This window comes from Deinococcus aquaedulcis (genome assembly GCF_019693445.1).
GTDB classification, from domain to species: Bacteria; Deinococcota; Deinococci; order Deinococcales; family Deinococcaceae; genus Deinococcus; species Deinococcus aquaedulcis.
On record NZ_JAHRBL010000002.1, the window covers coordinates 335,819 to 391,341 of the forward strand.

Annotated in this window: 53 protein-coding genes (1 of these 53 cut by a window edge); 18 read left to right on the forward strand and 35 right to left on the reverse strand. The window is 69.4% G+C overall.

Annotated elements, in window-relative coordinates:
• The first annotated feature begins 261 nt into the window (after positions 1–261).
• Both KMW22_RS04575 and asnS read left to right on the forward strand, forming a co-directional pair.
• Positions 262–2,055 (forward strand): chitinase, encoded by a 1,794-nt coding sequence (locus KMW22_RS04575; protein WP_221088843.1) that lies wholly within the window; start codon positions 262–264, stop codon positions 2,053–2,055.
• Positions 2,056–2,770: 715 nt separating this feature from the next.
• Positions 2,771–4,108 (forward strand): asparagine--tRNA ligase, encoded by a 1,338-nt coding sequence (gene asnS, locus KMW22_RS04580; RefSeq protein WP_221088922.1) that lies wholly within the window; start codon positions 2,771–2,773, stop codon positions 4,106–4,108.
• A 61-nt stretch (positions 4,109–4,169) separates the two neighbouring features.
• Here asnS and KMW22_RS04585 read toward each other — a convergent pair whose 3' ends face one another.
• Both KMW22_RS04585 and KMW22_RS04590 read right to left on the reverse strand, forming a co-directional pair.
• Positions 4,170–4,592, reverse strand: a complete 423-nt coding sequence (locus KMW22_RS04585) for a DUF2382 domain-containing protein (RefSeq protein WP_221088844.1) — start codon at positions 4,590–4,592, stop codon at positions 4,170–4,172.
• Positions 4,593–4,637: 45 nt separating this feature from the next.
• Positions 4,638–5,540: a PRC and DUF2382 domain-containing protein gene (locus tag KMW22_RS04590; RefSeq protein ID WP_221088845.1), complete on the reverse strand. Its 903-nt coding sequence runs from the start codon at positions 5,538–5,540 to the stop codon at positions 4,638–4,640.
• Between the two features lie 204 nt (positions 5,541–5,744).
• Here KMW22_RS04590 and KMW22_RS04595 point away from each other — a divergent pair, with 204 nt between their 5' ends.
• Genes KMW22_RS04595 through KMW22_RS04605 form a run of 3 tightly spaced genes read left to right on the forward strand, consistent with a single transcriptional unit; the run spans position 5,745 to position 7,822 of the window.
• Positions 5,745–6,653: a PhzF family phenazine biosynthesis isomerase gene (locus KMW22_RS04595; RefSeq protein ID WP_221088846.1), complete on the forward strand. Its 909-nt coding sequence runs from the start codon at positions 5,745–5,747 to the stop codon at positions 6,651–6,653.
• Between the two features lie 24 nt (positions 6,654–6,677).
• Positions 6,678–7,472, forward strand: a complete 795-nt coding sequence (locus KMW22_RS04600) for a Cof-type HAD-IIB family hydrolase (RefSeq protein ID WP_221088847.1) — start codon at positions 6,678–6,680, stop codon at positions 7,470–7,472.
• A complete protein-coding gene (locus KMW22_RS04605; protein ID WP_328774596.1) occupies positions 7,469–7,822 on the forward strand; it encodes a DUF1622 domain-containing protein in 354 nt (117 codons plus the stop codon). Before KMW22_RS04600 ends, KMW22_RS04605 begins: the two co-directional genes overlap by 4 nt.
• Before the next feature lie 229 nt (positions 7,823–8,051).
• Here the strand turns inward: KMW22_RS04605 and recQ are convergent, their stop codons facing one another.
• The 5 genes from recQ to KMW22_RS04630 form a co-directional block, all read right to left on the reverse strand.
• Positions 8,052–10,235, reverse strand: coding sequence for a DNA helicase RecQ (gene recQ, locus KMW22_RS04610; RefSeq protein WP_221088848.1), 2,184 nt, complete (start codon positions 10,233–10,235; stop codon positions 8,052–8,054).
• Positions 10,236–10,384: 149 nt separating this feature from the next.
• The gene (locus tag KMW22_RS04615) at positions 10,385–11,356 is read right to left on the reverse strand and encodes a hypothetical protein (RefSeq protein WP_328774597.1); all 972 of its coding nucleotides are present in this window, start codon (positions 11,354–11,356) and stop codon (positions 10,385–10,387) included.
• A gap of 372 nt (positions 11,357–11,728) precedes the next feature.
• Positions 11,729–12,241 (reverse strand): GNAT family N-acetyltransferase, encoded by a 513-nt coding sequence (locus KMW22_RS04620; protein ID WP_221088849.1) that lies wholly within the window; start codon positions 12,239–12,241, stop codon positions 11,729–11,731.
• A gap of 101 nt (positions 12,242–12,342) precedes the next feature.
• A complete protein-coding gene (gene typA, locus KMW22_RS04625; RefSeq protein WP_221088850.1) occupies positions 12,343–14,124 on the reverse strand; it encodes a translational GTPase TypA in 1,782 nt (593 codons plus the stop codon).
• A 142-nt stretch (positions 14,125–14,266) separates the two neighbouring features.
• Complete coding sequence (locus tag KMW22_RS04630; protein WP_221088851.1) at positions 14,267–15,565, reverse strand: AI-2E family transporter; 1,299 nt, start codon at positions 15,563–15,565, stop codon at positions 14,267–14,269.
• Positions 15,566–16,020: 455 nt separating this feature from the next.
• Here KMW22_RS04630 and KMW22_RS04635 point away from each other — a divergent pair, with 455 nt between their 5' ends.
• Complete coding sequence (locus tag KMW22_RS04635; protein ID WP_221088852.1) at positions 16,021–17,667, forward strand: methylmalonyl-CoA mutase family protein; 1,647 nt, start codon at positions 16,021–16,023, stop codon at positions 17,665–17,667.
• 160 nt (positions 17,668–17,827) lie between these two features.
• Here KMW22_RS04635 and KMW22_RS04640 read toward each other — a convergent pair whose 3' ends face one another.
• The 3 genes from KMW22_RS04640 to miaA all read right to left on the reverse strand — a co-directional run bounded on the left by KMW22_RS04640 (position 17,828) and on the right by miaA (position 21,970).
• Positions 17,828–19,579 (reverse strand): YncE family protein, encoded by a 1,752-nt coding sequence (locus tag KMW22_RS04640; protein ID WP_221088853.1) that lies wholly within the window; start codon positions 19,577–19,579, stop codon positions 17,828–17,830.
• Positions 19,580–19,698: 119 nt separating this feature from the next.
• Entirely contained in the window at positions 19,699–20,940 is a 1,242-nt protein-coding gene (gene glgC, locus KMW22_RS04645; RefSeq protein WP_221088854.1) for a glucose-1-phosphate adenylyltransferase, read from the reverse strand.
• Positions 20,941–21,070: 130 nt separating this feature from the next.
• Complete coding sequence (miaA, locus tag KMW22_RS04650; RefSeq protein ID WP_328774598.1) at positions 21,071–21,970, reverse strand: tRNA (adenosine(37)-N6)-dimethylallyltransferase MiaA; 900 nt, start codon at positions 21,968–21,970, stop codon at positions 21,071–21,073.
• A gap of 59 nt (positions 21,971–22,029) precedes the next feature.
• On the opposite strand from miaA, the gene KMW22_RS04655 reads away from it, so the two are divergent.
• Positions 22,030–22,437: an Hsp20/alpha crystallin family protein gene (locus tag KMW22_RS04655; RefSeq protein ID WP_221088856.1), complete on the forward strand. Its 408-nt coding sequence runs from the start codon at positions 22,030–22,032 to the stop codon at positions 22,435–22,437.
• Positions 22,438–22,861: 424 nt separating this feature from the next.
• On the opposite strand, the gene pfkA is transcribed toward KMW22_RS04655, so the two are convergent.
• The 4 genes from pfkA to KMW22_RS04675 are packed head-to-tail and all read right to left on the reverse strand — an operon-like array spanning position 22,862 to position 25,498.
• Positions 22,862–23,872, reverse strand: coding sequence for a 6-phosphofructokinase (gene pfkA / locus KMW22_RS04660; RefSeq protein WP_221088857.1), 1,011 nt, complete (start codon positions 23,870–23,872; stop codon positions 22,862–22,864).
• Positions 23,873–23,917: 45 nt separating this feature from the next.
• On the reverse strand, positions 23,918–24,847 hold the full coding sequence (gene rsmI, locus KMW22_RS04665) for a 16S rRNA (cytidine(1402)-2'-O)-methyltransferase (RefSeq protein ID WP_221088858.1): 930 nt from the start codon (positions 24,845–24,847) through the stop codon (positions 23,918–23,920).
• The gene (locus KMW22_RS04670) at positions 24,840–25,073 is read right to left on the reverse strand and encodes a hypothetical protein (protein ID WP_221088859.1); all 234 of its coding nucleotides are present in this window, start codon (positions 25,071–25,073) and stop codon (positions 24,840–24,842) included. The genes rsmI and KMW22_RS04670 overlap by 8 nt, the downstream gene beginning before the upstream one ends.
• On the reverse strand, positions 25,070–25,498 hold the full coding sequence (locus tag KMW22_RS04675) for a hypothetical protein (RefSeq protein WP_221088860.1): 429 nt from the start codon (positions 25,496–25,498) through the stop codon (positions 25,070–25,072). The genes KMW22_RS04670 and KMW22_RS04675 overlap by 4 nt, the downstream gene beginning before the upstream one ends.
• A 203-nt stretch (positions 25,499–25,701) precedes the next feature.
• Between KMW22_RS04675 and KMW22_RS04680 the strand changes: the two genes are divergently transcribed.
• From KMW22_RS04680 to KMW22_RS04705, 6 genes are all read left to right on the forward strand, one after another.
• The gene (locus KMW22_RS04680) at positions 25,702–26,142 is read left to right on the forward strand and encodes a 23S rRNA (pseudouridine(1915)-N(3))-methyltransferase RlmH (protein WP_221088861.1); all 441 of its coding nucleotides are present in this window, start codon (positions 25,702–25,704) and stop codon (positions 26,140–26,142) included.
• Positions 26,143–26,393: 251 nt separating this feature from the next.
• Positions 26,394–27,026, forward strand: coding sequence for a GNAT family N-acetyltransferase (locus KMW22_RS04685; protein WP_221088862.1), 633 nt, complete (start codon positions 26,394–26,396; stop codon positions 27,024–27,026).
• A gap of 46 nt (positions 27,027–27,072) precedes the next feature.
• Complete coding sequence (locus KMW22_RS04690; RefSeq protein ID WP_221088863.1) at positions 27,073–27,525, forward strand: hypothetical protein; 453 nt, start codon at positions 27,073–27,075, stop codon at positions 27,523–27,525.
• Between the two features lie 130 nt (positions 27,526–27,655).
• Positions 27,656–28,429, forward strand: a complete 774-nt coding sequence (locus KMW22_RS04695) for a hypothetical protein (RefSeq protein WP_221088864.1) — start codon at positions 27,656–27,658, stop codon at positions 28,427–28,429.
• Between the two features lie 190 nt (positions 28,430–28,619).
• On the forward strand, positions 28,620–29,543 hold the full coding sequence (locus KMW22_RS04700; RefSeq protein WP_221088865.1) for a phospho-N-acetylmuramoyl-pentapeptide-transferase: 924 nt from the start codon (positions 28,620–28,622) through the stop codon (positions 29,541–29,543).
• A gap of 109 nt (positions 29,544–29,652) precedes the next feature.
• A complete protein-coding gene (locus KMW22_RS04705; protein ID WP_221088925.1) occupies positions 29,653–30,603 on the forward strand; it encodes a class I SAM-dependent methyltransferase in 951 nt (316 codons plus the stop codon).
• A gap of 12 nt (positions 30,604–30,615) precedes the next feature.
• On the opposite strand, the gene KMW22_RS04710 is transcribed toward KMW22_RS04705, so the two are convergent.
• The 7 genes from KMW22_RS04710 to KMW22_RS04740 all read right to left on the reverse strand — a co-directional run bounded on the left by KMW22_RS04710 (position 30,616) and on the right by KMW22_RS04740 (position 36,933).
• Positions 30,616–32,415 (reverse strand): GGDEF domain-containing protein, encoded by a 1,800-nt coding sequence (locus tag KMW22_RS04710; RefSeq protein WP_221088866.1) that lies wholly within the window; start codon positions 32,413–32,415, stop codon positions 30,616–30,618.
• Between the two features lie 162 nt (positions 32,416–32,577).
• On the reverse strand, positions 32,578–33,381 hold the full coding sequence (trpA, locus tag KMW22_RS04715) for a tryptophan synthase subunit alpha (protein ID WP_221088867.1): 804 nt from the start codon (positions 33,379–33,381) through the stop codon (positions 32,578–32,580).
• Entirely contained in the window at positions 33,378–34,649 is a 1,272-nt protein-coding gene (gene trpB / locus KMW22_RS04720; protein WP_221088868.1) for a tryptophan synthase subunit beta, read from the reverse strand. Before trpB ends, trpA begins: the two co-directional genes overlap by 4 nt.
• A 34-nt stretch (positions 34,650–34,683) precedes the next feature.
• Complete coding sequence (gene gluQRS / locus KMW22_RS04725) at positions 34,684–35,589, reverse strand: tRNA glutamyl-Q(34) synthetase GluQRS (protein ID WP_221088869.1); 906 nt, start codon at positions 35,587–35,589, stop codon at positions 34,684–34,686.
• Positions 35,586–36,104 (reverse strand): hypothetical protein, encoded by a 519-nt coding sequence (locus tag KMW22_RS04730; RefSeq protein ID WP_221088870.1) that lies wholly within the window; start codon positions 36,102–36,104, stop codon positions 35,586–35,588. Before KMW22_RS04730 ends, gluQRS begins: the two co-directional genes overlap by 4 nt.
• Positions 36,083–36,313, reverse strand: a complete 231-nt coding sequence (locus KMW22_RS04735; RefSeq protein WP_221088871.1) for a hypothetical protein — start codon at positions 36,311–36,313, stop codon at positions 36,083–36,085. The genes KMW22_RS04730 and KMW22_RS04735 overlap by 22 nt, the downstream gene beginning before the upstream one ends.
• Positions 36,314–36,327: 14 nt before the next feature.
• Complete coding sequence (locus KMW22_RS04740) at positions 36,328–36,933, reverse strand: ParA family protein (protein ID WP_221088872.1); 606 nt, start codon at positions 36,931–36,933, stop codon at positions 36,328–36,330.
• 47 nt (positions 36,934–36,980) lie between these two features.
• On the opposite strand from KMW22_RS04740, the gene KMW22_RS04745 reads away from it, so the two are divergent.
• Together KMW22_RS04745 and KMW22_RS04750 are read left to right on the forward strand one after the other, a co-directional pair.
• The gene (locus KMW22_RS04745; RefSeq protein WP_221088873.1) at positions 36,981–37,211 is read left to right on the forward strand and encodes a hypothetical protein; all 231 of its coding nucleotides are present in this window, start codon (positions 36,981–36,983) and stop codon (positions 37,209–37,211) included.
• A gap of 198 nt (positions 37,212–37,409) precedes the next feature.
• Positions 37,410–38,228, forward strand: coding sequence for a PIG-L deacetylase family protein (locus KMW22_RS04750; RefSeq protein WP_221088874.1), 819 nt, complete (start codon positions 37,410–37,412; stop codon positions 38,226–38,228).
• A 272-nt stretch (positions 38,229–38,500) separates the two neighbouring features.
• Here the strand turns inward: KMW22_RS04750 and KMW22_RS04755 are convergent, their stop codons facing one another.
• The 4 genes from KMW22_RS04755 to KMW22_RS04770 form a co-directional block, all read right to left on the reverse strand.
• Positions 38,501–39,112 carry a DJ-1/PfpI family protein gene (locus tag KMW22_RS04755; protein ID WP_221088875.1) on the reverse strand — a complete coding sequence of 204 codons (612 nt, stop codon included), beginning with the start codon at positions 39,110–39,112 and terminating at the stop codon, positions 38,501–38,503.
• Positions 39,109–39,306: a hypothetical protein gene (locus KMW22_RS04760; protein WP_221088876.1), complete on the reverse strand. Its 198-nt coding sequence runs from the start codon at positions 39,304–39,306 to the stop codon at positions 39,109–39,111. Before KMW22_RS04760 ends, KMW22_RS04755 begins: the two co-directional genes overlap by 4 nt.
• Positions 39,303–39,710, reverse strand: coding sequence for a DUF3208 domain-containing protein (locus tag KMW22_RS04765; RefSeq protein ID WP_221088877.1), 408 nt, complete (start codon positions 39,708–39,710; stop codon positions 39,303–39,305). Before KMW22_RS04765 ends, KMW22_RS04760 begins: the two co-directional genes overlap by 4 nt.
• A gap of 226 nt (positions 39,711–39,936) precedes the next feature.
• The gene (locus tag KMW22_RS04770; protein WP_221088878.1) at positions 39,937–42,783 is read right to left on the reverse strand and encodes a helicase HerA-like domain-containing protein; all 2,847 of its coding nucleotides are present in this window, start codon (positions 42,781–42,783) and stop codon (positions 39,937–39,939) included.
• 145 nt (positions 42,784–42,928) lie between these two features.
• Here KMW22_RS04770 and KMW22_RS04775 point away from each other — a divergent pair, with 145 nt between their 5' ends.
• Positions 42,929–43,624 (forward strand): tetratricopeptide repeat protein, encoded by a 696-nt coding sequence (locus tag KMW22_RS04775; protein ID WP_221088879.1) that lies wholly within the window; start codon positions 42,929–42,931, stop codon positions 43,622–43,624.
• 141 nt (positions 43,625–43,765) lie between these two features.
• Here the strand turns inward: KMW22_RS04775 and KMW22_RS04780 are convergent, their stop codons facing one another.
• The 3 genes from KMW22_RS04780 to KMW22_RS04790 all read right to left on the reverse strand — a co-directional run bounded on the left by KMW22_RS04780 (position 43,766) and on the right by KMW22_RS04790 (position 46,677).
• Positions 43,766–44,698: a diacylglycerol/lipid kinase family protein gene (locus KMW22_RS04780; protein ID WP_221088880.1), complete on the reverse strand. Its 933-nt coding sequence runs from the start codon at positions 44,696–44,698 to the stop codon at positions 43,766–43,768.
• A gap of 431 nt (positions 44,699–45,129) precedes the next feature.
• The gene (locus KMW22_RS04785; RefSeq protein WP_221088881.1) at positions 45,130–45,882 is read right to left on the reverse strand and encodes a fumarylacetoacetate hydrolase family protein; all 753 of its coding nucleotides are present in this window, start codon (positions 45,880–45,882) and stop codon (positions 45,130–45,132) included.
• A gap of 99 nt (positions 45,883–45,981) precedes the next feature.
• Complete coding sequence (locus KMW22_RS04790; RefSeq protein WP_221088882.1) at positions 45,982–46,677, reverse strand: Crp/Fnr family transcriptional regulator; 696 nt, start codon at positions 46,675–46,677, stop codon at positions 45,982–45,984.
• Positions 46,678–46,752: 75 nt separating this feature from the next.
• On the opposite strand from KMW22_RS04790, the gene KMW22_RS04795 reads away from it, so the two are divergent.
• Positions 46,753–47,442 (forward strand): ABC transporter ATP-binding protein, encoded by a 690-nt coding sequence (locus KMW22_RS04795; protein ID WP_221088883.1) that lies wholly within the window; start codon positions 46,753–46,755, stop codon positions 47,440–47,442.
• A gap of 112 nt (positions 47,443–47,554) precedes the next feature.
• Here KMW22_RS04795 and KMW22_RS04800 read toward each other — a convergent pair whose 3' ends face one another.
• The 7 genes from KMW22_RS04800 to KMW22_RS04830 form a co-directional block, all read right to left on the reverse strand.
• Entirely contained in the window at positions 47,555–48,676 is a 1,122-nt protein-coding gene (locus KMW22_RS04800) for an ARPP-2 domain-containing protein (protein ID WP_221088884.1), read from the reverse strand.
• Positions 48,663–50,084, reverse strand: a complete 1,422-nt coding sequence (locus tag KMW22_RS04805; RefSeq protein ID WP_221088885.1) for a hypothetical protein — start codon at positions 50,082–50,084, stop codon at positions 48,663–48,665. Before KMW22_RS04805 ends, KMW22_RS04800 begins: the two co-directional genes overlap by 14 nt.
• A 233-nt stretch (positions 50,085–50,317) precedes the next feature.
• Positions 50,318–51,400, reverse strand: a complete 1,083-nt coding sequence (locus KMW22_RS04810) for an NADH:flavin oxidoreductase/NADH oxidase (RefSeq protein WP_221088886.1) — start codon at positions 51,398–51,400, stop codon at positions 50,318–50,320.
• A 409-nt stretch (positions 51,401–51,809) separates the two neighbouring features.
• The gene (locus KMW22_RS04815; protein WP_221088887.1) at positions 51,810–52,397 is read right to left on the reverse strand and encodes a hypothetical protein; all 588 of its coding nucleotides are present in this window, start codon (positions 52,395–52,397) and stop codon (positions 51,810–51,812) included.
• A gap of 16 nt (positions 52,398–52,413) precedes the next feature.
• On the reverse strand, positions 52,414–53,202 hold the full coding sequence (locus tag KMW22_RS04820) for an ABC transporter permease (protein ID WP_221088888.1): 789 nt from the start codon (positions 53,200–53,202) through the stop codon (positions 52,414–52,416).
• On the reverse strand, positions 53,199–54,002 hold the full coding sequence (locus KMW22_RS04825; protein WP_221088889.1) for an ABC transporter permease: 804 nt from the start codon (positions 54,000–54,002) through the stop codon (positions 53,199–53,201). Before KMW22_RS04825 ends, KMW22_RS04820 begins: the two co-directional genes overlap by 4 nt.
• Positions 53,999–55,024, reverse strand: a complete 1,026-nt coding sequence (locus tag KMW22_RS04830) for an ABC transporter ATP-binding protein (RefSeq protein WP_221088890.1) — start codon at positions 55,022–55,024, stop codon at positions 53,999–54,001. Before KMW22_RS04830 ends, KMW22_RS04825 begins: the two co-directional genes overlap by 4 nt.
• An 85-nt stretch (positions 55,025–55,109) precedes the next feature.
• Here KMW22_RS04830 and KMW22_RS04835 point away from each other — a divergent pair, with 85 nt between their 5' ends.
• Positions 55,110–55,523, forward strand: partial view of a hemolysin family protein gene (locus tag KMW22_RS04835; protein ID WP_221088891.1) — the 5' end (the start) only. The gene runs 882 nt beyond the window's last position; only the first 414 of its 1,296 coding nucleotides appear in the window; the start codon lies at positions 55,110–55,112; its stop codon lies beyond the right edge, outside the window.

Sequence of the window (55,523 nt, forward strand, 5' to 3'; positions counted from 1 at the left end):
CCAGCGAGCCCTATGCAGCAGATCTCTGTAAGGCGTCCGTCACAGCGATTTCTGATGCGAGAGGCGTTTTTTGTGTCCCGCCCAGGTCAATTGATCGAGCGAAGGGCATGACCCGAGCGGGGTCAACGCTTCGCCAGCCGAGCCGCATTGTCTAGATCGGAAATTATTTTCACACTTTACAGCCAGCGTGGTTGTGATTTTCTAGAACGGTCCCATCTTTTCTGTTTTGCCTGTGCCAGCCGTGGCCCAGGAGGAGGTTTTATGACTCTGTTCCGTTCTGGACGTGTGGCGGCTCTTGTTTCGCTGGCCCTGGTGCTGGGGGCCTGCGGCTCTCAGACCCCGCAGGTGGCGGGGCGCCAACCTGTCCTGCAGGCGCAGGCCACGGGGCTGACAGCAACGTTTGACAGCACGGGGGCGTGGGACACGGGCTTCACTGGCCGCATCACCCTGCGCAACCCTGGCACCACGCCCATCACCGGCTGGACCCTGAAGTTCAAGTTCAATGGCAATGCCGCTGCGGGCGCTTCCGTCTGGGGTGCGGGGGGCAGCATCGCCAAGGACAGCACGGGGCTGTACACCATCACCCCCAACAGCTGGGGCGGCGCCACCATTCCCGCCGGCGGCAGTGTCACCATCGGCTACGACGGCACCGGTCAACTGAGCGGCGTCAACACCTGTACCTTGAATGGTGCGAGTTGCTCTGGCACCACCACTCCACCCCCCACGGGTGACACCACCGCCCCCACGGTGAGCCTGACCGCGAGCCCAAGCACAGTGACGAGTGCAGGCACCGTCAGTCTGGGTGCGACAACGAGCGATAACGTGGGCGTGACAAAGGTGGAGTTCTATCAGGACTCAACCTTGCTCAGTACCGATACGACGGCGCCGTTTACCGCCACGGAGACGGTCAGTAGTGCGAACAACGGCACGCGCAGCTATACGGCCAAAGCGTTTGATGCGGCGGGGAATACCAAGTCGGCTTCAGCGTCGGTCACCGTCAATATCTCCGGCACCACCCCGCCCCCGCCACCCCCACCCACCAGCGGCGGCCTGCCCAAGCACGCCCTCTTTGGATACTGGCATAACTTCGACAACGGCAGCGGCTACATCCGCATGAAGGATGTCAATGCCGCCTGGGACGTGATCAACCTGTCGTTTGCCGAGAACAAACCCGGCGGCGCGGAGGGTGAAGTGGCCTTTGAGCTGTGCCCCCCGCAAAGTTGCGGCGCCAATGCCGAGACCGAGGCGGACTTTATCGCCGGGATTCGCGCGCAGCAGGCCAAAGGGAAGAAGGTCCTCATCAGCCTGGGCGGGGCCAACGCGCATATTCAACTGAACACGGCGGCGGCGCGCGACAACTTTGTGCGCACGATGGGCGACATCATCGCCCGCTACGGGCTGAACGGCCTGGACATTGATCTGGAAGGCGGGTCGCTGGCCTTGAACCCCGGCGACACGGATCTGAACAACCCCACCACGCCCGCCATCGTGAACCTGATCAGCGCGGTGCGCAGCCTCAAGGCGCGCTTTGGCTCGAACTTTATCCTCACCATGGCGCCAGAAACGGCCTACGTGCAGGGCGGGCTGTCCAGCTACGGCGGCATCTGGGGCGCGTACCTGCCGCTCATTCACAACCTGCGCAGCGACCTGACCACGCTGCATGTGCAGCACTACAACACCGGTTCGCTGGTGGGCACCGATGGCCGCACCTACACGCCCGGCACCGTGGATTTCCATGTGGCCATGACCGATATGCTGCTCACCGGCTTCAACCTGGGCGGCAACCCGGCCAAGCGCTTCCCGGGCCTGCGGGCCGATCAGGTGGCGATAGGGCTGCCTTCAGGGACGCGCTCAGCGGGCAGCGGGTACACCACCCCGGCCGACGTGCAGCGCGCCGTGACCTGCCTGACCAGCGGCACGGGTTGCAACACCTATCGCCCGGGGGCCACCTCCCCGGCCCTGCGCGGTCTGATGACGTGGTCGATTAACTGGGACCGTGCCGACGGCCTGAATTTCTCGGGGGCGCACCGGCCATTCCTGAATTCGCTGCCCTGAAGAACAGGGAGGAAGGGCAGGCCACGCCGATTCCCTGGCGTGGCCTGCCCCAGATGTACAGGGCGGTGAACGCGGCCCAGATCAGCAGTGCCCCCACTCCGAAGAACGGCGCCCCAATAACAAGACCGATCACGCCGAAACCCACCTGACCAGCGCGGGTTGCCAGGGCATCGGCAGCCACCACCTGCAGATCGCCCGAGCGGTGCAGGGAAGTGGGGTTGATCCGCACAGGCACCTCGCTCTCCACCAGAAAAAGTGCTCCAGCCGCCTGCGTAAACAGAGCCGCCGTTTCCTATTCGCCTGCGGGTAAGAGGTGATCAGCTGGCACGGGAAGCGCCATGTCTTCAATGGCTCTGGGCTGCACGAACGTCTGGCGGCGGCGCGGGCCCACCCTGACCTCTCCCCGTAGCCACCCGGTGATCCGCCTGGGCCAGGACGCGGTGGGCGCACGGCATAGGTATAGCCCAGGACTGTGGCGGCCCCCAGGGGCCAGCGGTCCTGCAGCTCTCCGGGGTGCAAGCCGTCGTACCGGCTGGTCAACGCCAGCACCAGCGTGAGGGCGCCGCCCAGAAGTGGAAAAAAGCGCAGTGAACAGCAGAAGGAAGACCGTTTCTTGCGCTCATCGGACCGGGCCTGGGCCCACCCCGCACCCGCAGCTCCGCCTTTCCCAAGGGGGCCCCACAACCCACTCTGCCTATACTGAGCGCCGATGAGCATGTTTTCCAACATTCACGAGCTGCCCCAGCATGTGGGCCAGACAGTCACCGTGCACGCGTGGCTGACCGACAAGAGCGGCAAGGGCAAGATTCAGTTTTTGAAGCTGCGCGACGGCAGCGGCTTTGTGCAGGCCACGGTCTTTAAGGGTGACGTGACCGAGGACGTGTTCGAGCAGGCCAAGCGCCTGACGCAGGAACAGGCCGTCACCGTGACTGGCGAGGTGCGCGCCGATGAGCGGGCCCCGGGCGGGGTGGAACTGAGCGTGCGTGGCCTGACGCCGATCAGCGAGAACCACGCCGAGTACCCCATCACGCCCAAGGAACACGGCATTGAGTTCCTGATGGACCACCGCCACCTGTGGCTGCGCCACCGCCGCCCCTGGGCGATCATGCGGGTGCGCGACTGCGTGCAGCGCGCCATCGTGGACTTTTTCCACGGCGAGGGCTTCATCCGCTTTGACGCGCCGTTTTTTACCCCCAACGCCGCTGAAGGCACCACCGAGCTGTTCGAGATTGACCTGTTCGGTGAAGACAAGGCCTACCTGAGCCAGACCGGGCAGCTGCACGCCGAGGCGGGCGCGTTCGCTTTTGGCAAGGTGTACACCTTCGGCCCCACCTTCCGCGCGGAGAAGAGCAAGACCCGGCGCCACCTGCTGGAGTTCTGGATGGTGGAGCCGGAAGTGGCCCCCAGCAACCACACCGAGAACATGGCGCTGCAGGAGCGCTTTGTGAGCTTCCTGGTGCGCCGGGCGTTGGAGGAATGCGCCGAGGAGCTGAAGCTGCTGGGCCGCGACGTGAGCAAGCTGGCCGGGGCCGCCGAAGGGAACTACCCGCGCGTGACCTACACCCAGGCACTGGACATTATTCGGGCGCACATCGAAAGCGGCGACCTGCCCACCAACGTGCAGGCCGACGTGCAGCCCGTGGCGTGGGGCGACGACCTGGGCGCGCCGCACGAGACGATTCTGGGGCACCACTTTGACCGCCCGGTGATCATTGAGCGCTACCCGGCGGCCATCAAGGCGTTCTACATGCAGCCTGATCCCGAGGACCCCCGCGTGGCCCTGTGCGACGACATGATCGCCCCGGAAGGCTACGGCGAAATTATCGGCGGAAGCGAGCGCATTCACGACTACGAGCTGCTGAAGGGCCGCATTGAGCACGAAGGGCTGCCGCTGGAAGCTTTCGAATGGTACCTGGACCTGCGCCGCACCGGTTCCATGCCGCACGCGGGCTTTGGCATGGGCCTGGAGCGCGTGATTGCCTGGATCACCGGCATTGACCACATCCGTGAGGCGATTCCCTTCCCCCGGATGCTCACGCGCATGCGCCCCTGATTCGAAGCATGGAAAGAGCCCCTGGCGAGTTCGGCCAGGGGCTCTTTTCTGGTGTAGGGCCTCAGGACTGGGGCGGATCTATCCGGCCCTGGTCCACCATGCGCTCGTCCACGACCAGCTCCTCGTAGGCGAGTTGGAGGGGCACGGTTTCCTCGCGCACCAGCGTGTCCTTGAAGAGGCGCACTTCCTGGGCCACGACCGTTTCCTTGCCGGGCACCGCGCGCTCGTCGTAGAGGAGGACCTCGTACGTTTCGCCGGGGGCCAGGGTACGGGTGCCGATCTGGACGCCAGGAGAACCCTCCTGCGCGGTCACCACCAGCACCTCAGTGACCAGCTCCACACGCACGGTTTCCTCGCGTACACGGCGCTCGCGGCGAACGACAACGCGGCCCGTCTCTTCACGGACCTTCTGAATCTCGGCGCGCTCTTCACGCAGCTCAATCACGCCCTGCAGGGCGCGGCGGACTTTTCGTTCCTCTGTCATAAGAAGGAAGTGGGGAGGGCGCAATGTCAGCCCTCCCCGATGTGCTTAGCGGCGGTCGATCTTGCCGTCGAGGGGGTCCACGGCGTCCTTGACCGCGTCCACCGCCCGCTCGGCCACATTCCGCCCATCCCGCAGGTGCGCCTCCGTGCCCTGCACCGCCACCTGCCCGGTCTGGTTCACGTCCAGCACTTCACGCCCGATGGTCTCGGTCACGGTCTGCTGTTCGGTCACCGTCCGCTTACCGATTTCCACCTCTTCGGTGACATACGCCTGCTTGCTCACATTGGCGCGCTCGGCTTCCAGCGTCACTTCCACCGTCTCGGTGGCTGCGCCCAGCGTCACGTTGCCGGACACCGGACGGGCATCACTGACCACATGGCGCTCGATGACGATCTCTTCGCGCTCCAGGGGCACAGTGACATTCTCGGTACGGGTTTCGACGTGCTTGCCGATCTGCACCTGGCCCGCCACAAAGCGGTCCTTGTTCACCTGCAGCCGCTCTTCGAGCAGCTGCAGTCGCTGCGGGGTCTGGAACAGCGTGTCGTCACGCTGGGTGTAGTTGAACGTGCCCGCCGCGTGGTGGGTGGAGGTGTCCACACCGCGCAGGATGCGCTCGTCGGCCACCTGAGCTTCGTACTCGTAGTCCTGGCCAGCGACGTAGCCCGACATGCCTTTGACTTGGTCCTTGCTGAGGTTGTCAAAGTACACGCCGTCGTCCTCGATGCGGGCCATGCCCACGGGGACCATGACTTCCTTGGCCGAGAACCAGCCGCCGACGTCGACGATGAGGTAGCGGATCTGGCCGCCGTCGTCGGTCAGGGCTTCGCGGACGGTGCCGACTTTTTCGCCGCCGTAGCCGTAGGCCGTCTGACCCACCACGTTGTACGTGCTGCCCAGGTCGTAGTTGCGGTCGCGCACCAGTTCAGAAATCGGGATCAGTCTCGCCATAACACCCTCCTTGGTTGGATCACCTGTGTTTGTTGCGGTGAACTGGCCGGAGTTTGTCAGGCCAAGTGCGAGACTTTTTACGAAAGACCTAAAGCCCTGCACAAGATCACCTTTGCATGGAGACCGCCTTCAGGGCAGGTCAAGCTCTGTTAAAGGTGCCGCTCTGCCCGGGGCCGTCCCCGGCCGGCTTGGTACAGTACAGGCATGATCGCCTACAGCGAGGTCAGCGCCTTTACCGACACGCCGGGACACGGCAACCGGGCCGGCGTGGTGCTGGAGGGCCAGACCCTGAGCCGCCAGGACATGCAGGCTCTTGCCGCCCTGATTGGGGCGCCGGAAACGGTGTTCATCACGCGGCGCGAGGGCCCGATTGCGCGGGTGCGCTACTTCACCCCCACGCAGGAGGTGGACTTCTGCGGGCACGCCACCGTGGCCCTGGGCCTGACACTGGCGCAGGCGGGCGAGTGGGACGGCCGCTCGCCGCTGTATCTGGACACGCTCGCCGGGCGCGTGCCGCTGCGCCTGGACACGGCGGCGGGCGTGCCGCAGCGGGTGTGGATGCAGCAGCCTTCGCCCGCCTACCGCGAGCTGCCGCGCAGCATCCGCACGGAACTGGCCGAGGCCCTGGGCATTGACGCGCGCATGGTGCACCGTGGCCTGCCGCTGGCGGCGGCCAGCACAGGTCTGTGGAGCGTGTTTTTGCCGCTGCTGGACAGCGTGATTCTGGACGGCCTGGAACCGGACCTGCCGCGTATTCAGGCGCTGACCGAAGCGCTGGAAGTGGCCAGCCTGTACGCCTACGCGCCCATGGGGGTCAACCGGTTTGCGGCGCGCGATTTTGCCCCGGCGGTAGGGATTCCCGAAGACCCGGTGACCGGCAGCGCGGCGGGCGCCCTGATGGCGCTGCTGGCGCGGCAGGGGCGGCTGCCGGTGCGCGGCGAGCGGGCCTGCGGCGTGGTGTACCAGGGGCATGCGCTGGGCACACCCGGCGAGGTGGAAGTAGAACTGGAACTGCAGGGCGAGCAGATCGTGGCGGTGCATGTGGGCGGCTGCGCCACCGTGGAACGCGAGGGGGTCTGGTCTCCGGTCCAGGGCGCCGCGCCGCGCCGCTGACCGTCTGCGCCTAGACTGGCGCCCATGCTGGGTTTGATCTGTGTGGATGTGGACGGCACCTTGGTGGGCACCGGGAACGTGATTCGGGACGACGTGTGGGCGGCGCTGGAAGACGCGCGGCGTAAGGGGGTTCGTCTGGCTCTGTGCAGTGGGCGCCCCGCCTTCGGCAACGCCCGCGCCTACGCCGAGCGGCTGGACCCGGACGGCTGGCACGTGTTTCAGAACGGGGCCAGCGTGGTGAATGTGGGCAGCGGCCAGAGCCTCTCTGAGCCGTTTCCGCAGGCCAGCCTGCCGGGGTTGCTGGACCGGGCGCGGCGCGAAGACCGGCTGCTGGAGATCTACACCGATCTGGCGTACGCCGTGACCAAGCCCGGCGACTATGCCGAGCGCCACGCCCGGCTGCTGGGCCTGCCTTACCAGCCCCAGGCACCGGAAGACCTGCAGGGCGAGGTGGTGCGCACGCAGTGGGTGGTGGCCCGCGCCGAGGAACAGGCCGTGGTGAGCGCACCCCACGAGGGCCTGAGCCTGCACCCGGCCGGCAGCCCAGTGATGCCCGACGCCATTTTCATCTCGGTCACGCGGGAGGGGGTCAGCAAGGGCAGCGCGGTGACGCGGGTGGCGCAGGCGTATGGCGTGCCGCTGGACCGGGTGATGATGGTGGGCGACGGCGAAAACGATGTGGCGGCCCTGCAGGTGGTGGGGCACCCCGTGGCGATGGCCAACGCCGACGAACCGGCGCGGCGGGCGGCGCGGCACTTCGTGGGGCATGTGGACGACGGCGGCCTGCGCGAAGCCGTGGAGCTGGCGCTGCAGCTGTGAGCCTGCTGGCGCAGGTCAAGGTCTGGACCGAGTGGGCCGCCACTGGTGTGGAGGTGGCGGCGGCGCTGGTGATTGTCGCCGCTGTGGTGCTGGCGCTGGGGCGCGCCGCTGTGGCCCTGTTCCGGCCAGCGGCCCAGCCGGACGTGCAGAAAGAAAGCCTGCGCCTGGAACTGGGGCGCTGGCTGGCGGTAGGCCTGGAATTTACGCTGGCGGCCGACATTCTGCGCACGGCGATTGCGCCCTCGTGGGACGATATTGGCAAGCTGGCGGCCATCGCGGCGCTGCGCACGCTGCTGAACTTCTTCCTGCAGCGCGAGATGGACGGGCATAAGGCGCGGCAGGAGGGGTAAGAGGGAAAGCGCCCGGAAGTGGCTGTGGGCTGAGCGGGGTCTCACACTGGCCTGCAAAGATTGGGGCGCCTCAAGCGCCTGGGACTGCCGACAACGACACGGATGGGTTGCGAGCCCGGCTGAGTGCCTCGGCCCGTTCCACTCTGGACCTGAGAGGCGGGCTTTCACTGCCGCGTCTGGCCACCACAGCCGCTGCGTATCTCCACTCTCTTCGGAGTGGCCTTAAGCCTTACCCGTTCTCCAGAGCCTCCTTGACCGCAGCCACCACCTGCTCGCCGTAGGCGTCCACGCGCTTGGGGCCAAAGCCGGGGATGTCCTGCAAATCGGCCAGGGTGCGCGGCTGGCGCTCGGCCAGGGCCTGCAGGGTGGCGTTCGGGAACACCACGAATGCGCTGTGGCCCGTTTCGCGGCTGAGGGTCTTGCGTAACTCGCGCAGGGCTTCGGCCACCGGCTCGGTCCTGGCGGGGTCGGCGGGCAGGCTGGGCAGGGGCGGATCGGCCACTGGGCGACCCTTCAGGATGCCCAGCACGGCACTGTTTTCGCGGGCGCCGCGCTCGGGGGCGCTGACGGGGGCGGGGCTGACGCCGTCCAGTGAATCGCGCACGAGTTGCACCACCTCGTCGCCGTAGTCGGCGAGTTTGCGCTGCCCCACGCCGCTCACGGTGCCCAGCAGGGCGTGGCTGGTGGGCTTGAATTCGGCAATGGCCTTGAGGGTGGCGTCGGTAAAGATCACGTAGGGGGGCACGCCCAGGCTGCGGGCGCGCGACAGGCGCCACGCGCGCAGGGCCTCAAAGAGGGGCTGGTCGGCGGCGGCCACAGGGGCGCGGCTACCACCCCGGTCACGCTGGCGCTCGCGTTTGGTGGTCCGGGGCTGCAGGGTGTCCTCGCGCAGGGTCAGGCGGGTCTCCCCTTTCAGCAATGCGCGGGCCTTGCCGGTGGCCGAGAGGCCGTGGTATTCCCCGGCCGCCAGATACCCCAGGCTGACCAGCTGACGCAGCACGCCGCGCCACGTCTTTTCATCGTGGGCGGTGCCCACCCCAAAGGTGGGCAGGGTGTGGTGGCCCATGCCCACCACCTTTTCGGTGGCGCGGCCCAGCAGCACATCGGTCAGGTGGGCAGCGCCAAAGCGGTTGCCGGTGCGGATGGCCGCCGACAGGGCCATCTGGGCCTCGCGCGTCATGTCGCGCACCTGCGGCGGGTTCAGGCAGGTGTCGCAGTTGCCGCAGGGACCGTGAAAGGTCTCGCCAAAGTAGGCCAGCAGCACCTCGCGGCGGCAGGAGGCCGTTTCGCAGAAGGTCAGCAGGGCGTCCAGCTTGCCGGCCTCCACCCGCTTGACCTCTTCGGGGGCGTCGCTGCTGGCCAGCATGCGCCGCACGTTCACCACGTCCGCCAGCCCATAGACCATCCAGGCGGTGCCCGGCAGGCCGTCGCGCCCGGCGCGGCCGGTTTCCTGGTAGTAGCCTTCCATGCTCTTGGGCAGGTCCAGGTGGGCCACGAAACGCACGTTGGGCTTGTCAATGCCCATGCCAAAGGCCACGGTGGCGACCACCACCAGCCCCTCTTCGTTCAGAAAGCGTTCCTGGGCGTGGTTGCGCTCGCGCGGCGAGAGGCCCGCGTGGTAGGCCACGGCGTCCACCCCCTGCGCCTGGAGCCACTGCGCCGTTTCCTCCACCGACTTGCGCGAGAGGCAGTAGACGATGCCGGCGTCCCCGGCGTGCTCGGTGCGGATAAAGTCCAGCAGCTGGGTTTTGGGCCCTTCCTTGGCCGCCACGCGGTACTGGATGTTGGGGCGGTCAAAGCTCGAGATGAACTGCGGCGCGCCGTGCAACTCCAGCACCCGCAGAATGTCGGCGCGGGTGCGGTCGTCGGCGGTGGCGGTCAGGGCGAGGCGCGGAATGTGGGCAAAGCGCGTGGGCAACACGCTCAGGCCCTGGTATTCGGGGCGGAAGTCGTGGCCCCACTGGGAGACGCAGTGGGCCTCGTCCACGGCAAACAGGGCCACGGGGGCGCGCTCTAGCAGGTCCAGGGTGCGGGGCAGCAGCAGGCGTTCGGGGGCCACGTACAGCAGTTCCAGCTCGCCGGCCAGCAGGGCAGCTTCCACCTCGCGCGCCCCTTCTGGGGAAAGGGTGGAATTCAGGTAGGCGGCGCGCACGCCCAGGGCCCGCAGGGTGTCCACCTGGTCTTTCATCAGGGCAATCAGGGGCGAGACAATAATGCCCACCCCACGGCGCAGCAGGCTGGGCACCTGATAACACAGGCTTTTGCCGCCGCCCGTGGGCATCAGGACCAGGGCGTTACCGCCCTCTGCCACCGTGCGCACGATCTCGGCCTGCACGCCGCGAAAGGCGTCGTAGCCCCAGACGGTCTTGAGAATATTCAGGGCAGGATCGGTGGCAGGAGACGCGGCAGACATCGCCCCCCAGCATAGCGCGTTCTGTGCAGGACGTAATGCGAGCTTGAGCGGAGAGGGAATAGAGGCCGAGAGTCGCTGTGGACAAGAACGCCCAACGCGTCAGGGGGCAATCTGAAGCTGCGCAGGCTCCAGCGGACCGCCCTTCAGGGCTACTTCGCCTTGACTTCCACAGGGACGCGCAAGTCGGCTTCCACCTTCGCAAAACGGTCGCGTAGGAACCGGCCGTGGGTCAGCAGTTCCTGGCTGCCGCTTTGCAGGGTGCCGCTGATCACGTCCTGCACGCCCGAGAGCAGCAGTTCCAGTTGCTCGTTCAGCAGGGCGCGGCCGGTCTTGCCTTCCTGAATGGGCGCGGTATCGGCCAACGAGCGGGGCAGTTTCAGGTAGGCGTTGACGGCGCCGGGGGCGTATTCCTCGCGAATGGCCCGGGTGAGGTAGCCGGCCTCACTGCCTTCCAGGCCCTGGTTTTTCAGCAGCGACAGGGCTTCTTGCGTGCGCAGGTTCAGGGCGGCCAGTTGCGCGCGGGCGTCGGGGGGCAGACGCTCGTCACGCATCAGGGCCACCAGGGGGCCATCGGCGGTGGCCGTGACCAGGGGCGTGCCGCTGTTCTGGGCCGGCAGGGCGGCCGGCTGGGGTGCAGCGGGCGCTTTGGGTGCCCGGCGCTCCTCGCGGCCCCAGGCGCCGCTGGCCAGCCAGATCAGCGCCATGATGAACACGGGATACACCAGCCAGCTCGCCCCCAGGGCGATCAACACAGCGGCGGAGACCAGGGCGGCGATCAGGCCACTCTTTGCCCGGCGCCAGCGGCCAAAGGCGTGCGAACCTAGGTAGCCCAGCAACATGCCGGCAGCCGGGTGCACCAGCCACGAGGCGCCCAGCACCGTCAGCAGCGCCACCACGGCGACGGCGCGGACAATCACGGCGGCGTGGCGCCCCGCCGGCGAGAAGACCGACGAGGCAAAGAACGCCACGGCGAATCCCCCCGCCACATGGACCATCCAACCCAGGGGTTCGACCAGGGTGCGCACGCCTTCTATTGCCGCCTGCATGGGCACAGCGTACACCCGCGCGCGCCCAGCGCACGGCTGGAAGTTGGCGCGGCGCAGTGGGAGGTCCAGCCTCACCTGTGGGCCGGAAATGTCTGTACTGGGGCTTGGGCCTCTGACAGTGGTCTTCTGTTGAGGGGCGGAAAGCCCCCCTGAACGCCACGCCACCCGCCCTCTGTCGCAGGCACTCGCGCCGCTCGCCCCACCTGATCTGAAAAGTCACGGCGCAGGGGCGTTTCGACGCGGACCATGTTCGACCCACTGCCGTCCCTGGCAGGCCGGTTCAGAGCAGCGCTGGCTGGGCCCCGCCCTCAGCACCGTTCCGCTCCCCTGCCCCGACCTCCACCGCTGTTCCGCCGGCGCAGCGCTGCGCCGCCTGCCGCTCGAAGGTATGCCCGCACACATGCTGGCACGTCTCGGAAGCTATCTCACCCTGCCCGTTCCCTCTCTTCAGCCCTCCGCCACCAGTAGCCGCTGCACAAACACCAGGTCCAGCCAGCGGCCGAACTTGTGGCCCACCTGCCGGAAATGGGCCACCGGGGCAAAGCCCAGGCGCGCGTGAAAGGCCAGACTGCCGGCGTTGTCGGCGTCCACCGCCCCCACCAGACTGTGCAGCCCCCGCTGCTGGGCGTCGGCCATCAGGGTCGTCATCAGGGCGTGGCCCACGCCGCTGCCCTGGGCCTGCGGGGCCACATAGACCGAATGCTCGGCGGTGAAGCGGTACCCAGGCTTGGCGCGAAAGGGACCGTAGGTGGCCCAGGCGATGACCTCTGCTCCGCGCACGGCCACCCAGAGGGGCCAGCCGCCCAACTCCTTCTCGTCGAACCACCGCTCACGGGACGTCAGCGTGACTGGCTCCACGTCATAGGACGCGGTGGTGTGCCGCACCGCGTGGTTGTAGATCTCGGTGATGGCCGGCAGGTCGGCTCGGGTGGCGGGGCGGATCTCGGGGGCTGGGCGCATGGGCGCACGGTAGGGCGCGCCCCGACCGGGCCGCAAGGGCAATGGGCGCTGGGCCAGCAAAAGCCCCCGCCACAGGGGACGGGGGCCAGGGCCAGATCGGATTACTTGCGGAAGCTGGGGTTCAGGATCTTCTTCCGCAGGCGGATGCTCTGGGGGGTCAGCTCGACGAGTTCATCGTCGGCGATGTACTCCAGGGCGTCTTCCAGGCTCAGGCGCTTGGGGGGAATCAGGGTCAGGGCCTCGTCGGCGCCGGCCGAGCGCACGTTCGTGAGCTTCTTGTTCTTGCACACGTTCACGTTCATGTCCTGCTCGCGGGCGTTTTCACCCACGATCATGCCCACGTACACGTCCTGGCCCGCGTCGATGAAGAACGAGCCCCGGTCCTGCAGCTTGAAGATGGAGTAGGCGAACGCCACGCCGTCTTCCATGCTGACCAGCGAGCCGTTCTGACGGGTCTTGAGTTCACCGGCCCAGGGCGCGTAACCGTCGAAGATGTGGCTCATGATGCCTTCGCCCTGGGTCATAGACAGGAACTGGGTGCGGAAGCCGAACAGCGCGCGGGAGGGAATCTTGAATTCCACGCGGGTGCGGGTGCCCTGGGGCTCCATGTTCACCATCTGGCCCTTGCGGGCGCCCAGAACACCGATCACGGTGCTGGCGTGCTGCTCGGGCACATCGATGACAAGGTGCTCGACCGGCTCGTGCTTCACGCCGTCGATGTCGCGGATGATCACCTGCGGGGCACCCACCTGCACCTCGTAGCCCTCGCGGCGCATGGTTTCCAGCAGGATCGACAGGTGCAGCTCGCCGCGGCCCGAGACCTTGAATTCGTCGGGGCGAATTTCTTCCACCTTCAGCGACACGTTGGTCATGACTTCGCGCTTCAGGCGGTCGTTCAGGTGGCGGCTGGTGACGTACTTGCCTTCCTTGCCAGCAAAGGGGCTGGTGTTGGGCTGGAACACCATGCTCACGGTCGGCTCGTCCACCGTGATGATGGGCAGGGCTTCGGGGTCGGCGAGGTCGGCGACGGTTTCACCGATCTGCGCGTCCTCAATGCCGGCCAGCGCCACGATATCCCCGGCGCCCACGCTGTCCACCTCAATGCGGCGCAGGCCCAGGTGGGTGAAGGGCTGCACGACGCGGGTCTTGGTCATGGTGCCGTCTTTGTGCATCAGCTGCACAAATTCGCCCTTCTTGACCGTGCCACGCTGCACGCGGCCCAGCACGATACGGCCCAGGTACTCGGAGTAGTCGAGGTTGGTGACCAGCATCTGGAAGGGGGCGTCCAGGTCGACCTTGGGGGCCGGAATGTGCTCCAGCACCATGTCGAACAGCTCGTGCATGTCGTCCTGGGGCTTGTCCAGTTCCTTGTAGGCCTTGCCTTCGCGGGCGATGGCGTACAGGATCGGGAAGTCCAGCTGGTCGTCATTGGCGCCCAGTTCGGCCATCAGGTCGAAGGTGAGGTTCACCACTTCTTCCGGGCGGGCGTCATTGCGGTCAATCTTGTTGATGACCACGATGGGCTTCAGGCCCAGCTCAATGGCCTTGCGCAGCACGAAGCGGGTCTGGGGCATGGGGCCTTCGGCGGCGTCCACCAGCACCAGGGCGCCGTCCACCATGCCCAGCACGCGCTCCACTTCCCCGCCGAAATCGGCGTGGCCGGGCGTGTCCACGATGTTGATCTTGACGCCCTTGTATTCCACGGCCGTGTTCTTGGCCAGAATGGTGATGCCACGTTCCTTTTCCAGGTCGTTGGAGTCCATGGCGCGCTCGGCGATTTCCTCGCCGTGGCCCAGTTTCAGGGTCTGCTTGAGCAGGCCGTCCACCAGGGTGGTCTTGCCGTGGTCAACGTGGGCGATGATTGCAATGTTTCTGTATTCCATATGTACCGCTCCCTTGGTCTGGAGCAGGGGCCGGGGCCCGGGGGGCCACCACTGCTCGCACAGGCATGAAAAAGCCCGCCGCACGTCATGTGGGCGGGACACCCAAAAATAAAGTTTAGCAGATCACGCGCGCCGCCGTCATTCAGGGCCGCTCGCGCCCAGCGGGGGGCGCGTCTTCCAGGGCGTCTTCCAGCTGATCCAGATTCACGGTGCCACGTTCCACCTGCTGTGTCAGGTCGGCGTCACGCGCCTGGGTGGCGGCGCGCACGGCCTGCTCACGGGCTTCTTCTTCCCGTTCCAGCTGCTCTTCCACGCGGCCGGAAATCAGGGCCATGGCCACGGCGTCGGGAATGTCTGAGGCTTCGCGCAGGTAAAAGTGCTGGTACACCGCCTTGATGACAATGAGGAATGGCACGGTCAGGAAGGCGCCCACCAGCCCGAAGACGCCGCCGAACAGCAGCACGCCCACAATGACCGACAGCGGGTGCAGGTTGCCGGCCCCGCCCACCACCAGGGGGGAGAGCACAAAGCCGGACACCTGCTGGAACACCAGCACGAACAGGGCCACGTACAGCGCCCGCTGCGGATCGTCGGCCAGGGTGAACAGAATGGGCGGAATGGTCGCCACAATGGGCCCGATGGTGGGCACCAGTTCGCCCAGCGCCGCCAGCAGGCCGAACACCAGCCAGTTGTCCACGCCCAGCAGGTAGAAGCCCGCCGCCGTGCAACTGCCCGTGACCAGCATGACCAGCAGTGTGGCGCGGCCCCAGGCGCCCATGTGCTTGAGAATCTGGGCCAGGGCGTACATGGCGGGCGTACGCCAGCGCGGCGGCACCGCCCCCAGCGCGCCGTTGACCAGCGGCACTGGATTGCCCAGGGCGTACACCAGCATCACCAGTGTGATCAGGGCGGTGAACAGGCCCCCCAGCACCAGGGCCACCACGCTGGGCAGGGCTTTCATGACCTGGGCGCCTACCTGGCGCAATTGCCCTTCCAGCTGCTGCAGGGCGTCGTCGGGGATCATGCGGTCCACGCCGGGCTGGCTGCGCAACCAGCTGTTCAGGCGCGTTTCCAGGGCCCCCAGATCCACGGTGCTGCTGCCCAGGGTGCTCAGCTGGGCAATGGCGGGCGGCAGGGCCACAAATGCCGCACCTGCCAGGGTGGCCACCACCAGCAGCACCGTCAAGGTGCCGGCCAGCCCCCGGGACATCCAGCGCTCAAAGAAACGGGCCACGGGATTCAGGGCGGTGGCCAGGATCAGGGCCAGCGTCACCGCCAGCAGCGACGGCGCCACCTGCCCGAAGAAGTTCAGCGCCAGCAGCGCTCCAATGACCGCAAAGGCCACGGGCAGCAGGTTGACCACCTGCACGGTCACGCGCGGCTGGTCATCCGGCCCAGGCGGCGAGCGCCGGGCGGGGGGAAGAGAAGGTGTGGGGTTCATGAGAGCTTTAGTGTAAGCGCGGCCACAGGGGGCGGCCTTACCGCCGCGCTTGGCAGAGTCTTTAGCTCATGGGGAGAGGGGGAGGTGGCTGGGTTCCTGCAGTGAGATTGGCCCTGGCCAGGGGAAAGGCCCATCTCTGAGCCAGCCCAGCTGAGCAGGAACGCAAGGCTCCCAAAGGGCAAAGCGACCCAGGCAGCGTTCTGGCTCCTCTGGTAGCGCAAGGTGCAGAAACCCTGTTTGCATGAAGTGAGGCAGAAGTTGGAGGGCTCAGTGCTGCCAGCGGGCGTTTCTTGCGCAAGCTGCCCCGCCAAAAGCCGCATGTGCCTTGCCCATTGCCCTGGAACCATGCTCTTCCTCCGCCTCTTCAGTCCGGACACCACCCAGACCCCCTCTGCTACCCTGTGCGTACCTAACGAGCGTTTGACTCGCCTTCTTCCCCCACCCCGGAGGCCCCCATGAAAAGCAAGAACGAGTGGATGCAGAGCGTGTACGGCCCGGCCACCCAGAAATTCCCGGAGCGCAAGTACAACTTTAAAAACCTGTCCGACATGGACCCCGAGCCGATTTACACGGCCGACGACCTGAAAGACTGGGACGCGGCGCGCGACCTGGGCTACCCCGGCGAGTTTCCGTACACGCGTGGCGTGCAGCCCAGCGTGTACCGGGGCAAGCTGTGGACCATGCGCATGTTCGCGGGTTTCGGCAGCGCCGAGCAGACGAACGAGCGCTTTCATGCGCTGCTGAAAGCTGGCCAGACGGGCCTGAGCACTGCCTTTGACCTGCCCACGCTGATGGGCTACGACTCCGACCACCCCTTCTCCAAGGGCGAGGTGGGCAAGTGCGGCGTGGCGGTGAGCAGCCTTGCGGACATGGAAATTCTGTTCCGGGGCATTGATCCCACGGCCGTCACCACCTCCATGACCATCAACTCCCCGGCCAATGCCATCTGGGCCATGTACATTGCCAACGCGCAGAAGCAGGGCAAGGATCTGGGGCAGGTGGGCGGCACCATTCAGAACGACATCCTGAAAGAGTTCATTGCCCAGAAGGAATTCATTTACCCCCCTGCGCCGAGCGTGAAACTGGTCATTGACACCTTCGAGTGGGGTCCCAGGGTGGTGCCCAAGTGGAACTTCATCTCGGTCAGCGGGTACCACATCCGCGAGGCGGGGGCCACGGGCGTGCAGGAGCTGGCCTTTACCCTGGCCGACGGCTTTCACTACGTGGAAAAGGCGCTGGAACGCGGCCTGAACATTGACGAGTTCGCCCCGCGTATCAGCTTCTTCTGGGACATTCACAACGACTTCTTCGAGGAAATTGCCAAGCTGCGCGCGGCCCGGCGCATCTGGGCGCGGCAGATGCGCGACCGTTACGGCGCGAAAAACCCCCGGTCGTGGATGCTGCGCACGCACTCGCAAACGGCAGGCGTCTCGCTGCCCGCGCAGCAGCCGCTGAACAACATTGCGCGTGTGGCGATTCAGGCGCTGGCCGCCGTGCTGGGCGGCACCCAGAGCCTGCACACCGATTCCTTTGACGAGGCGCTGGCCCTGCCCACGGAAGAGGCAGCCACCATTGCCCTGCGCACGCAGCAGATCATCGCCTATGAAACCGGCGTGGCCGGCGTGGTGGACCCGCTGGCGGGCAGCTACTACGTGGAAAAGCTGACGAACGACATTGAGGCCGCCGCCATGGGCTACATCGAGCAGATTCGCATGATGGGCGGCGTGGAAGCGGGCATTGAGAGCGGCTTTTTCCAGATGGAAATGGCCGAGGCCGCCTACCGCTACCAGCTGGAAGTGGAGCGCGGAGAGCGCGTCATCGTGGGCGTGAACGACTTCGTGCAGGACGCGGTGGAAGTGCCCATCCAGCTCATTGATCCGGAAGTGGAGCGCGTGCAGGAGGCCCGCCTGGCCCAGGTGCGGCGCGAGCGTGACCCCGTGCGGGTCGAAACCGCCCTGGCTGCCCTGCGCGACACCGCTGTGACGGGCGCAAACTCCATGCCCGCCTTCCTGGAGTGCGCCCACGCCTACTGCACGCTGGGCGAGCAGATGGACGTGCTGAAGACGGTGTATGGGGAGTACGTGGAGCCGGCGGTGGTGTAAGGGAAGCGGGGAGCAGGACGCGGTGCGCGGGGAAACCCAGGGCGCACCGCGTTTGTTTGGGGTGGTTGAAATGGGCAACGGAGGGCAAGAAGAAGGGCTCGCTCCAGCAGCGCGGCGGGCCTTAGCTTGTCCCGCGCACCGCTGCCTGCCTCCCGCCCCCCTATTGCATGTCAAACACCGTCACGTTGTTCACCGCTGTCCCCAGCCCCGCCCCCACTGTCAGGCGGCGGCTGTCCGGGCTCCAGGCCAGGAAGGCGGGGTGGTCGGCCAGGACGGGCCCTGCAGCGGTCACGCGGCCGGTGTCGGTGTCCAGCAGGCTCAGGTGCCAGCCGTCGTCGGCGCGGGTGACGGCGGCCAGCAGGCGGCTGTCGGGGCTGTAGCGCACGGCGCCTTCGCGGTCGCTGGCGGTGGGCAAGGCGGCGAAAGGCGAACGCTGTCCGGGGCGGTACAGGTCCAGGCCGCCGCCCGCCTTCACGTAGGCAAACTGGCCCTGGCCGCTGATCTGCACGTCCGTGTAGCGCGCGCCAGCCAGCACGGGCAGGGCAAAGCGTTTGGCGTTGGCGGTCAGGACCACGGCCGGGTCGCCGCTGCGTGGAAACACATAGGCGCGGGTGGCGTCCGGCGACACCGTCACGCGGGCGGCGCCCGAGACGGCCAGCGAGGCCACCGCCTTGCCGGTCTTCTGCGCCACGACCACCAGCCGCGTGTCGTCCCACACGGCGGCGTGGTTGCCCCAGTGGTTCACGCTCAGGCGCGTGGCGGTGCGCAGGCCAGCAGTGGTCCCCTGGCGCCCGCCGCTCAGGGTCCTGAGGGCCAGGCCGCCGCTGCCGTCGGCGGTCAGCAGCCACGTGAAGCGGTTCATGGTCTGCACGGCGAACACGTTCTGGGCCAGGGCGCGGGGGCCGCCTGTCAGGGCCCCGCCGGGCAGCAGGGTCAGGGGCTCGCCGGTGGCGGGGTCCAGGCCGCCGCCGGTGAGGGCGGCGGGCAGGGTCAGGAGAGCACGGGGGCCACTGAGGTCAGCGGCACTGTCCTGCAGCACGCCGCCCTGCACGCTCAGCACCCGTTCGCCGGGCGTGAGGGCAGCGGGGGCTGGCTGCAGGCCCGGCAGCGGGCGCACCTGTTCGCGGTGGCCGGTCTGCAGGTCGCGCACCTCCAGCTGCCCGGCGCGCAGCACCAGCACGCTGCCGTCGCGGCGGGGCAGGCCGGAGAGGGCTGCGCCCCCGGCTTCAGCGCGGCGCACCACCACCGAGGCCGGGTAGCCGGCCCGCAGGGCATACAGCTCGCCGCCAGCCTGCACAGCCACTGAGCGGCCATCGGCGCTGAAGGTCACGGGGCCCAGGGTGCAGGGGGCGGCACAGGTCATGGCGCTCTGCACGCCCAGTGTGGCGGTGTCCAGCAGTTGCACGCGCCCGGCGCGGGTCACCACGGCGCGTAGGCCGTCGGGGGCCGTGACCAAGGCGCCCACCGCTTCACCAGCGGGCACCGAGCGGGCCAGGCTGGCCAGCGAGACACGTTCAATGCCCTGGGCGCCGCCAATCAGGAGGTCCTGGGGCCCGCTGAAGCCGGCGCCGGTCACGCCGGGCGTGTCCAGCCGGGCCAGGCGCACGCCGTCGCCCAGGCGCCACACACTGACCTGTGTACTCGTGCGCGTGAGGGCGTAGGCGCCGCCAGGGCTCACACTCAGGCCGGCGCAGGGGGTGCCCACAGGCAGGCTGCGGCGCACCTCGCCACCAGGGCCCAGCAGCAGCAGGCGCTCACCGAGGCAGGCCACCACACCGCCGGGCACCGGGGCCAGGGCCAGCGGCGCGGCGCCGGGGACCGTCAGCAGACTCCGGGGCGAGAGCGAAACCGCAGCGGCCAGGGGCAAGGTGGCCGCCGAGAAGGCCAGGACAGTCCAGAAACGCCGGATCACGCGCGGCAGGATAGAGCATGGGCATGAGTGGAGCGGTAGGCACGGCCGCAGGGCGCCGCTCGGAGGAGAACGGCGCCCTGGGGGTGGTGATGGGTGGACTGAACCGGCTGCCCGCTGCGCTAGAAGCTGTAGCTCTTGGGCACCACGGTCACGCCGCTGTCAGTCACGGTAAAGCCGCGCGCGCGGTCTTCTTCGGGGTTCAGGCCAATTTTGGCGCCCGGGGGCACCACCACGTTCTTGTCCACGATCACGCGGCGCAGGTGGGCGTGGCGGCCCACCTCCACCTCGTCGAACAGCACGCAGCTTTCCACCAGCGAGTACGAGTGGGTGCGCACGTTGCGGCCCAGCACGCTGTCGCGCACGGTGCCGCCGCTGATGATCACGCCGCCGGCCATGATGGTGTTGAATGCCTGTCCCTTGCGGCCGTCCGATTCGTGTACGAACTTGGCGGGCGGCGAGAATTCGCTGCTGGTGCGCAGGGGCCACTGCGGGTTGTAGAAGTCGAATTCCGGGTTCACGCTCACGAGGTCCATGTTGGCCTCGTAGTAGGCGTCCAGCGTTCCCACGTCGCGCCAGTAGGTGTTAGGTCCGCCCTGGCCGGGAATGGGGTTGCGGTGAAAGTCGTAGGCCATGACGGTGTAGCCGTCGGACAGCGCGCGGGGAATCACGTCGCCGCCGAAGTCGAAACCGGACTCGCCCTCGCCCATGTTCGTTTCCAGCAGCTCGTCCAAAGCGCGGCGCGAGAAGATGTAGTTGCCCATGCTGGTCAGGCTGGTGCCCTCCTGGCCCGGGATGCTGGGGGGGTCTTTGGGCTTTTCCAGAAACTGGGTCACGCGCCAGTTGCTGTCCACATGCATCACGCCGAACTGGTGCGCCTGCGCCTGCGGCATGGGGTAGGCGGCGATGGTGACGTCTGCACGCGTCTCCATGTGCTTTTGCAGCATGTGCTCCACGTTCATCTTGTAGATGTGGTCGCCGCTGAAAATGGCCACGTAATCGGCCTCGTAGTTGTCGATGAGGTGCATGTTCTGGTACACGGCGTCGGCGGTGCCCCGGTACCACACCGGCCCCAGTTCCTCAATGCGGTACATCTGCGCGGGCACCAGCGTGATGAAGTAGTCGCTGAGGAAGGTGCCGAAGCGCCAGCCGCGCTGGATGTGCTCGGTCAGGCTCTGGGCCTTGTATTGGGTGAGCACGTAGATCGAGAACACGCCCGAGTTGATGAAGTTGTTGATGGCGAAGTCGATGATCCGGTACTTGCTGCCGAATGGCACGGCCGGTTTGCTGCGCTTCTGGGTCAGCGGGGCCAGCCTGGACCCCTGCCCCCCTGCCAGAATCATGCCGAGAACCCTTGGTTTCATGCCTTCCCCCCAGGGAGCGCCGGGCGCCCCGGGTTCACTCTACCCAGGCGCGCGGCGGCGGGCGAGGGCCCGGCTGGGCAGGCAGAAGGACAACGCGCAAAAAGAGAAGAAAGGCACATGGTGCCCCACGCTAACGAGGCCACCCGGTGAAGAGATGCCGGCGCGCTTCACCCTCACTTAACAGGGGCGCGCCCAGTTGCGTGCGGATGAAGGTCTGCTGGCGTTTGGCGTACTGGCGGGTGGCCAGGGCAATCTGCGCGGCGGCCTCCGGCACCGCCAGAGTTCCGCCCGCCACCGCCAGGGCCTCGCGGTAGCCCAGGGCCTGCCAGACGGTGGGGCGCGGCTGGGTGTCTGGGGGCACCTGCGCGGCCAGCCACGCGGCTTCACTGGCCCAACCCGCGTCAAACATGGTCAGCACCCGGGCATGCATGCGGGCTTCAAGTTCTTCCGGGGGGCGCGTAAAGGCCAGCACCTCGTAGGGAAAGGCGGGCGGGCGGTGCCCAAAGTCGCCAGGGTAACGGCCGGTGCGGCGGTAGATCTCCTCGGCGCGCACCACGCGGCGGGGGTTGCGCTCCAGGCGCGCGGCCTCGGCGGGGTGGCGGCGCTCAATATCGGCCAGCAGGGCGTCCAGGCCCCGCTCGGCCAGCTCGGCCTCCACCTCGGTGCGCGCACTGGGGTCGCTGGGCGGGGTCAGCGGCAGGCCGCGCACCAGGGCCGAGAGGTAAAAGCCGCTGCCGCCCACGATCAGCGGTATGCGGCCCCGTGAGAGCACGTCGGCCAGGGCGGCCTCGGCCAGGGCGACAAAGCGGGCCACGTCAAAGGGCTCGTGGACCTCGGCCACGTCCAGCAGGTGATGGGGCACCTGCGCGCGTTCGGCGGGCCCCGGCTTGGCGGTACCGATGTCCAGGCCCCGGTACACGGTAAAGGCGTCGGCGCAGACCAGTTCGCCGCCCGCGTGCAGGGCCCAGTCCAGGGCCAGGGCGCTTTTGCCAGCGGCGGTGGGGGCAGTCAGGATGGGCAGCGCGCGCACGGCGAGGATCATAGAGGATGCGGACGCGGCCCCAGGGGGCGGGTGCTACCGTAGGGGGCATGAACGAGCCCGTACTGGCGCGACTGCACCACCTGATGACGCTGCGGGAAGAGGTGGAAACCCTGGCCAGCCCCGTGCCCTGGACCCCGGCCGCCGACTGGACCGACGACGACGCCCACCTGTGCCTGCAGCTGGACGTGCCCGGCGTGGACGCCGAGTCCCTGGAAGTGCAGGAAGACGGCGAAACGGTCACGGTGGCCGGCCATCGCCCGGCCCCTGAACGGCTGCTGCGCGGCGAGCGCCCCAGCGGCATTTTCCGGCGCACCCTGACCTTCCCTGAACCCGTGCGGCCCCAGTCGGGGCAAGCCTCGCTGGTCCACGGCGTGCTGACGATCCGCTTTGAAAAGCGCCACCCCACCATCAGCGTGCCTTCCAGTGATCTGGGGCGGGAAGAGCAGGGGGAGTAGGCGCGAAGGGCGGCTGTAGAACAGATTCAATGCTTCGCGCTCAGGGGCTGGGTGGCGGGTTCAGCGGCTCAGAGGAAGAGGGTGGACAGGCTCAGCATTCCGCAGAGAGCCACTCAATGACCTCGCTGTTTCGCCACCCTTGCCGGAACTCGAAGAGGTTGGGATCTGGACAGCGGCGCACCAAGGGCCGGCAAGCGGGCTCAGCGTCCCTGACGACAATTCACAGCCTCCGCGCCTCGCGTGAGAACGGCCCGCAGTCTTGCCCGGTCGAGGTGTTTGTCCTGCTCCGCCGCCCCCCTCCCTACCCGTCCTCACCCTGATGGCAAACAACGAAAGCGGGCGGGTTCGGTGTTCTTTCCCGGCCCGCCCGCCCGCTTGGTTGTTGAGGTTCACCCTCGGGCACACCCCCCCACTCGACCTGACCTCAAATACTCAGGGTGCGGGCGCAGCGGTACAGGTCGCGGCTCACGTCCTTGCGCTGCTCCCAGGTCTCGTTCAAGGGGGTGTAGCTCACCTCATGGTTCTGGCGGCCGATCATCACGCCCTTGCGGCCTTCCATCAGGGCGTACACGGCGGCTTCGCCCAGACGGCTGGCCAGAATCCGGTCCGAGGACACCGGGCTGCCCCCGCGCTGGATATGGCCCAGGATGCTCACGCGGGTTTCCATGCCGGTGCCTTCCTGAATGGCAGCGGCGACCCCGGTGGCGCCGCCTGGATAGCCCTCGGCCACGATGATGATGCTGCCCAGCTTGCCGCGCTTGACGCTGCTGCGCACGGTGTCCAGCACACTGGCCATGTCCTTGGCGTCCTCGGGGATAAAGACCTCCTCGGCGCCGCCGGCCACCGCCACGTCCAGGGCAATGTGGCCGGCGTGGCGGCCCATCACCTCAATCACGAAAATACGCTCGTGGCTGGCGCCGGTGTCGCGCAGCTTGTCCACGGCGTCCAGGGCAGTTTCCACGGCCGTGAAGTAGCCAATGGTGTGGTCGGTGCCGTACAGGTCGTTGTCAATGGTGCCCGGCAGGCCCACCACCGGAATGTCATGTTCCTCTTGCAGGAAGTGGGCGCCGTGGAACGAGCCGTCCCCACCAATGACAATCAGGGCGTCCACGTCGTGGGCGCGCAGGTGGCGGGCACCCCGGGCGCGGCCTTCGGGGGTGCGCCAAGTGGCGCTGCGGGCGGAGAGCAGGATGGTGCCGCCGCGCTGAATCGTGTTGGCCACGTCCCGGGGCCCCAGGGTCACGAAGTCGCCCCGGTGCAGGCCAGAAAAGCCCCGGCGCACCCCAATCACCTCTATGCCCTGCGAGGTGGCGGTGCGCACCACGGCGCGGATGGCGGCGTTCATGCCGGGGGCGTCGCCGCCGCTGGTCAGAACGGCAACGCGGCGAATCCCGGCGGGATTGGGCTGGGGCGGGCAGTGCGGAACATCGGTCATGGAGGGGGCCTCGTTTCGGTCGGCGGTGCCGCCAGGGCAGGAACTTCAGTCGGTGGAACGGTCGGAAGCGCTTCCGGTGGCCTGAAGCGCCAAGGTGTAAGCGTCATTCTTACGCAAACCCTGGCGCTGCAACTGCTCACGTATATCCCTCACGCTGTGGCCGGCTTCTGCCAGGGTCTGGGCCAGGGCAGCGAAGTCGGTGCTGGGCGCCGCCTCGGCCGGGGCGCGGCCGGCCACCACCACCACAATCTCACCGCGCACGCCGCCCTCGAAGTGGGCGGCCAGTTCGGCCAGGGTGCCGCGCGCGGTTTCCTCAAAGCGCTTGCTGAGTTCGCGGGTCACGCTGGCGGGGCGCGTCTCGCCGCAGGCGGCGGCGAGGTCTTGCAGGGTGTCGTGCAGACGGTGGGGACTCTCGTACAGCACCGAGGTTTCTTCGCGGGCGGCCACCGCCGCAAGGCGCTCGCGGCGGTCGCGGCCCGCCCGGGGCAGGAAGCCTTCAAAGGCAAAGCGTCCGGCTGGCAGCCCTGAGAGCACCAGCGCGGGCACCAGCGCGGTGGGGCCGGGCAGCACCTCCACTGGCACGTCGGCCGCCAGCGCGGCCTGCACCAGTTCGGCGCCGGGATCGCTGATGCCGGGGGTGCCGGCGTCGCTCACGTAGGCCAGGCGGGGGTGGCGCTCCAGCACCTGCGGCGCGCGGTTCATGGTGTGGGCGTCCAGGCGCACCAGGGGTTTGCGGATGCCCAGGTGGGTCAGCAGCGCGCCTGTGCGGCGGGTGTCCTCGCAGGCCACGGCGTCGGCGGCGCGCAGCACCTCCAGGGCCCGCAGGGTAATGTCGCCCAGATTGCCGACGGGGGTGGGCACCAGCCAGACCCGGGCGCCGCTCTGGTCGTGGGCCGGCGCCGGGGCGTGGTCTGGCTCGGTCCAGGCGCCTTCGTCTAGCGGCTCATCCAGCGGCCCATTTACCGGCTCAGTCATCGGCCCCCGGCAGGGCGGCGTGCAGGGGCCCTGCCGCCGTGGCCGCCAGCCCGGGGGTGGGCTTCAGGCGCACGCGCACCTTGCGGGGCCGCTTGAGCACATTGGTAATTCGGGCGCGCAGCAGTTCGCCTTCGCCCACCGTCACCGTCACGACCGCGCCCTCGGGCAGACGGCCGCCGATAATCACCACCACGCCGTTTTCCACGACGCCTTTGTACGCTTTCATGTGTCCCTCCCCTGCGCGCGGCGCACCCGGCGTTCGGCCGCCGATTGCGCTTCGCGCAGCGCCACGATCTCGCTTTCCCGCGCGCCGCCCAGCCGGGCGTAGCGGTCAATCACCTCGGCCGCTTCCCGGCGGCGGTCCAGGCGCAGCAGCAGCGCGCCCAGATGCTCGCCCCCCACAAAATACGCGCGGGGATTGTCCGGTTCGGCGGCCACCTGCGCCCGCGCTGTATCCAGCCGCGCCAGATGCGCGCGGTGCCGGTTGACCTGCCAGCGCACCAGAAAGGTGGCGAGACTGAAAATCAGGGCCGCCCCCAGCACCGAGAGCGTGACGGCCTCGGGCACGCCAATGCGCGCGCCAAGTTGCACGGTCAGCGGAAAGCTGAAGGCCAGCACCACCAGCACCGCCAGCGTGGCCGCGTAGTTCATGCCCCACCTGCGGGGCAAAGGGTCAAGGCTGGCATGGGCCCAGTGTAGCGGGCGGGCCCGGCAGCAGAGGTCAAGACCCGTTCAGACGCAGGTGAAAGGGTCTTGATCTGGGCGCAGCGGGCTTTCAGGACCGGCGCGGGTGAAAGGGCAGGGCCTGTCACGGGGCCCTGCGAGTCCCTGCCAAATGCCGTAAGCTGCCCCGCGTGCGCCTGCACCTGATTACCGTTGGCGAACCCAAACTGGCCTATGCGCGGGCCGGGTGGGACGAGTACGAAAAGCGGCTGCGGCGCTTTCACCGCGTGCAGATCACGCGGGTGTCTGCCCGCACCCAGGCGCAGGAAAGCGAAGCGGTGCGCCGCGCGGCGGGGCGGGCGCCGCTGGTGCTGCTAGACCCACGCGGCGCGCAGTTTACTTCTGAAGGTCTGAGTGCCTTTCTGGACGCGCAGGCGGTCTCTGGCGTGGGCGAGCTGGCCTTTGCCGTGGGCGGCCCGGACGGCCACACCGATGAGTTGCGTGCCGGGGCGGCCCGCCTGTGGAGTTTGGGGCAGCTGACCCTGCCGCACGATCTGGCGATGGTGGTGCTGCTCGAAGCCCTGTACCGCGCCGGGACCATCAGCGCGGGTGAGCCGTACCACCGGGGCTAGGAACCTCTTCCTGGAGACGCGCGTCGTGCCTACATGCCTGCACTGGGTCCACTTGAACTTCTCGTGCTGCTGCTCGCCGCAAGCGGTCCGCTGGTTGGCCTCTGGTTGGTGGTGTGGTGGCTTAGGGAGGCCAGGAAGCCAGACCAGCCCCAGCACACCGAAGCCCGCGTGCCGGACCCGGAGCGCCCCTAGACACCACAATGCCGGCCGGCCCTGTGCCCTGAACCCCCTGGGCTACGCTGGGCGGCAAGATGCCTGATCTGCCTGCCCCTTCGGCCGAGTGGCTGCGCGCCCCCACCCTGCGCGGGCGGGCCGTGACCCTCGAAGCTCTGCGCCCCGAACATGCCGCCGACCTGCACGCGGGGGCCACCGAAGACACCATCCGTTTTCTGGCGCGCGGCGGGCCCACAGCGCAGACGGTGCCGGCCTGGGCCGACTACATTGAGCGGCTGAACGCCCTGCCGCGCCGGGTGAACTTTGCCGTGCGCCTTGGGGATGGGCCGGTGGTGGGGCGCATCAGCTACAGCGAGGTGCGCGCAGAGGACCGCTGGGTGGAAATTGGCACCATGCTGCTGCCCGCCGCGCAGGGCACCGCCGTGAACCCGGAAGCCAAGCGTCTGCTGCTGGCGCGGTCTTTTGAGGCGCTGGGCGCAGGGCGGGTGCACTTCAAGGTAGACGCGCGCAACGAGCGCAGCCTGCGGGCCATGCGGCGGCTGGGCGCGGTGCAGGAAGGGGTGCTGCGGGCGTATCAGGTGCGGCCGGACGGCCATGCGCGCGACAGCGTGATGTTCAGCATCCTGGCGGCCGAGTGGCCTGCGGTGCGGTCGGCGCTGGATCAGCGACTGGACGACCTTCTGGGGCGGGCGGCACAGCCTCTTCCATGAGAAAAGATTCAAGATTGTCATCAGAGGTCTGGTAGCTTGGCCCCTGATGCGCCGCCCCTTGCTTGCCGCTGCCCTCGCCGCGCTGAGTGTGCCCAGCGCCCACGCCCTGATTGTGCCCATGCCCGGCTGGACCCCGGTGGGCGGCGACGCCAACTACTGGACCGACGCCAGTGGCAACTGCCTGATGCGCGAAGAACGCCACGGGCAGGCCTTTCCAGCCTTTGCCAGCCCGGATGAGGCGCGGGCCTTTGCCCTGAAACTGCAGGGCAGCCTGGGGCGCACCATGCGCAACGTGGTCACCCAGCCGGTGGACCGCGCGGGCCGCTGGAGCGTGCTGGCCGCCTACGATTTCAAGGAAGGCGGCACCAGTTACCGGGTCAGCCAGCTGTTCCTCAGTGACAGCGGCCTGCTGCGCACGGTGACCGGCAGCAGCGCGGCCGACGGCGCGGAGGCCTGCGTGAACGAGATGCGCGACTTTATCCGCTATCTGGCGAACTGAGGGCGGCGGCCTGTTCTATTGGTGCCACGGGCCTGTGCGGCCCATCACTTCGTTCTCCCCTGGGGCAGGGAGGAAATCCCCGCGCCCTGTTGTGACGGCACTGGCCGCTCGCACGCGGTAGAACAAAGGCGTGCCCACTGCGCCCGAAACCCTGCTGACCCGCCTGAATGCCATTGCCGGGGTGGTGGCCAATTCCGGCCACGCGCTGGCCCTATTGGGCCTGGGTTCGGTGGGCCGTGAACTGCAGCGGCTGGACCGGTGGTCTGACCTCGACTTTTTTGTGATCGCCCGCACAGGCGAGGTGGGCCGGTTTCTGGACGGTGCGTGGCTGGCGCAAGCCGCGCCCCTGACCTTTACGTTTCGCAATACCTCAGACGGCGCCAAGGTGCTGTTTGAGGATGGCATCTATGCGGAATTTGCGGCCTTTGAGGGGTCCCGCCTACCCGAACTGCCGCTGATGAGTGCGCGGGTGGTCTGGGCGGCCCCGGACTTTCCGGGCCTGCCTGCAGTGCCGCCCGCGCCGCTGCCCACACACACGGCCGAGACGCACGCCCACCATCTGGGCGAGGCGCTGACCAATCTGCTGGTGGGCCTGGGCCGCTACGGGCGCGGCGAGCGGCTGAGCGCCATGACCTTTGTGCAGGGCTACGCGCTGGGGCATGTGCTGGCGCTGGCGGCGGCACGCGGCGCCCTGCCGACGGCCGGCGCAGATCCCTTCAGCCCCGAGCGGCGGGTGGAGGCGCGCGCCCCTGGGTTGGCGACGCAGTTACCGGCCTTTGCACCGGGGTACGCGGGCACCCCGCAGGCGGCGCTGGCCCTGCTGGCGCATCTGGAGGCCCACGAAAGCGTGCCGCCAGCCATGAGCCGCGCCATCCGGGCCGCCGCCCAGGCCCTGGAGGAGTAAAGGGTGCTGGTGGCTTGATCTAGCCCCTCTCGCCGCCCGGCCGCCGCTGTCGTTTGAAACCCTGCACTTCGTTCGCCCCTCAGCCACTGGAGGAGCCCCCACTTCGGCGGCGCTGGGTTCCGCCCTCAGGGCGCGTGGTAGGCTCCCCGGTTGAGATGCAGACTGTGCGTGGAATTCAGGCGGTGTGGCCATGATGGTCGTGACGGCGCTGCTGTCGTGGTTTCTGGTGGGGCTGTTCGTGCGGGTCAGCAAGGCGCGCGACTGGGGCCAGCGCGTGCGCGCTGACGGGCCGCAGACCCACCTGATCAAGGACGGCACGCCCACGGCAGGCGGCGTGCCCTTCGTGGTGGCCATGCTGCTGGTGTTCGTGCCGCTGTACCTGAGCGGGCAGGGCGGCGACAGCCGCGAACTGATCATCATGCTCACCGCCCTGGGCATGGGCCTGATCGGCGGGGCCGACGACCTGCTGAAAATCCGCTCACGCATGAAGGGCAGCGGCAAAAGCGAGCTGCTGGCGCGCGAGAAGTTCCCGCTGCAGTTTCTGGTGGCGGCGCTGTTCGCTTACTTCGCCGCGCCGCTGGCCTCGCACGAACTGGTGCCGGGCCTGGGCCGGGTGGGGGACGTGGTCCTGCTGACCCTGGTGATGGTGGGCAGCGTGAACGCCTTTAACTTTGCCGATGGCCTGGACGGGCTGCTGTCGGGCATTGCCATCATCGTGCTGCTGCCGCTGCTGGGGCTCTCGCCCATCAGCGCCCTGCTGGCAGCGGCGCTGCTGGGCTTCCTCTGGTTCAACGCCCACCCGGCGCGCGTGTTCATGGGCGACATGGGCAGCCACGCCATCGGGGCGATTGCGGCGGGGGCCTACGTGCTGCACGCCGACGTGTGGCTGCTGCCGCTGGCGGCCATCATTCCGGTGGTGGCGGTGCTGAGCGTGGTGATTCAGGTGGCGTCGTTCAAGCTGCGCGGCAAGCGGGTGTTCAAGATGGCGCCCATTCAGCACCACTTTGAGCACAAGGATATCGGCTGGCCCGAAACGCACGTCACCATGCGGTTCTGGGTGATCACGGCGGTGGCCACAGCGGGCGTGTGGTGGCTGCTGGGCGGGCGGCCATAGCGGCGCCCAAGGCTGGCAACGGGGGGAGGGGCGCGCGCCGCCTCTCCCCTGTTTCTGTGTGGCTTCGCCTGTGCCTGCTTCTGCGCGTACACTCGGGCGCGTGAGCCGACTGCCCGACCCCGCCGCCCTGCTGACGCGCCGCGCCCACCTGAGCGCGCAGGGCACCACGCTGTACCGCGCCGCGCACCTGACCGAAACGGGGGGCATGTACACGGTGGACGTGGCGGGCCGGGCCGGCATTCTGAGCCTGTACGTGCCGCTGACGGCGACCCAGGAGCACGGCCTGGCGGCGGCCTGGGGCGAGGCGGCCGGTCTGCAGGGGGTGTACCTCAAGCGCCGCCCCCCAGAGGCGCGGCACGTGGCGAACGTGGCCCGCGAGCAGCTCTCGCCGCCAGAGCCGGTGTGGGGTGGGTCCCTGCCAGAACTGGTGGCGACCGAAGCCGGCGTGCCCTTCCTGATCCGCCCCGGTGCCGACCTGAGCACCGGCCTGTTTACCGATGCCCGCCCGGCCCGCGCCTGGGTGCGGGCCCACAGCGCGGGGCGGCGGGTGCTGAACACCTTTGCCTACACCTGTGGGTTTGGCCTCAGTGCCGCGCTGGGCGGGGCAGCGGCGGTGAAAAACGTGGACCTGTCGCGCAAGGTGCTGGCCTGGGGGCAGGCCAACTACGCCCAGAGCGGCCTGAGCGCGCCGGACCAGGATTTCCTGTACGGCGACGTGTTCGAGTGGCTCGCTCGCCTGGAGCGCCGGGGCGACCGCTTTGATCTGGTGGTGCTGGACCCACCCAGCTTTGCGCGGGGCAAGAGTGGTGTGTGGCGGGCCGAGCGCGATTACGCCCGGCTGGCCGGGCTGGCGGCCCGGGTCACAGCGCCGGGGGGGCAGGTGCTGGCGCTACTGAACCACGCTGGGGTCTCTGGCCCGCAACTGGAGCGCATGGTGCAGAGCGGCCTGCACGAGCAGGAACGGCGGGCTGAGTTGCAAGGCAGCTTTGGTGCGGGCGAGGATTATCCGGGCGCCGGGCACCTGAAGGTGCAGGTGTGGACACTGGACCAGGGGCGCTGATAGAGGCCCAGCCTACTCGCACCCAGGCTCACTTGCCAGACTGACCCGGTTGCGGCCGGCGCCCTTGGCGCGGTACAGCTCGGCGTCGGCCAGGGCCAGCAGCTGGGCGGCGCCCAGGGTGCAGTACGACGCCACCCCCAGGCTAACCGTGAGGCGCAGGCCGGGGTGCAGCCCGCCCCAGTCGTGGTTCTGCACCGCCTGGCGCAGGCGCTCGCACATCGTCTGGGCAGCGGGCCCGCCGGTTTCGGGCAGCAGCAACACGAATTCCTCACCGCCAAAGCGGGCCACGGTGTCCATCTGGCGGCAGCTGGCGCGCAGCAGCCCGGCCAATTCGCGCAGCACGAGGTCACCCACCTGATGCGAGTAGGTGTCGTTCACCGCCTTGAAGTGGTCAATGTCCAGCAGCACCACGCTCAGGGGGCGGCCGTAGCGCAGGGCACGCTGCACCTCGGCGTCCAGGCACTCGTTGAAGTGGCGCCGGTTGGACAGGCCGGTCAGGGCGTCTTCCTGCGAGAGCCGCACGAGGTGCTCGGCCTGGGTCTGCAAGCGGGCAAGCAACTCGGCCTTCTGTTCGTTGGCCGCCGCGAGTTCCTGGTTCAGTTCGGTCAGGCGGGCGTTGATCTGGCGCTGGGCCTCGGCGGCGTGGCGGGCCTGATCCAGGTCCACCTGCAGCAGCAGGGCCTGGGTGCGGTGCAGGGCCTGCAGGTTGTCCAGCTCGCGTTCCAGCTGGTGATAGCGCTGGTAATGCTGCAGGGCGGCGCGGTAGGCCCCGCGTTGGCGGTGGGTTTCGCTGAGCAGGGCGTGGATCTCCTGCTCGTCGCGCTGGGCCCGGCAGCCCTGGGCCAGGGCCAGTCCCTCTTCCAGGGCGTCGAGGGCCTGGGCCGATTCGCGCCGCTTCAGGTGCAGGGCCCCCAGCCAGCGCAGGGCACGCGACTCCTCGTGGGCGGCGCGGGCCTCGGCGGCCAGGGTGCGGGCCTGCCGGTAGGCGCGCAGGGCGTCCTCGGGCTGTCCCAGTTGCTGGTAGGCGTCCCCCAGACCCAGCAGCAGCCGGGCGTCGCACTTGTGGTCGCCCCGGGCCTGGGCCACGTCCAGCGCGCCGCGCAGCAGGCTCAGAGCCTCTTCGGCCTGCTCCAGTTTCACGTGCGCCTGCCCCAGGCCGCACAGCGCGTCCAGTTCGTGGTGGGTGTGGCCCAGGCGGCGCACGATTTCCAGCGCTGCCCCGTAGTGCGTCAGGGCCTGGGCGGCGTCGCCGGCCTGCTGGCACACGTCGCCCAGGTTGGTCAGGCACATGGCCTCGTCGGCCGGGGCATCAGCGGCGCGCGCCAGGGGCAGGGCCGCCAGAAAGGCTTCCAGGGCCTTCTGGTGGTCGCCCAGATCGGTGTGGATCAGGCCCACGTTGCTCAGGCAGGCGCCCTGAAGCCGCAGCAGGCCCTCGCGCCGCGCGATGTCCAGGCCCTGCAGGGCGTGATGTAGGCCGTCAATCAGGCGGCCCAGGTTGCGATGGACGGTGGACAGGCTCAGGCAGGCGCCTGCCTCGCCCTGGGGGTCGCCCACCGCCCGAAACAGCGCCAGCGCCTCGGCCAGCAGGCGCGCGGCGCGTTCGTCGTCGCCTGCCACCGAGGCCGCCGCGCCCAGACGCAGCGCGCTGCGCGCCATACGGGGCTGATCTGCCCCGGCGCGGGCCAGGGCCAGCGCTTCCTCGCTGAGGGCCAGGGCTTCGCGGGGGTGCTGAAAGACCAGCTGGGCGGAGCGGCGGTTCAGGTCGTCTATACGCTCGGGGGCGGTCAGCGGCCCGGCTGCGGCGTCGTGCATGGGCGTCCTCCGGGGGCCGCGCGGCGGATGAGCCCGCGCGCCCGTACTGCCTGGGGGCAGTGTAGGCAGGGCCCTCTCACGGGCGGCTGACAGCGCGGCCGCTTCAGCTGAGCCCAGTCAGCTGAGCCCAGCGGGCCACCCCCGGCCCCGTTTTACCGCACGTTAGCGCACGCAGCCCGCACGGATGCTGGCAGCCAGGGCGTCCACATCCTGACCGTTCGCGGCAGCAGTAATAAAGGCGCTGCCCACCACCACGCCGTCGGCCACCTCGGCCACCTGCCGGGCGGTGGCGGCGTCTTTCACCCCAAAGCCCACGGCGACCGGCACGCGGGCGTGCTGCTGCGCCAGGGCCAGCATGGCAGGCACCTCGCCCAGGGCCGCGCCTTCGCGGGCGCCGGTCACGCCGGTCACGCTCACCGCGTACAGAAAGCCGGTGCAGGCCTGCGCCACCAGGGCCACACGCGCCGGGGTGCTGGTGGGCGCAATCAGGAAGGTGACAGCCAGGCCATGCTCGGCGGCCAAATCAGCGATTTCCAGGTCCTGATCGGGAGGCAGGTCGGGCAGAATCAGGCCGTCCACGCCGGCGCGCTGGGCCAGCCGCATGAACTCGCGCGGGCCCACGGCGTAGATGGGGTTCACGTAGGTCATGACCACGATGGGTTTGTCCGTGTGTTCCCGGAGCCCAGCCACGAGTTGCAGCGAGTGCCGGGTGCTGGTGCCGCCCGCCAGAGCTTGCTCGCTGGCGCGCTGGATGGTGGGACCGTCGCCCAGGGGGTCGCTGTAGGGAATGCCCACTTCGAGAATGTCGGCGTGGGCCAGCAGCGTCTGTGCCAGGGCGGGGAAACCGGCGGCAGTGGGATAGCCGGCCGTCATGTAGGGAATGAAGGCGGCGCGGCCCTCCTGCCGGGCTTGCTCAAAGGCGGCATGTAGGCGCGCGGCGCCGCGCGTGGGGGCCAGGGTGGTCATGCGAGGACCTCCGGGGACCGCAGTTGGCCCGGTGTCTCTCCCGCCGGGTCCTGCAAACTGAGCAGGCGCATCACCTCGGCCACGTCCTTGTCGCCCCGGCCCGAGAGGTTGACCACTATGGTCTGGTCCGGGCGCATGGTGCGGGCCAGTTCGACCGCGTGGTGAATGGCGTGGGCGCTTTCCAGCGCGGGGATGATGCCTTCTAGGCGGGTCAGCAGCTGCAGGGCGTCCAGGGCCTGGGCGTCCGTGACGGGCACGTACTGCGCCGTGCCGGTCTGGGCGTACAGGCAGTGCTCGGGGCCGATACCGGGGTAATCCAGGCCCGCGCTCACCGAATGCGGCGGCACGATCTGGCCCTCGTCGTCATTGAGCAGGTACATCATGGCGCCGTGCAGCACGCCGATGCGCCCGCCGGCCACGCTGGCGGCGTGGCGCCCGGAGTCCACGCCTTCCCCAGCGGCCTCGGTGCCAATCAGGAGAGGCCGCTCTTCCTCGGGCAGGTAGGCAAAGGGCGCAAAGATGCCGATGGCGTTGCTGCCGCCGCCCACGCAGGCCACGATGGCGTCGGGCGCTGGGCGGCCTTCCAGGGCCTGGTGCTGCACTTTGACCTCTTCGCCAATCACGGCCTGAAAGTCGCGCACCATCGCCGGGTAGGGGTGCGGGCCCACCACGCTGCCCAGGATGTAAAAGGTGTCGCGCACGTTGGTGACCCAGTCGCGAATGGCCTCGTTGGTGGCGTCCTTGAGGGTGGCGGTGCCGGAGGTCACTTCACGAACTTCGGCGCCCAGCAGCTTCATGCGAAAGACGTTCAGTGCCTGACGGCGAATGTCCTCGGCGCCCATATACACCACGCACGAGAGGCCCAGCAGGGCGGCGGCGGTGGCGCTGGCCACGCCATGCTGCCCGGCGCCGGTTTCGGCAATCACGCGTTTTTTGCCCATGCGCACGGCCAGCAGGGCCTGGGCCAGACAGTTGTTGATCTTGTGGGCGCCCGTGTAGTTCTGGTCCTCGCGCTTGAGGTAAATCTTGGCGCCGCCGGCATATTCGGTGAGGCGCTGGGCAAGATACAGGCCGCTGGGGCGGCCCACGAATTCACGCAGCAGGCGGTCCAGTTCGTTCAGGAAGGCCGGGTCGGTCTTGGCCGCCGCATAGGCCATTTCCAGCTCGTCGAGCGCCGGAATCAGCGTTTCGGGCACATACCGCCCGCCAAAACGGCCGAAGCGCCCGCGCGCGTCCGGCTGGGGGTAGGTGGGGAGCGTCAGGGGCATGGCCCCAGGGTAGGTGGGGACGGGCGAACGGGCGTTAGGGCAACTTAGACAGGTCATCTAAGTTTGTGGAGAAGGCCACCTTTGCCAGCGCGGCACGCCACAGGGGCAGCAGCTCGTCCAGGCTGACCTCGGCGGGCACGGTCCAGCCCAGGCTGCGGGCCAGTTCGGCACGCACGCGGCCCGGGGTCTCGCCCCCTTCCCGCAAGGCCGACAGGGGCGGGGCGCCGCCGCGTTTGGCCAGCCGCTCGCCCCGGTAGTCATGCAGCAGCGGCACGTGCAGGTAGCGGGGCGTGGGCAGTCCCAGGGCGCGCCCCAGCGCCACCTGCCGGGGCGTGGCGGTCCACAGGTCGGCGCCGCGCACCACATCGGTCACGCCGGCCTCGGCGTCGTCCACCACCACGGCGAGGTGATAGGCGAAAACGCCGTCGTTGCGCTGCAGCACGAGGTCGCCCACCTCGCCCGGCAGGTGCTGGCACAGGGTCTGGTGGTTCAGGGCGTCGTGGGCGCAGACCACCTCGTCCGGCACGCGCCAGCGCCGCGCGGCGGGGCGGCCAGGGTGCGCGGTGCCCGCGCGGCACCTCCCCGGGTAAACGGGCTCCGTGCCGTGGGGCGCGCCAGCACTCGCCTGAATGGCCGCCTGCACCTCCTTACGGGTGCAGGTGCAGGGGTAGGTGTCCAGCCGGGCCAGCGCCGCCCCGTACAGAGGAAGTCGGGCGGATTGAATAGCCTCCTCGTCCCAGTCCAGGCCCAGCCACTCCAGGTCGCGGCGGGTGAGGTCGTAGGCCCAGGGGCGCACGCGGCCGGTGTCCAGGTCTTCAAAGCGCAGGAGGTGGCGCCCCCCGTGCGCGCGGGTGTGCAGCCACGCCAGCAGCGCGGTGCGGGCGTTGCCCAGATGCATGGCCCCGGTGGGGCTGGGGGCAAAGCGGCCCACCACGCTCATGGGGCCGCCACCTCGTCCCACAGGGCCAGCAGCACGCCGCCCACCACCGCCGCATACGCCAGAAACAGCACGAAGCGCCCCAGGGGATCGGCGGCGTCCAGCGCGTTCCACCCGCCCAGTAGCTGCCACCAGTCATGGGTGTCGGGGTCGCCAGTGATCAGCGGGAGGTCACGCCTGGGGGCGTCGCGGATGTAGGCGGCCACTCCCGACAGCGAGTGCGCCAGCCACAGGGTGGTCAGGCCGGCCGCAAAGCGGTCGCCGCGCCACAGAAAGGCGGCCACGCAGGCGCCCGGCACCAGTAGCTGCAGCAGGCTGCCGCCCAGCAGCATGGGGGTTTCTCCAGCGAACATGAGCAGCATATGCCCGGCCTCGTGGAAAATGAGGTTCACGCCCGAGAGCCAGCCTGGGTTCAGGGGGTGCAGCACCCCGGGGACGGTGACCCACAGGGCGGCCAGCACCCCCAGCAGGCGGCCGGCGCGCGCGGCCCCGCCCTTCACTTGCGGGCCCGGAGCCACGCCAGCAGCAGGTCTTCCACCAGCTCGCTGACACTCTCGCCGCCGTCCTTTTTCACCTGTTTCCACACCGCGCGCACAGTTTCGCGGCGCAGGTACACGGGTTCCAGCGGCTCGCCGGCCACCTGGGTGCGGCGCCCGTCGGGTTCGGGGGTCACCTTGCGGCCCTTGCCCGCCTTCTGGCCCTCTTTCAGATAGTCAAACCGGCCCACGTGCGTGCCCGCCCTTACCAGAGTTCCTGGGCCAGCCGCAAGACGTCGCTCCAGGCGCTGGCGGAACGCTCGCCGGGCACGTCGCGCACCAGCACCCCGGCCTCGGCGGCGCGTTGAAAGGCGGCGTACTGGCGCACCACGGTGTTGCAGACGGTCAGGCCCGCCTCGCGCAGGTCCTCGCGGGCCTCCTCGGCGGCGTGGCCCACGGGCGGCACCCGGGTCAGGACCACGCGGGTCTTGCGCGCCGCGCCTTCCTCGTGCAGAAAGTCCAGCAGTTCGCGGGTGGCGTCCAGTTCCAGGGCGCTCACGCCGCTGGGCACCAGCAGCAGGTCGGCGCGCCCGGCCAGTTGGCGCAGTTCCTTGCGCTTGGGGCGGCCCTCGGTGTCCAGCAGCAGCAGGTCGTAGCGGGCAAGCTTCTTGGGGCGCACGTCGTCGGCTTCCACCACCTCGAACGGCAGGGCGCCCGCACGCCGCGCCCAGCGCAGGCTGCTGCCCACGCGGCCGTCCTCGTCCACCAGCAGCGGCGTCAGGCCCTGGGCGTGCGCGGCGCCCGCAAGGTGAACCGCCAGGGTGCTTTTGCCCACGCCGCCCTTTTCCGAGGTGATCGCCACGACCTTCATGCCGCCCCAGCGTACCAGAGGCCCTGCCAGCGCGGCATCATGGCGCGGTGACCCACCCGCTCACCCCGCCGCAGCAACAGGAACTGGAACAGGCCCCGGTCTACTGGACCGCCCGGGCCATGCAGGAGCAGGGCAGCCGCTTTTACCGCGCGCTGGGCGAGGCCCTGGAGGCGGCCGACGCCCAGAACCGCCGCCTGATTCTGCGCACGTGGCCGGCGGCCTGCTGGGACTTTTACGAGCGGGGACAGCGCCTGGCCGCCGAGGCCGGCGAAGGCTGACCTGGGAAGGCGAGCAGACGTTCACGCAGCGCCGTCCGCGCCAGCGTCCAGGCCGAGGCGGGCCTGGCTGCGGCCGACCCAGCAGCAGTGACCGCAAGGTGGTGCAGGGGCGCAAGGTGCTGGCACGGGTCTGCCCAGGGGCGCGTTCACGTGGCCGCCCCCTCTGCTCGGCGTGCGGGCGCTCTACACTGGGGCGCGATGAACCCCACCCTGCTGGCCGTATTTGCCCACCCCGACGACGAAGCCTTCAGCGTGGGCGGCACGCTGACCCACTACGCGCGCCAGGGGGTACGGGTGGTGCTGGCCTGCGCCACCCGGGGCGAAGCGGGCAAGATCACCGTGCCCGGCATGACGGTGGACGACCTGGGCGCCCAGCGCGAACAGGAACTGCGCCGGGCCTGCGAGGCGCTGGAGATTGAGCCGCCGGTCTTTCTGGATTACCACGATTCCGGCCGATACGAACGCACCCGCCACGACGACCCCCGCGCCCTGATGAATGTGGACCCCCTGAAGGTCGAGCCGAAGCTGCGCGACCTGATTGCCGACCTTCAGCCTCAGGTGATGGTGACCTTTGACCCGCACGGGGGCTACGGGCACATTGACCACCTGCAGATTCACCGGGCCGCCAGCGCCGCGTTCTTCAGCACCGGGCATCTGCCGGGCGGCGGGCCGCAGCGGCTGTACTACACCGCGCTGACCGTGCAGGCGGCGCAGAACCTGTCGCGCATGGGCGAGGGCCTGGACCCCCAGGTGTACGGCGTGTCGGAAGGCACGGTGGCCGTGCAGATTGATGTGGCCGCCTACGCCGAGAACAAGCGGGCCGCCTTAAAGGCCCACGGCACCCAGACGGGCGAACAGAGTGTGATGGGCCAGATGAGCGCCGAGGAGCGGCAGGCCATGGAGGCGATGCTGCTGGGCCACGAACGCTTCAGCCTGGGCGGCACCCGCACGGCCATTCCCCAGTTCCCTCTGTGTGGGCTGTTTGACGGCCTTGCGGGGTTCGAGCATCTGCAGTGACGGCGTGGCCTGCCCGTCTGGAGCAACGCTTCTCTTTCATCCATGTCTTCCAGTTTGATCCGGCGCAGCAGGCCCTCACATTGACGCTCTCGCACTGGTCCAGCGAAGAGCAGACAACCGCAACGGTCCACGGGCATTCAGGACCTGCAGTTCAGCGTGGTGGATGCGGATGAAGGCTCGGACCTTCTGTAGAACGTTCTGCGCTTTCGCATTTAGGCGCCGGGCCGCCTGCTGATCGTCACCACAGCCTACGAAGTGACGCTGACCTTTGATCAGTTCATGCTGACGGAGTCGACCAGCAGCGGTGACGAGCCAATGCGCTCTGCCGCGTCCCGCGCCACCTCCTGACCCCACAACGTTGCGGCCACATGTAGCGCCGCGTGCAGGGCGCCCAGGCCCGCAGGGGTGGTGCATAGCCGTCCATCCATAACCACTTGGCCGGGGCGCACGTCGGCGGGGGTGAAGCCCCATAGCGTATCGGTCAGGTCGGCGGGGCCGCCCACCACGCAGCCGTCCAGGGTACCGGCTTCGCCCAGTAGCAGCAGGCCGCTGCCGCTGGCGCCGGTGGGCAGCCCCGGGTGGGCCGCCAGGAAGGCGCGCAGTAGGGGATCGCGGGCCGCTTTGGCCGCGCCGGGGCCACCGGGCAGCAGCAGCGCCTGGGGCTCGGGCAGCGCGGCGTATAGGACATGCGGCGTCATGACCAGCCCGCCCGCTGTGATCACACTGATGCGCGAGCGGTTCACCGTGACGGCCACCTTGTCGCCGCCGCACAGCCGCAGCACCGTGACCATGAGCCCCAGTTCCAGTTCGCTGACACCGTGGTACACCGGCAGCGCCACCACCGGACCAGTCTGGACATTGGGTTCGTGGTCAGGAGCAGTCATGGGGAGGTCAGGGGCTGCAGGCGGTACTCGCGCCGCGCCAGGGGCGGGTCCACCTCGCCGTGGTCCAGCAGGTGCTGGGCGGCCTCTTCGGATAGGCGCTCCACACGCAGCAGGTAGGCCAGGGCCGTCTCGCGGCTGTCAAAGCGCCGGGGGTGGGGGTCGCCTTCAACAAGCAGATCAAGCCACGTGATCATAGGTCGCGCAGGTCCTCCCACAGCTGCCAGCCCACACCCTCGGGGGTCACGTCCAGCAGGGGGCTGAGCTGCTCGCTGGCGGCGCTGGCGTCGGCGTGCAGGGCGTCGTTGCTGGGGCGGGTGTCGTACACGCGCAGCACGGTGAACTGGTAAAAGGCCTGCGAGGCCGTGGGTTCGCCGTTCTCGAAAAAGGCGAACGGCGGGTTCACGGCGTCCCACAGCACATGCGCTGCTTCCTGCTCGGTGTCCTCGGGGCCTTCCTGGGCGGGCAGGTCGAGTTCGTGGGGCAGAAACTGCTCCAGATCGATATCGGCCTCCTGGGGATGCCACACGTAGCCCTGCAGCAGGCGCACGGCGGCGCGACCCACGGGCTGCGGTTCACTGGTGCTCACGCGCCGTAGCATACCGGCTTTCGCCTGGGGCCGGCAGCAAACAGAGGGCCTGCCGCGCCCCCAGCGATTCTTCATGTGAAGGAGATGCGCCGCTCCTGGGGCGGCTGATGAGGCAAGGGATGAGGCGGCTGAAGATATAGGGCCGTGTCCTGGCCCCGCAGCACCACGGATGGGCAACGGCCCAGTCCAGACGGGAGGTGCGCCAACCTCTTCAGGGCCGATGGAGCAGTCCCCACCCTTACCCCTCTAGCTCATCACCACTGGGTGGGCACTGGGCCTGCTCGTGAACCACTAGAGCGTCCGGCAGGGCCAGGGCACCTTGCGAGGTCACGCCCCAGTCGGCCAGCCAGCCTGCACCGCCGGGCACCGTTAGCAGGGCCGCGCCCACCTCGCGCCATACCCCCGCGCGGAAGGGAGCCAGTGCGGGGTCAGCCAGGGCCGCGCGCAGCCAGGGCAGCAGGGCGGGGCCGTCCTGCACGCTGGCACCGGCCTCCAGAGCCAGCAGCTGGGCGTGCAGGCCCGGGTCGGCGGGGGCGGGGCCAGGGCCCACCCGGCGCAGCAGGGCGTGGGCGCGGTTCACCGCTGCCAAGGCCGCACCCAGCTGGCCGGCGCGCAGGGCGGCCTCGGCGTGCAGGGCCAGGGCCTGGGCCTGTTCGTAGGGGTGGGCGGCCAGGGCCAGGGCGTCCTGGGTCAGGGTCAGGGCGCGCGCCGCATCGGGCTCGGCCAGGGCGCGGCTCAGGCGCAGGTCCAGGGCCAGCAGGTGGTCGCGGTCGGCGCCGCGCACCTCCTGGGCCAGCAGGGTGTCCAGCAGGGCGCGGGCGTGGACAAGGTCCGGGTGGTCACGCGTGGGTCCGGCCAGGGGCTGTAGGTAGGGGCGGCCCAGCCCGCGCGACAGATAGGCCAGCGCCGTGCGGTACCGGGTGCGCCGGGCGCGGTAGGCGGCCTCGGCGGGGCGGGCCTCGGGGCGCGCGAGCAGGTCCAGTGCCTGGGCGGCCCAGGTCAGGGCTTCATCGGGGCGGCCCAGGGCCAGCAGCAGGGGCACGCCCTCGGAGAGCAGGCGGGCGCGCGGGACCCCGTCAGCGTGACGGCGCGGATCGGGGGGCACCAGGGCCAGGGCACGGCGCAGGTCGCGCAGGCCCGCCGCTGGGCGGCCCAGGCGGCGCCGGGCCGTGGCGGTGCGGGCGAGCACGCGCGCCTGCTCCTCGGGGGCGCTGCCGGCCTCTTGCAGGCGGGCAGCGGCGTCCTGCAGGGCGGCCAGGGCGGCGGCGGGCTGTCCCAGGCGCAGCAGCAGGTCGCCCTCCTGGTAGCGCGCCCGCGCCGAGAGCAAAGGACTGCCCGCCGGAACGGCCTGCAGCGCGGCCAGGGCCTGGGTCCACTGCCCGGCATCCTTGGCGATCAGACCGCGCCACAGCCACGCGCGGGGCCCCCCCTGCGCGGCGCGGGGGTCAGCGGCGGCCTGAGTGGCCGCCGTCAGGTCACCGCGCCAGCGGGCCAGCGCCGCCTGCACCAGCAGGACGTCGGCCTTGGCGGCCATAGTCCAGGGATCAGGGCCCGCCATACCGGTCACGTCCGGGTGGGCCAGCTGGGCCTGCGCGGCGTCCATATTGCCGTGTTCCAGGCTGCTTTCGGCCAGCTTCACGCGCGCCCAGGCCCGCACCGCCTGCCGGGCGGATTCCAGCAGGGTGAACAGGGCGTCGCGCAGGGTCACGGCGCCGTATTCGCCCCGCCCGGCGTGGTGGGCCACCACAGCGCGGGCAAGCAGGTCGCGGTGGTCGCCCCCAGGGGCAGCGCGCAGGGCGGGCCACAGAGGGGGCAGGTGCCGGGCGTCGTCCGGGTGGGTTTGCAGGTGGGCGGCCAGGGCGCCCACGTCGCGCAGCGCGGCCCAGGCCGCCAGCCGGGCGGGGGCCAGGGCGGGGTCCTCGGTGTCGGCCAGGGCGCGTAGAGGGGCCACCTGCGCGGCAGGCGAGACGCCGGGCCACGCGCCGCGCAGGGCCGCCGCCGGGCGGTAGCCGTCCGGGCCTGCCTCCAGCAGCAAGCGGGCGTGGGGGGGCAGCGCGGCCGGGTCGTGGCCCAGGGCAGCGGCCAGCAGCGCGGCGGGCCAGGGGGCGGCTGGGTCGGGCAGGGCGGCGTGCAGGGCAGCCGTGGCCTCGGCGAGGCGGCGGGTGTCCGGGTCGCCCAGCAGCTCGGCGGGGCCAGCCCCCGCGCGGGCCAGCCGGGCCAGCAGCATCAGGCGCTCGGGACTGCGGCCCCCTTCCTGCACCAAGCGCTCGGCCTCGCCCCGCGTCACGTTCAGGTGGCTCATCAGGTACGCACGGGCCTCGGCTGGGGTGGGCGGGCGCAGTTCGATGCACTCGGCCGCGCTGGTCGGGGGACAGTCGCCGTCCAGGGCCAGCAGCACCGCCACGCCCACCGGCGCCCGCTCCAGCAGGTGCAGAATGGCCCAGGCCGCGCCGCCCAGGGCATCGCCGCTGCTGGCCCGGGGCGGGGCGCTGCTCCAGTGCAGGTCGCGCCCCACCCGCACCAGCAGGGCCCCCCGCGTGGGCAGGGCCTGCCGCGCCGCATCCTGCTGGGCCTGCGCCTGCGCGGCGAACGAGGCCCCGGGCGGCGTGCCCAGCGGCAACACGCCTTGCAGGTCGCCCGAGAGCGTCAGCTGGGTCACTGGCAGCCCCTGGTCGCGCAGGGTGCGGGCCACCTGGGTGAGCAGCACGGTCTTGCCCGCCCCCGGGCGCCCGGCCACAATCAGGCGGGGTGAGCGGCCGGCCCGCACCCCGGCCACAAACTGGCGGTAGGCGCGAATCTTGCTGCGGCCCAGCAGGTCCAGCTCGGGTGGCAGGGCGGGGCGAGGCGGGGGAGCGTCGGGCAGCACGCAGCCCAGCTCCTGGGCGAGCTCTTGCAGGATGGCGCGCAGAGCGGCCTTGTCTGTAGGGGTGCCCACGCCCCGGTACACGATGTTGCGCACGCTGCTGGGACTGGCGCCGCGCGCGCGCATCTGGGTCTCCAGCCAACGTAGGCTGCCGCGCGCCTGCCCGCCCGACGGGGGGGGCAGGTGGGCACGCAACTGGGCCAGCGCCGCCCGGTAATCCACGCGGCCAGCCTACCCCGCGCACTGAACCGGGTTCAAGAAACGGGTGGGCCCACCGTTCCTGACGAAGCCGTCAGCTACCGGGCAGGGCAACTGTGTATACTCTGCCCAGCTTTCAACTCAGTCTATTTCCCCCCAGGAGGAACCCATGCGTACCCTTGCCCTGTCCATTGCCCTTGCCCTGTCCGTGACCGCCGCCGCCCAGAGCCAGCAGGCTGCCAAAGCCCTGTTTGACCAGGGCAAGTGGCAGGAGGCCGCCAGCGCCGCCGCCGCCCTGAACACCGCTGACGGCTTTGCCCTGGCCGCCGAAGCCACCACGGCCGGCGCGGGTCTGGTGCCCGACAACCAGAAAAAGGCGCTGTTTGAAAAGGCCCAGGGCTACGCCCGCCAGGCCATCGCCAAGGACAAGAACAACGCCGACGCCTACTTCGAGCTGGCCCGCGCCCAGGGCCGCCTGGCCCAGTTCAGCGGCATTCTGCAGAGCCTGGGGCTGGCCGGCGATATGAAGAAGAACCTCGACACCGCCGTTCGCCTGAACCCCAGGCTGGCGGGCGCCTACGTGGCCCTGGGCCTGTGGCACGCCAACCTGATCAGCAAGGGCTTTATCGCCACCCGCGCGACCGGCGCTGACCGCAACCAGATCATCCCCAACTTTGAAAAAGCCATTGCGCTGGAGCCCAACGTGGCTGTTCACCGCATTGAGTACGCCAACGCCCTGATGCTGCAGGGCAAGAAGGCCGAAGCCGCCGCCCAGCTGGAAAAGGCCCTGGCCATGAACGCCGACACCTTCTGGGAGAAGCGCAACGAAGACGCCGCCAAGGCCACGCTGGCGAAGCTGAAGTAAGGTTGTGGGGTGTAGGAGGTGGGGTGTGGGAGGAGACTTCCGCGCCTCACCTCCTCTGTCTTTTAGCCTGTTCGAAAAGCAGGGCCGCGCGTATGGGTCTCTGTCTTTTCCCACAACCCACAGCCCACGCCCCACACCCCCCTACGCATTCAGCAGCTTCGCCGCGCCCGGCAGCACGCGCACCTGAATGTCGCTGACGCGGCCGTGCAAGTCACCGTCAAGGTGAATGCGCACCGGGGTGGCCCAGCGCACCCGGACCTCGCGCGCCGCCGTGTGGTGGGCCAGGGGGTGCGTAAGGTGGGTGCCGCGCAGCACCCGGGCCATCAGGCCGGCCAGTTGCCGGCGGTTCATGGCGCCGCCTGCCACCACGTTCAGGTGGCCGTCGCGCACATCCGACTGTGGGCTGATCCGAAAGCCCCCACCGTAGCGCACGCCGTTCATGACCGCCACGATGGCGCTGGGGCCCGCGTAGAGCGGCTGCCCATCGGCCACGATGTCCACCTCGGCCAGCTGCAGGGCGCGCAGGGTGCTCAGGGCGGAATAGGCATAGCGTGAAAAGCCGCGCAGGTGCGCAGGCGCGCGGTCCATGTTGGCGGTCACGTCGGAATCAAAGCCCATGCCCAGGCCATTGAGCAGCACGAAGCGGCGCCCAGCCTCATCGCCGACCAGAATGTCCAGCTGCAGGGCGTCCAGGGCGCGCGGCTGGTAGTTCAGGCGGTCCAGGGCTTCGGCAAAGGCGCCGGGTTTCAGGCCCAGCAGCCCGGCGAAGTCGTTGCCGGTGCCCAGCGGCACGATCGCCAGGGGGCGCCCGGTACCCACCACGGCCCCCAGCAGGGCGCCCACGGTGCCGTCGCCGCCCACGGCCATCACCGCCACCTCGGGGGGCAGGGCCTGCACGCAGGCCAGCGCGGCTTCACCCGACGCCTCCTGAATCACGGTGTGCTGCAGACCGCGCGCCTGCAATTCGCGCTGCAGGCGCGGCCATTCCCGGGCGGCCAGACCACGCCCGGCCTGGGGATTCAGCACCACCGCCAGGGGTGGAAGGGGCGGAACGGGGCTGTCCTCATGGTTCACGGTCGGCCCAGCATAGAGCAAACCTTCATGCAGCGCGTTTTGGAGGAGTGGAGGGCGCTTGCTGGGCCGAGAGGAGGGTGCCGGAACGGCCAGCGCCCCCTGGCTTAAACCGCGTCCGCAACGGTTCCAGGGGTTCGGCTGGGTTTAAAAGCCCGTGTGAAGAGGCAGGGGAGTCACCGTAGCCTCGCTCCTCTTGCAGCGACTCGGAGACCCCCGGTGGGCATAGCCGCTCAGGATGACGTTGCTTCTCTGACCGCCCTGGCCGACGGACAAACATTTCGCGCCGTCGTGCCAGATGAGGGATTTCCTCAGCAACGGCCTGTTTCGCCCTGAAGTCAAAGCACGCCTCCGCCCCTGTCCTTCATGGACGCAAACCCATCCACCTGAGCGCCCTCAGGAGCTGAACTTCAAGGCGGCTCTGCCTTCGGCCCTTAAACAATCGGGGTGCGCAACACACCTACACCTTCCACTTCAACCTCCACCACGTCGCCAGCCTGCAGCGGGCCCACGCCCTCCGGGGTGCCGGTGAGCACCACATCACCGGGCTCCAGGGTCACGTAGCGCGTTACGTACGCCAGAATCTGGGGCAGCGGGAAGATCATGTGGCGCGTGCGGCTGTCCTGGCGCACCTCGCCGTTGACGCGGGTCTGCACGCGCAGGTCGGCGGGGTCCAGGCCAGTGACCAGGTGCGGCCCCAGGGGGCAGAAGCGGTCGGCAGCCTTGGCGCGGAACCACTGCAGGTCCGTCTTTTGCAGGTCGCGCGCCGTCAGGTCCAGGGCGCAGGTGTAGCCGGCCACGGCGCCCAGGGCCGCCTCTTCGCTCAGGTGGCGGGCGCGCTGGCCCATCACCACCGCCAGTTCGCCCTCAAAGTGAAAGTTCTGGGTCCAGTCGGGCTTGTGCACCGCGCCGCCGGGCTCGGCCAGGGCGTTGGGGCCTTTCAGGAAAATGCCGGGCTCGGTGGGCAGGTCGCCCTTGTCGTTGCCCAGTTCGCGGATGTGGTCCAGGTAATTGCGGCCCACACACACGATCTTGGTGGGCTCGGCGGGGGCCAGCAGGGTGGCCGGGTCGTAGGGGGCGGTCTGCCCGGTGCGTGCGCCCAGCATGCCAGCGCGCAGGTGCACACGCTCGCCGTCCAGCTCGCCCCAGCAGGGCTGGCCCTGCCATGTCATGCGGATCAGTTGCATGCGGGCAGGATAGCGGGCCCCCACAGCGGAACCCAACGCTGCCCTGGGGCAACCTCACCGGCTTTGGAAGGTAGCCCCAGTGGCCAGGGGCAGCCATTCTCAGTCCAGGCTGTCGGCTTCTTCGAGGGTCACGTTCTCCAGGCCCTCGGGGTCCAGCAGGGTCACGGTCTGGCCGTTGCTTTTCAGCAGGCGCTGGCCTTCGAGCTTGCGCATCACGCGCGAGACGGTTTCGCGGGAGCTGGAAATGCGGCTCATGATGTCCTGGGTGGACATGGGCAACACCTCCGGCTGCGGCACGCCGGCCTGCACGCGCTGGCGGTAGAGGTTGGTGAATACGTGGCTCAGGGCCGCTTCGGTGTTCAGGCCAAAGGCGATCAGTTCGTCGTTCAGGTGGGTCACGCGGCGAACCAGCATTACGCTAAGGTTCCACAGCACGTCCGGGTGGCGGCGCAAAATCTGCTTGAAGTGCGTGCGGTAAAGCATCAGTGTGGTGACGTCGGTCTGGGCGACCACGGTGGCGCTACGCTCGCCGCCGCCCAGCACGGCTGTTTCACCGATGACGCCGGGGGCGTACACATCACCCATCACGCGCTCGCGGCTGCCCAGGCTGATCCGGCTGACCCGCACCACGCCGCGCGTCAGGATGTGCAGGGCCTCGCCCTCGGCGTCCTGTTCCAGGATGGTCTGCCCGGGGCGGTAGTGCCGCTCGGTGATGACCTGCAGCGCTTCCTGCAGGGCCTCGGCGGGCACGTTGTGGAAGAGAAAGGATGCTTTCAGATCGTCCAGGCGCGCCATCAGGGGCTTATCCTAGCGTGCCTGGGCAGCAGGCCACAACGCCCGCCCTTCTTCATGCACGGGCCATGAGCTACCATGCGCCGCGTGTCTCTGCCCCCGCCCGCCCTGATGGCCCGCGACCTCACGCAGGCGTACGGCAGCCTGCAGGTGCTGCGTGGCGTAGGTCTGGACGTGGCCCAGGGTGAGGTGGTGGCCGTCACCGGGCCGTCGGGCAGTGGCAAGAGCACCCTGCTGCACCTGCTGGGCGGGCTGGATACCCCCCAGGGCGGCGAGGTGTGGTGGGCGGGCGAACGGGTGGACACCCTGGGCACCCAGGTGCGCGCTGCACGGCGGGCGGGGCAACTGGGGCTGGTGTTTCAGCACCACTACCTGCTGGACGACCTGAGTGTGCTGGACAATGTGCTGATTCCCTGCCGCCTGTCGGGCCGGGGCGACGAGGCGCGGGCGCGAGACCTGCTGGCCCGGGTGGGCCTGGGCGGGCGCGAGGCCGACCTGCCCGGGGTGCTGAGTGGAGGCGAGCGCCAGCGGGTGGCGGTGGCCCGCGCCCTGGCCGCCCGCCCCGCCGCCGTGCTGGCCGACGAACCCACCGGCAGCCTGGACCGCGCCAATGCCCAGGCGGTGGCCGCGCTGCTGGTGGCCCTGGCGCGCGAGGAAGCAGCTGGGGTGCTGCTGGTGACCCACGACGAGCGACTGGCCCGCCACGCCGACCGCACCCTGCACCTGCTGGACGGCCAGTTCACCGACGCGGCGCCGGATTTCGCTTAGGGGCAGGAGAAGACAGGACACCCAGAGGTCTGGGGAAAGAACTCTTTGGAGGTCAGCTCGGGGCGGCAGAGCGTTCGACCTGAGCTGCGGCCGTTCTGCGGGCGCAGTTTGCTCAGGTACGCCGGGCTTTGGCCGCCGTCTCCCGCATGGCCTGGGTCAGCAGGTAACCGAAGCCGGCGCGTTCAATCCGCTCCACCAGGTCGGGGACCGTCTGACCCAGCGCTGCAGCCGCCTCTCCCAGATGCCACTGGTGGGTGGCGAGCTGGTGCAGCAGGTACGCCCGCCGGGTCTGGGCCGCCGACAGCTGAAAGGTTTTGAGGTATAGCACCTCGCCATCTGGGCGGCGTAGGCGCTCGCCGATGTGGTTGATCTGGGCCGGATTCAGGTCGGTGACAAAACGGTCGAGTTCCAGGGTTCCTGCCGAATACACGGGCTCGGCCATCAGAGAGCGGCCCAGCAGGTCGCGCAGCAGCTCGGTCTGCACGAAGGTGGCCCAGTCGCGGCGGACGGCGGCCAGGGCCACGCGCAGGTCAGCCACGGTGCGCGCCGCCTCAAACTGGGGCGTGGCCTCCAGCAGCGGCGGTTCGGGATAGAGCGCCGCGTACCGCAGCACGAGGTCACCGTACAGGTCGGCCAGCAGCGTGCGGTGCAACTGGCGGTAATCGGCGGCCGACGGCACCACGAACGCTGAAGCCAGCTGATCGCCGGTATACACCAGCATTCCCACCTGCCTGTCGTGGAGTTCAAAGGTGCGCAGGGCATCCTCGAAGCCCGGCAGCAGGTTGCCCGGCACACCCGATTCCGTACGCACCCCCAGGCCAGCGCGCAGAAAGTCGCGCGATAGCTCCTTCCAGGCCACGCGCGGCGGGCCAAAGTGCAGGGCCAGCAGGCCTTCCAGCGCGAGGTGCAGCGGCAGGAAGCGCAGGCCGCTTCCCTCGCGCCGGCGCAGCCGGTCCACCAGTTCCAGCCGGCGCCAGCCTCCACGCGGGCGGCCCACCTGCCCCCCCAGGGCCACCTCGGGAGGGCGGCCCTCCCCCCAGTCCAGGCACAGGGCGTGGGGCACGAAGGCCACGTACTGGGCCCCGTCGGGCAGGGCCACGGCCTTCAGGTCCTGCGACAGGGGCTGCAGGGTCAGGCGCACGTCCTCGCACGGGCGGTCGCGCAGCAGCGGCACCAGCCGAAAAGCGCCGCGCACCTGGGCCGGGGCGGGGGTCAGGCCTTCAAGGGTCAACATGGGCTTCTCCGGGCTTCAGAAAGGTGCGCACGCGCTCCAGCAGATACGTTTCCAGGTCCGACACCTCAGCGCCGCCTGCCGCGAAGCGGGCAAAACCCAGGGCGGTGGGCAGATCATCGGCGTCGCGCAGCCCCACGGCCGGCAGGTCGGGGCTCAGACTGCGCACGGTCAGCATCTCGGCATCGAAGACGGGGTTCACGTGCAGCACCTCCAGCGCCGGACACAGCCGCCGGGCGGCGCGCAGGGCCGCGTGGAAGACGCCGGGCGGATCGTTCTCCACTCCGTCGGACACCACGAGCACCGTCTGCGCGCCCCAGTCCAGAGCGTCCAGCAGCCGTTCGGTCAGATTGGTCTGCCCAGCCGCCTGCACCAGAAGAGAAGAGGGAGTGGGCTGGGTCCAGAAGGCGCGGTAGGTACCAGCCGGGCACCCGGCGCGCAGCAGCAGATCGGTGGCCAGGGCCAGCGCCAGGGGGCGGCGGCGCTTCTCGCGGGACCCCGAGGCCGAAAAGGAATTGTCCAGCACCGCCGCCACCCGGCCCGGTGAAAGGGGAAGCGGCGCCCTCTTCAACACGGCCCGAGCGGCGCGGCCAAGCCAGTCTTCCAGTTCGGCGGCGCGGGCCTGCCGCTCGGTCAGCGGCATGGCCAGCACGTACAGACACAGGGCCGTGAGGGGCAGGCGCTCCGGGCGCACCTCTACCACCCCCGCACTGCGGCGCTGCACGCGCAGCCGCTCATCTTCCGTCAGGCGGGCGGTCATGCGCCCGGCCAGTTCCTGCGGGGGAATTCCGTGCCGTACCGCCAATCCCTGGGCCACGCTGTAGGGCAGCGCATAGACCGCCTGGGTGCTATAGCGGGCCTGGCGATAGGTTTCCAGCAGCGGCGTGCGAAAAGCGCGGCGAAAGGTGCCGAACAGGAACTCGGGCAGTTCGCCGCCCAGGTGAAGGTGGGCGTGCAGGGCTGCTGCGCGCACGAGGCGGCGGTATTTGACCGCCTGAAACGTCAGGTCCCGCTGCCCAGCCATGTGGGCCCGCACCAGGGCGCGCGTGCGCCGGTTGTTCACCCGTTCCCGGCGCAGGCGCGCCAGCAGTTTCCAGCTGCGCTGGGGTGGCAGGCGGCGCAGGGCGGCCCCCAGCAGCGCGTTTTCCTCGGCGCGGAAGTCAGGCGGGGTTTCGCGGCCCGTGCGCAGCAGGTTCACGATAATTTCGGCGGCGTTGAAATCGTTCACGCCTGCCGCCAGGGTGCGCGCATACAGGCGCCGGTAGTTGCCCAGTATGTAGGCGTGCAGAAACTGCACACTGACCCGCTGTTCGTCAGCGGTGTGATAGAACTCCCGCTGCCCACTACAGGCAAACGCGGCGTTCAGAAACAGGATCAGGTCTTCGCGGGCAATGGTGTCGTGGCTGGGCATGGGGGTCCCCTCCCTGGGACCAGCATGGGGAATCGCCGAGGGGGGCATGCAGAACGCCGCCCGGGGAAGGGCGGCGTGACGGCAAGGGGCAACCTCCAAAGGGATGTCTCGGAAGTCACGCCAGAGTCCCACAGGCAGCGTTCCGTGTTCCACTGTAGAGCACGGCGGGGCTAGAGCGACCCGCCAGATGACGGAGGGCAAGCTGCCGCAATGGCGCAGCGGACGGCCCCTCGTTACGTCGTGCGCGCGGCCCGAGCGTAGGGCGCCGGCAGTTCCAGCGGCGCCCCCAGCAATTGCGCCGCCGCCTGGGCCCAGTGGGGGTCGCCCAGCAGGGGGCGGCCCAGAGCGATCAGGTCGGCGTGGCCGTTCTGCAGCAGGCCCTCGGCGCGCTCTGGGGTGTCAATCATGCCCACCGCCATCACGGCGAGGTCCGGCACGGCGGCCTTGACGTGGGCGGCCAGCGGCGATTGATACGCGGGGCCCACCGGAATCTGCTGCGCCGGGGTCAGGCCGCCGCTGCTGATGTCCAGGGCGTCCACCCCCTCGCGCGACAGCAGGTCGGCCAGCGCCAGCGTCTGGTCCAGGTCCCAGCCGCCCTCGGCCCAGTCGGTGGCGGACAGGCGCACGAACAACGGTTTGTGGTAAGGCCACGCTTCACGCACCGCGCGGGTCACCTCCAGCAGCAGGCGCACGCGGTTTTCAAAGGGGCCGCCGTAGGCGTCGGTGCGGCTGTTCGAGAGCGGCGAGAGAAACTGGTGCAGCAGGTAGCCGTGCGCGGCGTGGATTTCCACGGCGTCAAAGCCGGCAATCTCGGCGCGGCGGGCGGCGCGGGCAAAGGCGGCAGGCACAGCGGCCAGGTCATCGGCCGTCATGGGCGTGGGGGTGCGCAGCGCCTCTGTGTAGGGCTGGTCGTCCGGGCCCAGCACCGCCCAGCCGCCGCGCTCGTCGGGCACGGCGCCGCGCCCGCGCCAGGGGGCATAGGTGCTGGCCTTGCGCCCCGCGTGCGCCAGTTGCACGCCAATGCGCCCGCCCTGGGCATGCACAAAGTCGGTCACCCGGCCCAGCGCCGTGATGTGCCGGTCATCCCACAGCCCCAGGTCCTCGGGGCTGATGCGGCCTTCGGGGCTCACCGCCGTGGCTTCGGTGAAAATCAGGCCGGCGCCGCCCAGGGCGTACTGGCCCAGGTGCACCAGATGAAAGTCGTTGGCCAGGCCCTGGTGGGCCGAGTACATGCACATGGGCGAGACCACCACGCGGTTGGGCAGCGTCAGGCCGCGCACCTTGAGGGGGCGGAACAGCAGGGGATCGGCGGTCATGGCGCCAGCCTAGTGCCGCTGGCCCGCCAGCCGCCAGGGGCGCCGGGTTTACGGAAAACAGAGGGTGATGAGAGGGCCGAGGCCTGAGGGTGTCATCGGAGCGGATGGGCAGGGTGGGGGCAGTGGGGACCGATGCGCTTTGAGCCTGTGGGAGGACCGAAAGGAAGCCACTTTGAGCCTTGCCGCTGGGTGCTGCTGCGAGTTGCTGTCGAAACCCTGGTGCGCCGAAAGGTTCACACCCCTCACCAAAGTGTGGATGACCTCTTCCCTCTTGCGCCTTCCCACCGAACCTGGACCCGGAGAGCTGCGCCGCACGGCAAGGCACGTCCCAGACGACGCCTTTCTGGTCTCCACTGCTGATTGCCGTTAGAACTCCCTGGCCCACCGAACAGTCGGTATCCCTCATTCCCTACCCGCCCGTGCGCCGTGCCTGCCATGCCGTATGCGCCGCCTGAGCGAGGTCGGCGGCCAGGGCCCAGAAGGCTGCTTCCCGCTCCAACAACGCCCCAGCCGTGGCCGCGCCGCGCCGGGGCTGGCGGTACGGCACCGCCTCCAGGCGCGGTAGGAGCGTCCAGTGGGAGGCCCGGGCCACCGCTGCCTGGGCCGCTTGCAGGGCAACCTCTTCGGATACAGCCTGCGCCGCCATCACCAGCGCCCCGTAGGCCGCCGAGAGCCGCTGCACCGCGCGCACGTCCGGCGCGTACACCCAGGGGCCGTGCTCGCCCAGCAGGGCCAGAAACCCGGTCCATTCGCTGCGCAGCAGGGCCCCCGGCAGCGCGTGGGGCCCCAGGTCGCGCGGCAACCAGGGCCGCACGCCCAGCAGGTCGGGGGCCAGGGTGCGCTCGCCCGCCAGTTCGGCGCCAACCCGCGCGGCAGCCCCCGGGGAGTCGAGGTCGCGCAGCTCGGTCAGGTGCGAGAGCTGGGCGCGGCCGGCCGGGCTTAAGGGCAACGCGCGGGGACGGGGCTGGCCCAGGGCGGCCCAACGGTCCAGGGTCATGGGCGGGCCGCGGGCATCAGCTGCTGGCGCTGGTGTAACTGGCCACGGCGCGGCCCCAGAACCAGCGGGTCAGGGCGAACAGGCCAGCGGCCACCAGCGGCGAGACCAGCGCCAGTGCGGGCGTCAGGGTCCCGGTCAGGGCCTGGGCAGGCACGGTGGTGATCAGGGCCACCGGCACCACAAAGGTCAGCAGCAGGCGCACCGGCACCGGAAAGGCGGTGGCCGGAAAGCGCGCGGCCCCAAACAGGCCGTTGAACAGTTCAGTGACATTCTGGGTTTTCACGAACCAGAAGGCGGTGGTGCTCAGGCCCAGCCAGATGCAGTACACGATCACCAGCGCCGAGAGATACAGCGCGCCCGCTGCCAGCCACCCGGCCAGCGTGAGGCTTAGGCCGCTGGCTGCGTAGACCAGCAGGCCCAGGCCCAGCAGCACGTCGGGCAGCCGCAGCAGATTCAGATACCGCACCGACACGTTGAACTGCGCGTCAATGGGCTTGAGCAGTGTGAAATCCATGTTGCCGGTGCGGATGGCCTCGGCCACCTTGCTCATGTTCGGCTGCACCACCACTGAGATAAAGCCTTCGGTGAGCATAAAAAAGCCCGTGACCAGCAGGGCCTCGCGGAAGGTCCAGCCGCCCACCTGCTGCACGCCGGGCTGGCTGAACAGCAGCGACAGGCCCAGCAGGGCCACCCCCGCCTCGCCCAGGCTGGCGAGCACCGCCCCCACAAAGTTGGCGCGGTACTCCAGCTGCGCCGAGACGCTGGCGGCGGTGAACACCCGGATCAGGCGCAGGGCGCGCCTCATGCCCCCACCGCGCCGTAGCGGCGCAGGCCCACGCGCCACACGGCGTAGCGCACGACCCCGAAAATCAGGCCCCAGGCCAGCAGCACCGCGCCGCCCTGCAGGGCCTGGGCCAGCGTGGCCTTGCCGGAAAGCAGCTGCGCGGGCAGGCCCAGCATGTAGGGAAAGGGGGTCCAGACCGCCACGCGCTGCACCCAGTCCGGGTAAAAGGCCAGTGGCGCGAACATGCCGCCCAGCGCGGCGTACAGCAGCCACACCAGTTCCTGAAAGCTGGTGGAGGAATCGGTCCAGAAGGCCAGCAGGCCAATCGTGTATTCCCACAGGAAGCGCGCCGTGAACCCCAGCACCGCCAGCAGGGCGGCCGCCGGGTAGGCCCACCACTGCGCCGTGAACTCCGCCCCCGAGAGCCACGCAAACAGGGCCACCAGCCCCAGCAGCGCCGGCAGGCGCACAAAGCGCTCGGCCACGTGGCCCAGGAAGTAGGTCCAGAAGGGGTCCAGCGGGCGCAGCAGCCACGGCGACAGCTGCCCCTGGCGAATGGCGGGATCCAGTTCGTGGGCCACCCACACCACCATCAGCTGCGAAATCAGCCAGGTGGAGAGAAAGTAGGTGGCGAACTCGGCGGGCGTGTACCCGCGCACCTGCCCGCCGGGGGCGGCCTCGGCCTGCGCCATCCAGACCAGCATCATCACCAGCGAGAGGGTGCCCGACAGCATCCAGATCACCACCTCGGCGCGGTATTCGGTCATCAGGGCAAACTGGGTGGCAAACAGCACGCGCACCTTGCGCCACGCCCAGTTCACCGGACCACCTCCCCGGTCTGGGTGGGGGCCGGACGCGCGCCGAACAGCTCGGCCATCACGGTTTCCAGCGGGGGGTCTTCCACCGTCAGGTCGGCTACATCCAGCGCGGAGAGCAGCCGGGCGGCGCGCTCGCTGACCTCGGCGCGGGGCACCGTAAGTTCGGCGCTCAGGCCATCGCTGCTGACCACCTCGCCGTAGGCTGCCAGCGCCTGGGCCGACGCGGGGCGGCGCAGTTGCAGGCGGATGGTCTTGCCGCTGCTGCCGCGTTCGGCCAGGGCGTGCAGGTCGCCGTCAAAGACCACCTCGCCCGCGTCAATGACCAGAATGCGCCGGGCCAGGGCGGTCACATCGGCCATGTAGTGGCTGGTGAGCATGACGGTGGCCCCGTAGCGTTCGTTGTAGTCGCGCACAAAGGCCCGCACGGCTTCCTGCATGTTCACGTCCAGGCCAATGGTGGGTTCATCCAAAAACAGCACCTTTGGTCGGTGCAGCAGCGCGGCGGCCAGCTCACACTTCATGCGCTCGCCCAGCGAGAGCTTGCGCACCTGCTTTTTCAGGATGCCTTCCAGGCCCAGCACCTCAGTGAATTCGGCCATGGTGGCTCGGTACTGATCGTCGGGGATTTCATAGACCGCCTGATTGATCAGGAACGAATCCAGGGCAGGCAGATCCCACATCAGCTGCTGCTTTTGCCCCATGACCAGGGTGATGGTCTTCAGGAAATCGCGCTCCCGGCGCCGGGGCTCGAAGCCCGCCACCCGCACCTCACCGCCCGAGGGGTGCAGCAGCCCCGAGAGCATTTTCAGCGTGGTGGTTTTGCCCGCGCCGTTGGGGCCCAGAAAGCCCACCACCTCGCCGGGTGAGAGCGAAAAGGACACGCCGCGCACCGCCTGCACCTGCCGGGTCTGACGCCGCACAAAGGCGCGCACGCTGCCCAGGAAGCCCGGTTCCTTGTCGTGCACGGCGTAGGATTTGCTGAGGTCGCGCACGTACACCGCCGCGTCAGGTGAGGGCAAGGTCATAGTGGCCCCCAGCCTAGAGCAGCGGCGCGGCGGGCGGCTGTAAGCCAGACGGCGGGCCAGGCGCCACTCCCCTACACTGTGGCGCGTGGACAACCCACTGCTGATCCTGGGCATTCTCGTGGTGCTGCTGATTTTAAATGGCTTTTTTTCCGGCTCGGAACTGGGGGTGGTCTCGGCGCGCAAGTCCCGGCTGCAGGGACTGGCCGACCGGGGCAACCGCGCCGCGCAGCGGGCCCTGAATCTGGCCGAGCGTCCCGGAGCGTTCCTGGCGACCGTGCAGATCGGCATTACCCTGATCGGCACCGTCAGCGCCGTGTTTGCTGGCGACCGTCTGACCCCCCATGTTGAGCGGGCACTGACCCCCCTGCTGGGTTCGGCGGCTGGCGTGGTGGCTGAACCGACGGTGGTGCTGCTGGTCACCTACCTGTCGCTGGTGCTGGGCGAACTGGCCCCCAAGAGCATTGCCCTGCGCAACCCCGAGGCCCTGGCGCTGCGGGTG

Excerpts from the sequence above, each read along its gene's own strand:
- KMW22_RS04690 (WP_221088863.1), top strand. The coding sequence starts at position 27,073 with ATGCGCCGCCCCTTGCTTGCCGCTGCCCTCGCCGCGCTGAGTGTGCCC.
- KMW22_RS04585 (WP_221088844.1), bottom strand. The coding sequence starts at position 4,592 with ATGACAGAGGAACGAAAAGTCCGCCGCGCCCTGCAGGGCGTGATTGAG.
- KMW22_RS04675 (WP_221088860.1), bottom strand. The coding sequence starts at position 25,498 with ATGAACTACGCGGCCACGCTGGCGGTGCTGGTGGTGCTGGCCTTCAGC.
- KMW22_RS04670 (WP_221088859.1), bottom strand. The coding sequence starts at position 25,073 with ATGAAAGCGTACAAAGGCGTCGTGGAAAACGGCGTGGTGGTGATTATC.
- asnS (WP_221088922.1), top strand. The coding sequence starts at position 2,771 with ATGTTTTCCAACATTCACGAGCTGCCCCAGCATGTGGGCCAGACAGTC.
- KMW22_RS04655 (WP_221088856.1), top strand. The coding sequence starts at position 22,030 with ATGAACGAGCCCGTACTGGCGCGACTGCACCACCTGATGACGCTGCGG.
- KMW22_RS04775 (WP_221088879.1), top strand. The coding sequence starts at position 42,929 with ATGCGTACCCTTGCCCTGTCCATTGCCCTTGCCCTGTCCGTGACCGCC.
- KMW22_RS04630 (WP_221088851.1), bottom strand. The coding sequence starts at position 15,565 with ATGAACCCCACACCTTCTCTTCCCCCCGCCCGGCGCTCGCCGCCTGGG.
- KMW22_RS04800 (WP_221088884.1), bottom strand. The coding sequence starts at position 48,676 with ATGTTGACCCTTGAAGGCCTGACCCCCGCCCCGGCCCAGGTGCGCGGC.
- pfkA (WP_221088857.1), bottom strand. The coding sequence starts at position 23,872 with ATGACCGATGTTCCGCACTGCCCGCCCCAGCCCAATCCCGCCGGGATT.
- typA (WP_221088850.1), bottom strand. The coding sequence starts at position 14,124 with ATGGAATACAGAAACATTGCAATCATCGCCCACGTTGACCACGGCAAG.
- KMW22_RS04820 (WP_221088888.1), bottom strand. The coding sequence starts at position 53,202 with ATGAGGCGCGCCCTGCGCCTGATCCGGGTGTTCACCGCCGCCAGCGTC.
- recQ (WP_221088848.1), bottom strand. The coding sequence starts at position 10,235 with ATGTCTGCCGCGTCTCCTGCCACCGATCCTGCCCTGAATATTCTCAAG.
- KMW22_RS04765 (WP_221088877.1), bottom strand. The coding sequence starts at position 39,710 with ATGCTACGGCGCGTGAGCACCAGTGAACCGCAGCCCGTGGGTCGCGCC.
- KMW22_RS04760 (WP_221088876.1), bottom strand. The coding sequence starts at position 39,306 with ATGATCACGTGGCTTGATCTGCTTGTTGAAGGCGACCCCCACCCCCGG.
- KMW22_RS04710 (WP_221088866.1), bottom strand. The coding sequence starts at position 32,415 with ATGCACGACGCCGCAGCCGGGCCGCTGACCGCCCCCGAGCGTATAGAC.
- KMW22_RS04700 (WP_221088865.1), top strand. The coding sequence starts at position 28,620 with ATGATGGTCGTGACGGCGCTGCTGTCGTGGTTTCTGGTGGGGCTGTTC.
- KMW22_RS04785 (WP_221088881.1), bottom strand. The coding sequence starts at position 45,882 with ATGCAACTGATCCGCATGACATGGCAGGGCCAGCCCTGCTGGGGCGAG.
- rsmI (WP_221088858.1), bottom strand. The coding sequence starts at position 24,847 with ATGACTGAGCCGGTAAATGGGCCGCTGGATGAGCCGCTAGACGAAGGC.
- KMW22_RS04795 (WP_221088883.1), top strand. The coding sequence starts at position 46,753 with ATGCGCCGCGTGTCTCTGCCCCCGCCCGCCCTGATGGCCCGCGACCTC.
- KMW22_RS04755 (WP_221088875.1), bottom strand. The coding sequence starts at position 39,112 with ATGACTGCTCCTGACCACGAACCCAATGTCCAGACTGGTCCGGTGGTG.
- gluQRS (WP_221088869.1), bottom strand. The coding sequence starts at position 35,589 with ATGAGCGTGGTGGGCCGCTTTGCCCCCAGCCCCACCGGGGCCATGCAT.
- KMW22_RS04600 (WP_221088847.1), top strand. The coding sequence starts at position 6,678 with ATGCTGGGTTTGATCTGTGTGGATGTGGACGGCACCTTGGTGGGCACC.
- KMW22_RS04635 (WP_221088852.1), top strand. The coding sequence starts at position 16,021 with ATGAAAAGCAAGAACGAGTGGATGCAGAGCGTGTACGGCCCGGCCACC.
- KMW22_RS04810 (WP_221088886.1), bottom strand. The coding sequence starts at position 51,400 with ATGACCGCCGATCCCCTGCTGTTCCGCCCCCTCAAGGTGCGCGGCCTG.
- glgC (WP_221088854.1), bottom strand. The coding sequence starts at position 20,940 with ATGAAACCAAGGGTTCTCGGCATGATTCTGGCAGGGGGGCAGGGGTCC.
- KMW22_RS04740 (WP_221088872.1), bottom strand. The coding sequence starts at position 36,933 with ATGAAGGTCGTGGCGATCACCTCGGAAAAGGGCGGCGTGGGCAAAAGC.
- KMW22_RS04815 (WP_221088887.1), bottom strand. The coding sequence starts at position 52,397 with ATGACCCTGGACCGTTGGGCCGCCCTGGGCCAGCCCCGTCCCCGCGCG.
- KMW22_RS04790 (WP_221088882.1), bottom strand. The coding sequence starts at position 46,677 with ATGGCGCGCCTGGACGATCTGAAAGCATCCTTTCTCTTCCACAACGTG.
- KMW22_RS04575 (WP_221088843.1), top strand. The coding sequence starts at position 262 with ATGACTCTGTTCCGTTCTGGACGTGTGGCGGCTCTTGTTTCGCTGGCC.
- KMW22_RS04830 (WP_221088890.1), bottom strand. The coding sequence starts at position 55,024 with ATGACCTTGCCCTCACCTGACGCGGCGGTGTACGTGCGCGACCTCAGC.
- KMW22_RS04595 (WP_221088846.1), top strand. The coding sequence starts at position 5,745 with ATGATCGCCTACAGCGAGGTCAGCGCCTTTACCGACACGCCGGGACAC.
- KMW22_RS04750 (WP_221088874.1), top strand. The coding sequence starts at position 37,410 with ATGAACCCCACCCTGCTGGCCGTATTTGCCCACCCCGACGACGAAGCC.
- trpA (WP_221088867.1), bottom strand. The coding sequence starts at position 33,381 with ATGACCACCCTGGCCCCCACGCGCGGCGCCGCGCGCCTACATGCCGCC.
- trpB (WP_221088868.1), bottom strand. The coding sequence starts at position 34,649 with ATGCCCCTGACGCTCCCCACCTACCCCCAGCCGGACGCGCGCGGGCGC.
- KMW22_RS04590 (WP_221088845.1), bottom strand. The coding sequence starts at position 5,540 with ATGGCGAGACTGATCCCGATTTCTGAACTGGTGCGCGACCGCAACTAC.
- KMW22_RS04620 (WP_221088849.1), bottom strand. The coding sequence starts at position 12,241 with ATGCGCCCAGCCCCCGAGATCCGCCCCGCCACCCGAGCCGACCTGCCG.
- KMW22_RS04685 (WP_221088862.1), top strand. The coding sequence starts at position 26,394 with ATGCCTGATCTGCCTGCCCCTTCGGCCGAGTGGCTGCGCGCCCCCACC.
- KMW22_RS04805 (WP_221088885.1), bottom strand. The coding sequence starts at position 50,084 with ATGCCCAGCCACGACACCATTGCCCGCGAAGACCTGATCCTGTTTCTG.